Source organism: Nostoc sp. DedSLP04, from assembly GCF_034530775.1.
In the GTDB taxonomy this organism is placed as follows: domain Bacteria; phylum Cyanobacteriota; class Cyanobacteriia; order Cyanobacteriales; family Nostocaceae; genus Nostoc.
In genome coordinates, this window is record NZ_JAVRCL010000012.1 from 57,672 (window position 1) to 115,342 (window position 57,671).

The 57,671-nt window shown below is 41.7% G+C and carries 55 protein-coding genes and 1 pseudogene (2 of these 56 cut by a window edge); 26 read left to right on the plus strand and 30 right to left on the minus strand.

What is annotated here, in order from left to right:
- Positions 1–332 carry the 3' portion of a tetratricopeptide repeat protein gene (locus RMX89_RS09645; protein ID WP_322688769.1) on the plus strand. 1,882 nt of this gene lie to the left of the window's left edge, so 332 of the gene's 2,214 nt are visible here — the last part of the coding sequence; the start codon falls outside the window, past its left edge; it ends in the stop codon at positions 330–332.
- A gap of 455 nt (positions 333–787) precedes the next feature.
- Complete coding sequence (locus RMX89_RS09650) at positions 788–1,507, plus strand: choice-of-anchor K domain-containing protein (RefSeq protein WP_322688770.1); 720 nt, start codon at positions 788–790, stop codon at positions 1,505–1,507.
- 231 nt (positions 1,508–1,738) lie between these two features.
- On the opposite strand, the gene RMX89_RS09655 is transcribed toward RMX89_RS09650, so the two are convergent.
- The 4 genes from RMX89_RS09655 to RMX89_RS09670 form a co-directional block, all read right to left on the minus strand.
- On the minus strand, positions 1,739–2,863 hold the full coding sequence (locus tag RMX89_RS09655) for a site-2 protease family protein (RefSeq protein ID WP_322688771.1): 1,125 nt from the start codon (positions 2,861–2,863) through the stop codon (positions 1,739–1,741).
- A gap of 82 nt (positions 2,864–2,945) precedes the next feature.
- Positions 2,946–3,197 carry a hypothetical protein gene (locus tag RMX89_RS09660; RefSeq protein WP_322688772.1) on the minus strand — a complete coding sequence of 84 codons (252 nt, stop codon included), beginning with the start codon at positions 3,195–3,197 and terminating at the stop codon, positions 2,946–2,948.
- Positions 3,198–3,476: 279 nt separating this feature from the next.
- Positions 3,477–4,139, minus strand: a complete 663-nt coding sequence (locus RMX89_RS09665) for a DJ-1/PfpI family protein (RefSeq protein WP_322688773.1) — start codon at positions 4,137–4,139, stop codon at positions 3,477–3,479.
- A gap of 62 nt (positions 4,140–4,201) precedes the next feature.
- Positions 4,202–4,621 carry a DUF6220 domain-containing protein gene (locus tag RMX89_RS09670; RefSeq protein ID WP_322673562.1) on the minus strand — a complete coding sequence of 140 codons (420 nt, stop codon included), beginning with the start codon at positions 4,619–4,621 and terminating at the stop codon, positions 4,202–4,204.
- A gap of 202 nt (positions 4,622–4,823) precedes the next feature.
- Between RMX89_RS09670 and RMX89_RS09675 the strand changes: the two genes are divergently transcribed.
- Positions 4,824–5,486 (plus strand): LuxR C-terminal-related transcriptional regulator, encoded by a 663-nt coding sequence (locus RMX89_RS09675; protein ID WP_322688774.1) that lies wholly within the window; start codon positions 4,824–4,826, stop codon positions 5,484–5,486.
- Positions 5,487–5,838: 352 nt separating this feature from the next.
- Here the strand turns inward: RMX89_RS09675 and RMX89_RS09680 are convergent, their stop codons facing one another.
- Positions 5,839–7,551 (minus strand): bifunctional diguanylate cyclase/phosphodiesterase, encoded by a 1,713-nt coding sequence (locus tag RMX89_RS09680; RefSeq protein ID WP_322688775.1) that lies wholly within the window; start codon positions 7,549–7,551, stop codon positions 5,839–5,841.
- Between the two features lie 445 nt (positions 7,552–7,996).
- Positions 7,997–8,686 carry a phosphorylase gene (locus RMX89_RS09685; RefSeq protein WP_322688776.1) on the minus strand — a complete coding sequence of 230 codons (690 nt, stop codon included), beginning with the start codon at positions 8,684–8,686 and terminating at the stop codon, positions 7,997–7,999.
- Between the two features lie 180 nt (positions 8,687–8,866).
- On the opposite strand from RMX89_RS09685, the gene RMX89_RS09690 reads away from it, so the two are divergent.
- The 11 genes from RMX89_RS09690 to RMX89_RS09740 all read left to right on the plus strand — a co-directional run bounded on the left by RMX89_RS09690 (position 8,867) and on the right by RMX89_RS09740 (position 20,898).
- Positions 8,867–11,644, plus strand: a complete 2,778-nt coding sequence (locus RMX89_RS09690) for an efflux RND transporter permease subunit (RefSeq protein ID WP_322688777.1) — start codon at positions 8,867–8,869, stop codon at positions 11,642–11,644.
- Positions 11,644–12,669 (plus strand): hopanoid-associated sugar epimerase, encoded by a 1,026-nt coding sequence (hpnA, locus tag RMX89_RS09695; RefSeq protein ID WP_322688778.1) that lies wholly within the window; start codon positions 11,644–11,646, stop codon positions 12,667–12,669. Before RMX89_RS09690 ends, hpnA begins: the two co-directional genes overlap by 1 nt.
- Before the next feature lie 70 nt (positions 12,670–12,739).
- Positions 12,740–13,759, plus strand: a complete 1,020-nt coding sequence (hpnH, locus tag RMX89_RS09700; RefSeq protein WP_322673568.1) for an adenosyl-hopene transferase HpnH — start codon at positions 12,740–12,742, stop codon at positions 13,757–13,759.
- 172 nt (positions 13,760–13,931) lie between these two features.
- Positions 13,932–14,747: an alpha/beta hydrolase gene (locus RMX89_RS09705; protein WP_322688779.1), complete on the plus strand. Its 816-nt coding sequence runs from the start codon at positions 13,932–13,934 to the stop codon at positions 14,745–14,747.
- Between the two features lie 418 nt (positions 14,748–15,165).
- The gene (locus RMX89_RS09710; protein WP_322673570.1) at positions 15,166–15,687 is read left to right on the plus strand and encodes a phycocyanin subunit beta; all 522 of its coding nucleotides are present in this window, start codon (positions 15,166–15,168) and stop codon (positions 15,685–15,687) included.
- A gap of 87 nt (positions 15,688–15,774) precedes the next feature.
- Complete coding sequence (gene cpcA / locus RMX89_RS09715) at positions 15,775–16,266, plus strand: phycocyanin subunit alpha (protein ID WP_322673571.1); 492 nt, start codon at positions 15,775–15,777, stop codon at positions 16,264–16,266.
- A gap of 702 nt (positions 16,267–16,968) precedes the next feature.
- The gene (locus tag RMX89_RS09720) at positions 16,969–17,781 is read left to right on the plus strand and encodes a phycobilisome linker polypeptide (protein WP_322688780.1); all 813 of its coding nucleotides are present in this window, start codon (positions 16,969–16,971) and stop codon (positions 17,779–17,781) included.
- A gap of 173 nt (positions 17,782–17,954) precedes the next feature.
- Entirely contained in the window at positions 17,955–18,824 is an 870-nt protein-coding gene (locus tag RMX89_RS09725) for a phycobilisome linker polypeptide (RefSeq protein WP_322673573.1), read from the plus strand.
- Positions 18,825–18,899: 75 nt separating this feature from the next.
- Entirely contained in the window at positions 18,900–19,151 is a 252-nt protein-coding gene (locus RMX89_RS09730) for a phycobilisome linker polypeptide (protein WP_322688781.1), read from the plus strand.
- Positions 19,152–19,153: 2 nt separating this feature from the next.
- The gene (locus RMX89_RS09735; protein WP_322688782.1) at positions 19,154–19,999 is read left to right on the plus strand and encodes a HEAT repeat domain-containing protein; all 846 of its coding nucleotides are present in this window, start codon (positions 19,154–19,156) and stop codon (positions 19,997–19,999) included.
- A 107-nt stretch (positions 20,000–20,106) separates the two neighbouring features.
- The gene (locus RMX89_RS09740; protein ID WP_322688783.1) at positions 20,107–20,898 is read left to right on the plus strand and encodes a HEAT repeat domain-containing protein; all 792 of its coding nucleotides are present in this window, start codon (positions 20,107–20,109) and stop codon (positions 20,896–20,898) included.
- Positions 20,899–20,943: 45 nt separating this feature from the next.
- Here RMX89_RS09740 and RMX89_RS09745 read toward each other — a convergent pair whose 3' ends face one another.
- Positions 20,944–21,594, minus strand: a complete 651-nt coding sequence (locus RMX89_RS09745) for a hypothetical protein (protein WP_322673577.1) — start codon at positions 21,592–21,594, stop codon at positions 20,944–20,946.
- Positions 21,595–21,941: 347 nt separating this feature from the next.
- Here RMX89_RS09745 and RMX89_RS09750 point away from each other — a divergent pair, with 347 nt between their 5' ends.
- The 3 genes from RMX89_RS09750 to RMX89_RS09760 all read left to right on the plus strand — a co-directional run bounded on the left by RMX89_RS09750 (position 21,942) and on the right by RMX89_RS09760 (position 27,573).
- Positions 21,942–23,309 carry a protein kinase domain-containing protein gene (locus tag RMX89_RS09750; protein WP_322688784.1) on the plus strand — a complete coding sequence of 456 codons (1,368 nt, stop codon included), beginning with the start codon at positions 21,942–21,944 and terminating at the stop codon, positions 23,307–23,309.
- A gap of 474 nt (positions 23,310–23,783) precedes the next feature.
- Entirely contained in the window at positions 23,784–26,786 is a 3,003-nt protein-coding gene (gene pruA, locus RMX89_RS09755) for an L-glutamate gamma-semialdehyde dehydrogenase (RefSeq protein ID WP_322688785.1), read from the plus strand.
- A 349-nt stretch (positions 26,787–27,135) separates the two neighbouring features.
- Positions 27,136–27,573: a GNAT family N-acetyltransferase gene (locus RMX89_RS09760; RefSeq protein ID WP_322688786.1), complete on the plus strand. Its 438-nt coding sequence runs from the start codon at positions 27,136–27,138 to the stop codon at positions 27,571–27,573.
- A gap of 53 nt (positions 27,574–27,626) precedes the next feature.
- Here RMX89_RS09760 and RMX89_RS09765 read toward each other — a convergent pair whose 3' ends face one another.
- Entirely contained in the window at positions 27,627–29,855 is a 2,229-nt protein-coding gene (locus RMX89_RS09765; RefSeq protein WP_322688787.1) for an ATP-binding protein, read from the minus strand.
- A gap of 448 nt (positions 29,856–30,303) precedes the next feature.
- Here RMX89_RS09765 and RMX89_RS09770 point away from each other — a divergent pair, with 448 nt between their 5' ends.
- On the plus strand, positions 30,304–31,230 hold the full coding sequence (locus tag RMX89_RS09770) for a cobalamin-binding protein (RefSeq protein ID WP_322673582.1): 927 nt from the start codon (positions 30,304–30,306) through the stop codon (positions 31,228–31,230).
- A 172-nt stretch (positions 31,231–31,402) separates the two neighbouring features.
- On the opposite strand, the gene RMX89_RS09775 is transcribed toward RMX89_RS09770, so the two are convergent.
- The 3 genes from RMX89_RS09775 to RMX89_RS09785 form a co-directional block, all read right to left on the minus strand.
- Entirely contained in the window at positions 31,403–31,705 is a 303-nt protein-coding gene (locus tag RMX89_RS09775) for a TMEM165/GDT1 family protein (RefSeq protein WP_322688788.1), read from the minus strand.
- A gap of 84 nt (positions 31,706–31,789) precedes the next feature.
- Positions 31,790–32,221: a TMEM165/GDT1 family protein gene (locus RMX89_RS09780; protein WP_322673584.1), complete on the minus strand. Its 432-nt coding sequence runs from the start codon at positions 32,219–32,221 to the stop codon at positions 31,790–31,792.
- Between the two features lie 100 nt (positions 32,222–32,321).
- Positions 32,322–32,672 (minus strand): YkgJ family cysteine cluster protein, encoded by a 351-nt coding sequence (locus RMX89_RS09785; protein WP_322688789.1) that lies wholly within the window; start codon positions 32,670–32,672, stop codon positions 32,322–32,324.
- Positions 32,673–33,064: 392 nt separating this feature from the next.
- On the opposite strand from RMX89_RS09785, the gene psb30 reads away from it, so the two are divergent.
- Positions 33,065–33,208, plus strand: a complete 144-nt coding sequence (gene psb30 / locus RMX89_RS09790) for a photosystem II reaction center protein Ycf12/Psb30 (protein ID WP_069068686.1) — start codon at positions 33,065–33,067, stop codon at positions 33,206–33,208.
- A 78-nt stretch (positions 33,209–33,286) separates the two neighbouring features.
- Here psb30 and RMX89_RS09795 read toward each other — a convergent pair whose 3' ends face one another.
- The 16 genes and pseudogenes from RMX89_RS09795 to RMX89_RS09870 form a co-directional block, all read right to left on the minus strand.
- Positions 33,287–35,407, minus strand: coding sequence for a single-stranded-DNA-specific exonuclease RecJ (locus RMX89_RS09795; protein ID WP_322688790.1), 2,121 nt, complete (start codon positions 35,405–35,407; stop codon positions 33,287–33,289).
- Between the two features lie 81 nt (positions 35,408–35,488).
- Positions 35,489–35,914, minus strand: a complete 426-nt coding sequence (locus RMX89_RS09800; protein ID WP_322673587.1) for a hypothetical protein — start codon at positions 35,912–35,914, stop codon at positions 35,489–35,491.
- 115 nt (positions 35,915–36,029) lie between these two features.
- Positions 36,030–36,311 (minus strand): type II toxin-antitoxin system RelE family toxin, encoded by a 282-nt coding sequence (locus tag RMX89_RS09805; RefSeq protein ID WP_322688791.1) that lies wholly within the window; start codon positions 36,309–36,311, stop codon positions 36,030–36,032.
- Positions 36,280–36,504 carry a hypothetical protein gene (locus RMX89_RS09810; RefSeq protein ID WP_322683526.1) on the minus strand — a complete coding sequence of 75 codons (225 nt, stop codon included), beginning with the start codon at positions 36,502–36,504 and terminating at the stop codon, positions 36,280–36,282. The genes RMX89_RS09805 and RMX89_RS09810 overlap by 32 nt, the downstream gene beginning before the upstream one ends.
- Before the next feature lie 261 nt (positions 36,505–36,765).
- Positions 36,766–37,593: a phosphate ABC transporter ATP-binding protein PstB gene (pstB, locus tag RMX89_RS09815; RefSeq protein ID WP_322688792.1), complete on the minus strand. Its 828-nt coding sequence runs from the start codon at positions 37,591–37,593 to the stop codon at positions 36,766–36,768.
- A gap of 51 nt (positions 37,594–37,644) precedes the next feature.
- Complete coding sequence (gene pstA / locus RMX89_RS09820) at positions 37,645–38,544, minus strand: phosphate ABC transporter permease PstA (protein ID WP_322673591.1); 900 nt, start codon at positions 38,542–38,544, stop codon at positions 37,645–37,647.
- Between the two features lie 6 nt (positions 38,545–38,550).
- A complete protein-coding gene (gene pstC, locus RMX89_RS09825) occupies positions 38,551–39,492 on the minus strand; it encodes a phosphate ABC transporter permease subunit PstC (protein WP_322688793.1) in 942 nt (313 codons plus the stop codon).
- A 49-nt stretch (positions 39,493–39,541) separates the two neighbouring features.
- Positions 39,542–40,543, minus strand: a complete 1,002-nt coding sequence (locus RMX89_RS09830; RefSeq protein WP_322688794.1) for a PstS family phosphate ABC transporter substrate-binding protein — start codon at positions 40,541–40,543, stop codon at positions 39,542–39,544.
- A gap of 88 nt (positions 40,544–40,631) precedes the next feature.
- A complete protein-coding gene (locus RMX89_RS09835) occupies positions 40,632–41,789 on the minus strand; it encodes a sulfate ABC transporter substrate-binding protein (RefSeq protein WP_322688795.1) in 1,158 nt (385 codons plus the stop codon).
- A 288-nt stretch (positions 41,790–42,077) separates the two neighbouring features.
- A complete protein-coding gene (locus RMX89_RS09840; protein WP_322688796.1) occupies positions 42,078–42,293 on the minus strand; it encodes a type II toxin-antitoxin system HicB family antitoxin in 216 nt (71 codons plus the stop codon).
- A gap of 67 nt (positions 42,294–42,360) precedes the next feature.
- Positions 42,361–42,813: pseudogene (locus tag RMX89_RS09845) on the minus strand (type II toxin-antitoxin system VapC family toxin).
- Between the two features lie 11 nt (positions 42,814–42,824).
- Positions 42,825–43,100 carry a hypothetical protein gene (locus RMX89_RS09850; RefSeq protein ID WP_322688797.1) on the minus strand — a complete coding sequence of 92 codons (276 nt, stop codon included), beginning with the start codon at positions 43,098–43,100 and terminating at the stop codon, positions 42,825–42,827.
- A gap of 152 nt (positions 43,101–43,252) precedes the next feature.
- Entirely contained in the window at positions 43,253–43,882 is a 630-nt protein-coding gene (locus RMX89_RS09855; RefSeq protein ID WP_322688798.1) for a restriction endonuclease subunit R, read from the minus strand.
- A 139-nt stretch (positions 43,883–44,021) separates the two neighbouring features.
- Complete coding sequence (locus RMX89_RS09860; protein WP_322688799.1) at positions 44,022–45,275, minus strand: exonuclease SbcCD subunit D; 1,254 nt, start codon at positions 45,273–45,275, stop codon at positions 44,022–44,024.
- Between the two features lie 129 nt (positions 45,276–45,404).
- Positions 45,405–46,130, minus strand: coding sequence for a phosphoadenosine phosphosulfate reductase (gene cysH, locus RMX89_RS09865; protein ID WP_322673599.1), 726 nt, complete (start codon positions 46,128–46,130; stop codon positions 45,405–45,407).
- Between the two features lie 614 nt (positions 46,131–46,744).
- Complete coding sequence (locus RMX89_RS09870) at positions 46,745–48,334, minus strand: DHA2 family efflux MFS transporter permease subunit (RefSeq protein WP_322688800.1); 1,590 nt, start codon at positions 48,332–48,334, stop codon at positions 46,745–46,747.
- Positions 48,335–48,610: 276 nt separating this feature from the next.
- Between RMX89_RS09870 and RMX89_RS09875 the strand changes: the two genes are divergently transcribed.
- The 4 genes from RMX89_RS09875 to RMX89_RS09890 all read left to right on the plus strand — a co-directional run bounded on the left by RMX89_RS09875 (position 48,611) and on the right by RMX89_RS09890 (position 50,748).
- Positions 48,611–49,207 (plus strand): TetR/AcrR family transcriptional regulator, encoded by a 597-nt coding sequence (locus tag RMX89_RS09875; protein ID WP_322688801.1) that lies wholly within the window; start codon positions 48,611–48,613, stop codon positions 49,205–49,207.
- A 187-nt stretch (positions 49,208–49,394) separates the two neighbouring features.
- On the plus strand, positions 49,395–49,835 hold the full coding sequence (locus tag RMX89_RS09880; protein ID WP_322688802.1) for a hypothetical protein: 441 nt from the start codon (positions 49,395–49,397) through the stop codon (positions 49,833–49,835).
- 28 nt (positions 49,836–49,863) lie between these two features.
- Positions 49,864–50,208, plus strand: coding sequence for a hypothetical protein (locus tag RMX89_RS09885; protein WP_322688803.1), 345 nt, complete (start codon positions 49,864–49,866; stop codon positions 50,206–50,208).
- Positions 50,209–50,226: 18 nt separating this feature from the next.
- Positions 50,227–50,748, plus strand: coding sequence for a hypothetical protein (locus RMX89_RS09890; protein WP_322688804.1), 522 nt, complete (start codon positions 50,227–50,229; stop codon positions 50,746–50,748).
- Positions 50,749–50,879: 131 nt separating this feature from the next.
- Here the strand turns inward: RMX89_RS09890 and RMX89_RS09895 are convergent, their stop codons facing one another.
- Together RMX89_RS09895 and patD are read right to left on the minus strand one after the other, a co-directional pair.
- Entirely contained in the window at positions 50,880–51,098 is a 219-nt protein-coding gene (locus RMX89_RS09895) for a hypothetical protein (protein WP_322688805.1), read from the minus strand.
- 256 nt (positions 51,099–51,354) lie between these two features.
- Positions 51,355–51,708, minus strand: coding sequence for a heterocyst frequency control protein PatD (gene patD / locus RMX89_RS09900; protein WP_322688806.1), 354 nt, complete (start codon positions 51,706–51,708; stop codon positions 51,355–51,357).
- Positions 51,709–52,003: 295 nt separating this feature from the next.
- Between patD and RMX89_RS09905 the strand changes: the two genes are divergently transcribed.
- On the plus strand, positions 52,004–54,274 hold the full coding sequence (locus tag RMX89_RS09905) for a bifunctional (p)ppGpp synthetase/guanosine-3',5'-bis(diphosphate) 3'-pyrophosphohydrolase (RefSeq protein WP_322688807.1): 2,271 nt from the start codon (positions 52,004–52,006) through the stop codon (positions 54,272–54,274).
- 79 nt (positions 54,275–54,353) lie between these two features.
- On the opposite strand, the gene RMX89_RS09910 is transcribed toward RMX89_RS09905, so the two are convergent.
- Positions 54,354–55,556: a HAMP domain-containing sensor histidine kinase gene (locus tag RMX89_RS09910; RefSeq protein ID WP_322673604.1), complete on the minus strand. Its 1,203-nt coding sequence runs from the start codon at positions 55,554–55,556 to the stop codon at positions 54,354–54,356.
- Positions 55,557–55,807: 251 nt separating this feature from the next.
- Here RMX89_RS09910 and RMX89_RS09915 point away from each other — a divergent pair, with 251 nt between their 5' ends.
- Positions 55,808–56,524, plus strand: coding sequence for a class I SAM-dependent methyltransferase (locus tag RMX89_RS09915; RefSeq protein WP_322673605.1), 717 nt, complete (start codon positions 55,808–55,810; stop codon positions 56,522–56,524).
- Between the two features lie 415 nt (positions 56,525–56,939).
- Positions 56,940–57,671, plus strand: the 5' portion of a protein-coding gene (locus tag RMX89_RS09920) for a M4 family metallopeptidase (RefSeq protein WP_322683539.1). Its footprint extends 348 nt past the window's final position; 732 of the gene's 1,080 nt are visible here — the first part of the coding sequence; the start codon lies at positions 56,940–56,942; the stop codon falls past the right edge of the window.

Genomic DNA, 57,671 nt, shown 5'->3' on the forward strand with positions numbered 1-57,671 from the left:
TAGCTTTAGCTCACTCACTTAGCGGTACTTCTTTAAGTTTTGATTTGCTTGCCTCTCACAATAACCTGGGACTAGCACATTATCAGCTAGTAATAGATAAGTCTTTTAATATTGACAAAGCGACACGCTCTCAACACTTAGAAGTAGCATTAGATAACCATTTGCAAGCCTTAAACGGATTAAGTAAACAACCAGAGGCTTATCAAACAACCTTTGCTTATGTGGTTAAAACTATTCGTGCTTTTCATAATGAGTTAGGGATACAGGGACAAAATCTAGCTTTATCTAAAGTTCCTAGCCAGTTGTTACCAGAGATTTTGTCAAAATTATGAATCCCATTGCTCTCCATAGTGCGGAGAATGTCAAAAAACTGTAACTTCATATCAACTTGACAATTTATTGGTAAGTCAAGTAAGGTAGCGATGTTTACGACGGGCTACGTCTACGTAATTGCCTACGTAATTACTAGACTTCTTGCATAAATCAAAAAAGAACCCTAATCCGCCTTTGACTTACCTTAAAGTCTCCACTCTTGGTGAGAGGTAGCGTGTTAGGGAAATTTTGCAATCGGTTTACTGTTTTACTAATTACAAACTAGTGAAATATATTTTCACAACTCATAATTTTAACTTCATAAATATAAATTATTCATTAAATTATTTTGAAATACACATAAATATTTTATAAAAAATACAAGAAGACATTGGCGTATTTTCCGTAAATTTACTAAGGTAGACTGAATACCTACTTGAAAGAAGCTCCAGAATGAACGTTTAAACCTAGAATTATGAAACTAAGTTTTGTTTTCGCTACTGCTATATCTAGTTTTTTTGTGAGTTCGGCCACAGAATTTAGTTTCTCTGGTCAAGCACAAGCTCTAACTTTTTCTGGCATCTCTAGTGCGACATGGGGAAATCCAACTCCAGGAATCAATGATACTAATCCCATATATACAGGTGTGGCAAGTAACACATTTACCTGGGGTCAAGCTAATTTGCCGCCAGGACTTCCAAATAAACTAACCTCTAATGGAACTTCATTTTCTGCGGACATTAACTCTGTATTCAAAATAGCTGATTTAACTTACTTCAATGGTAAGGTACGCACTGATTCAAGCGTTGGATTTGTACCTTTAAATCTCAATCTATCTTTCAGCCCACCTGTGGGAACCAGCCAAGTTTTTGACTTTAACTTGCGTTTAGTAAATACACTTAATGACCCAAAAGATCCTGAGAATAGTGCAGACTTGGTATTTTTAGACACAAATTTGAGTAATCGCAGTTTCACCTTTGGAAGTAATAAATATACCCTTGAGTTAATCGGTTTTAATCTAGAAGGTCGCCAGATAAGTATTAAGGCTCTTGAAGAAGCTACAACTACAACAGCTATTTATGCCAAAATCAAAACTATACCCGAACCTGCGTCAGTGTTGGGTCTATCATTGCTAGGGATATACCTGATATCTCGTAAAAATCCTTGGAAAATAAATACAGGGAATAGGGAATAGATATATACTAAGTTTTGTTCAAAAATTAAATAGGAGTGCTACATAACAATCCGATTTGATTTTTGAACTTATTTACGGGGACAGATAAGAGGCAACGCTCAAGAAGGTTCTTTCAATTGTATGGGGTTTTTTCACGCAATCAAAAATTTGGGCGATAAAAATATAGAGACGCGATTTGTCGCGTCTCTACAGGGGTTTAGCGTTTTTTGATAGACGCGATGAATTGCGTCTTTATGCAGGGTTAGGTTGGGTTCGGCTTTGAAGTAGCTGGATAATTGCAGCTTTTTCTAAGATTCCAACTAGGACGCCATTCTCACGAATCACGGGAAGTACAGATAGTTTTTGTTGTTCGAGTAACTGCATGACTTCCAGCAGAGGTTGATCTGATTGGACTGTGGTAGATTCGGTAATTGGTCGCATGACTTCTTTAACTTGAGTTTCTGACCACAGTGCTGTGGGGATGGTTCTTAAATTATCAATTGCGATCGCACCTATTAATTGTCCATCATCATCAGTCACTAAGAACCGATGCCAGTTTTGCCCACTTATGACTCGCTCATCGGCAAACTCTCTTAAGGTAAGATTAGCAGATACAATCGGGCTGTCATGAGTTACAGCATCTTCGGCTGTCAAACCTGTAAGTTTTTCTTGGACTCTGGCAAATTGAGCCGAATTACCAGCATTTTGCAACAAGAAGAAGCCAATTAACAAGTTCCAGAAGTTACCGGAGTTGCCAAATAATAGTAGAGGAACTACACCGGAAAGAATTGCTACCCAACCAAATATTTGCCCGACTCGACTAGCAAAGGTGACACCTTTATAAGGATTACCTGTAATTTTCCAAACTATGGCTTTCAGTATATTTCCGCCATCTAAGGGCAAGCCAGGAATCAAGTTAAACAGTGCTAATGCTAAGTTAACCGAAGCGAGAACACCAAGAATTGCAGCTAACGGCCCTGATGCAGCAGTCGTAACACCAATAGCTGTAACGATACCGCATAGTAGTAAGCTTACCATTGGCCCGGCGATCGCTACCCAGAAAGCTTCACCTGGGGTTTTCGACTCTTTTTCTAAGCTCGCCAAACCGCCAAATATAAACAGCGTGATGGATTTGACATCAATTCCCTGGCGAATCGCAACAAAACTGTGGCCTAATTCATGGGCGACGACAGAGGCAAATAACATCAGCGCTGTCATCAATCCTAGTAGCAAAGCCAATCCCGCAGACAATTGGGGAAATTGCGCCGCCAGTCCACTGCTATAGCTCCAAGTTACTAAACCCAGAACTAAAAACCATGATGGATGGATATAGAAGGGAATTCCGAAGAGATTACCAACGCGAATTGTGCCATTCATGTCGTTCACCTTTGATTTCAGCTTCGAGAGGTTTGCTTTTATCCTTCTCGATGTCTTTATTGTAACGAAAGGTTAAGAGATTTTAATCTTGATGGCGGTAGTGGTGTCCGTCGATAAAGGTGCGGTTATTGGGAATATTGAGAGCATCCAAATTCAAGAAGCAGGAGAAACCTTGGATCGCGTCGATAGCGCATTTCGATACATTTTTTTGTACGAATGCTGCTTTATACCCAGAACTTCTGTCTGAAATGGGGCGCTCAACAACCCTCCTAGTAATAAAAAGGACAGTCCACTGTACTCTCGCACGAGCCAAACATGAATAGACCTCTTGCATAAATCAAAAATAAGAAAGAACCCCACCCCACCAAAGCTACGCTTTGTCTCCCCTCCCGAAGAGCGGGGAGGGGGAGGGGTTGGGGGTGGGGTGTTAGGGACTTTTGCAAGAGGTCTAATGAATAGTCCACCAGGCAGGATCGTTGAACTAGGCAACCCCAATCGTTAATAACTGAGCAATCAAGAGAGGTTAAAGACAGTTTAAGTCGTATAAAAACGGATTTGTATCCAACGTGTGGGAACACGTTCAATTTCCGATTTTGTGGTCATGTCAGACTGCCTATTTTACGTTTAAACCCAATGTCCCCGTAGCATATAACATTGCTTTATTGACTAACTCAGCCCCCGCTTTTTCGGGTGAACCGACATCGAATGGAGGAGCTGGATCGTACTCCATTAATAGTTGAGCGATCTTGGCGGCTTCTTCACCACAAAGGACTTCAGCGATCGTTAGACCAAAATCAATGCCTGCCGTAACCCCCCCACCAGTTATGCGATTTCGGTCAATCACAACTCGCTCCGTTCCGACCTCAACGCCCAACGTTGCGAGTTGTTCGCGCATCATCCAGTGAGTCGCCGCTCGATAGCCTTGTAGTAGTCCTGCCTTCGCTAAAAACTCAGACCCGCCGCACACAGAGGTGATGAACTTTGCTGTGCTCCCCTGTTTGTGGAAAAACTCAAGCACTTCTGGATCGTTTACTACTGCACTCTGTCCTAAACCGCCGCCGACGCAGATTGCGTCTAAAGGTGGGCAATTTTCAAAGGTAGTATCGGGCAAAATCATCATTCCGTCATCGGTTTTGATCGGGTCTAAAGCTTTCCAGATGCGGTGGATCTGGACACCAGGAAGCGAATTAAAAACTGTCTGGGGCCCTACAATATCAAGTGCTGTCATGCCAGGATAAAGTACCAAGCCAATAATATGTTTTTGTGAGTAAGTCATGAATCAATCTCCTGATGAAAGTTGCTATGAAATCTATCCTTAAAGAATTGAAAGTTAAGGATTTAGTCTTGGTTGTGGTTAGGAAATACAATGCGAAATGTCCGATGAACTAGGGTTGTAGAAATAGAGAATAAGGAAAAGCCGATAAGTGGATGGAAGACTGCTAAAGGAAAAGAAGTCTTCAAGTGAATTGTGAGAAATTGCAGTCCCAACAACACTGGAATACTTGCAGTAAGGTTCTGGACTCTTGAAGGAAACGGCATCAGAAAGACCCATATCAACAAAATTAGCGAGAGTCCGCTATATCCTCGCACGAGCCAGATATGTAGGTTCCACCAATCAGAGTTGTAAAAGTAAGCCAGTCCAACACTGAATACTTGGATTGCTAAACAGAGATTAAAAAACACTACTGCGATAAAAAAACTAATTTGAATCCAGCGCCCGGATATCTGTGTATCATCAATCCCAGGATTTAGAGTCATGGTTAAGTAATCCCAAAAAAAGCAAATAAATTAGTCATTGGTCATTAGTCATTGATAAAGAGTTTTTTGGTACATACCTCGCAAGAGAGTGCCCAAAAAAACTAATGACAAGTGACAAATGACAAATGACAAATGACTAAAGCTAAGATAAGTCTGGTTGCTATACTGCGCCTAGACCTCGAAAGGGTACAATTTGCCAATCATGATTGCCTTACAAGCTCTGTTTCATGCAATTGCTCAAGCTAAAGATGAAGAGACATTGCGATCGCACATACGCACCGAAATGAGTGAATATTTTTCAGCTACACGATGTGGGCTGTTTTTCTTTGCTCAAATTCCTCTAGCTAACAGCAAGCTCCAAAAAGCAGTGGAAACCGCATTATCACCCCAACACAACCCAGTTGCACGCTACTTGCTAGAACATCATGCCCCTGTTCATGAAGCTTTAGTAGTAGAACCTAAGACGTGGAGGTTGATTTGTCCTCGTGCCGATCACTGGCACGTTATGGCAGGGCCAATTGTCAACAATGGTCAGTTAGTAGGCGCGGTAGGTTTTACTCGTCAGCAAGGAATGCCTGCATTTGATTCACAAAATCTTACAGATTTGAGTGCGCTTTGTTTGCATATTTCTACTTGGGTGGCAATGGTGCGGCAATATCCACTAATATTACAGACAGAGCGTTTAACGCCTCGTGAAATGCAAATTGCTGACTTGGTGGCTCAAGGACAAACCAATGCAGAAATTAGTGCTGAACTTTGGATTACTGAAAACTCTGTCAAGCAAGCCTTAAAAAGGATGTTTCGCAAGCTTGAAGTTTCATCTCGAACTCAGATGGTTGCAAAGCTTTCCACAGTTTCAAAATAAATAACCTTTTATTGGCCTCATTAATCCTGGATTTCTCTGCTTATGTCACTGGAGAAAGGCAAGGGGCAGGAGGCAGGAGGTTTTAGAAAAGAATTTTCTCTGGAGGCAAAATGGCCTGAGAGCAACTAAATTTATTTATGAAAAATAAAAAAATATGTATTTTATTAACTGGATACAAGAAATACAGCTTCCTTCTTAAATTGCCGTTCGGCTGAGGCTCATGTGGAAGTCTAAATTTATTTATGGGGATTCCTTCAGCATAGCTGCTCCTTAACCTGCCCCCTGATAACCATGTCTAGCAAAATTCAAGTGATACGTTATCAGGGGTGTATTTTCTGGCTTAAGCATCCACTTATGCGGAAATTTTCTCCATCTGCTGAGAAACTTTCTGTAACATCGGGGTAATTATATCGGCAGGCACAGGACAACTGAAGTAATAACCCTGACCTTCATCACATCCTTGCATTTTCAGGTAGTCAAGCTGTTCTTGGGTTTCCACACCCTCTGCTGTGATGTTCAACCGCAGGCTTTTTGCCAGGGCAATAATCGCATTCGTGACGGCAGCACTATCAGGATTAGACGTGACATCTTGTACAAATGACCGATCGATCTTGAGCATATTCACGGGAAAGCGCTTCAAGTAGTTGAGGGAGGAATAACCAGTACCGAAGTCATCTAGAGCCAAGCATATACCCAGTTCTCGTAATTGTTTTAAGGTTTTAATCGATCGCTCCATATCACCCATCAAGAAGCTTTCTGTCACTTCCAATTCCAGGTAAGATACTTGGAGTCCAGTTTCCTCAAGAATTTGACTGACGATCTCAACCAGATTCGGTAGTTCAAACTGTCGGGCTGACAGATTTACAGATATCCGAATTGGGTTAAATCCAGCAAGCTGCCAAGCACGGTTTTGGGCACAAGCAGTTCGCAAGACCCATTCACCAATTGGTAGGATCAAACCATTGGCTTCAGCAATGGGAATAAACTTTGTTGGAGAAACCAAACCTAATGTAGGATGCTGCCAGCGAACCAACGCTTCCATAGCTGTAATTTGTCCGCTGTGTAAATCAATCAGAGGTTGATAATAAACCAGCATTTCATTGCGCTCAAGCGCTCCACGTAATTCATTTTCTAAAGTTATTCGCTCCTGTAACTGAGCATTAATCTCCGGGGAATAGAATTGGTATTTGCTACGCCCTTGCTGCTTCGCTTGGTACAGTGCGATATGAGCCTGTTGCAAAAGTTGATCTACGCTATTACGCTCATTTATGCCATTAATTGTGATGCCGATGCTGACGGTGATATGAATCAAATTACCCTGTATAGAAAAGGGTTTGCTCAGGGTACTTAACAGCATCTGAGATAGCTTAATCACACTTTCAAAAGAAACAATGTCTATGCGGGCAATGGCAAATTCATCTCCACTCAAATGGGCAAGAATATCTGTTTGTGTCATACAGAGTGATAACCTCTGAGCGACTGCTCTTAACAACAAATTTGTTGTTTCATGCTCCAAACCATGACTCATAGCAGTGAAATCATCAATAGCTAGTAAAAAGATTGCTACAAAGCGCTGGTTATTTTCAGGTTGAGATAGAGTCTGATGGAGGCGATCGCGAAATAAATCGCGATTGGGCAATCCAGTTAGATCGTCATAATTACTGATGTAATGAATTAATTCATCTAATTTGTAAAGAGTTTGTGAAGTATCCGCCATCAATGTACCGGCTTCATCAGCAAAATCTGTGGGCAATTCAGATAAGGTTTTGGTGTTTAGATAATTTTGCAATGCCGCAGATGTCAAAATAACTGGTTTGAGCAGGTGGTGTAGTGCGTAGAGAGTGGCGGCTGTACCCGCTAAAGTAGCCAACAGAGCAATAAGCATCACTCGAATCGCCATCTCCAAGGAATAGGAGTTTGAGATAACGAAACTCAAGAGTAAGCTTAAAAGTGGTATGTGAGTACCCAAAAATGCCACCAACATGATTTTAGCGGTGTAACTTTTTTTGAGTAATGGAAAACTATCTAGAAACGAGTATAGATTGAGCTTGTGATTGAGCTGCATAAATTCTGTTTGATAGTTGGTAAATTAGTTCCGCGCTATTTTGGCAAAAAGTATTTTTGATTTACAATTCAGTGCGATTAGCTCTCATGGAACCCAACCCTGATAAGGTTATATATTATGCTTCCCAATCTAGGTTTCTATTTATATGTTTAACCATAAAGTTTATGTAAAACTTATCCATCAACAATTTCACAATAAATACGCACATCATTTTTATTTTTATTAGTTTTTCTTCCGGTGAGGTAATAATAAAAAATATATAAATTCGATTTTGTTAGTAAAAAATTATTTTTTATAACTAATGGCAGAGACACAGAAAATGCAAAGAGAGTAAAAAGATATTTTCACAAATGATTTTGGATTGCTATATTTTGTAAGGGCACAGCAAAGCTGTGCCCTTACGGCATGGTTATTTATCTAAAAATTGCTGTAAAGACGCAACAGATTATTTATTGCTAGAGCCTGAAAAGAGCCGATTTGTAACTTGCTCTAACACCTTTAATGCTGTTAATGAACCTCGAATCAACCGAGTAGCGGCAAAAGGTTGTCGAAGCATGGCGATCGCTAACGGAAAAGGGTTTAGAGAGCCATCAGAGTTAATTGCTGGTGTGAGATCGGGGATATTATGCTGACAATCGTCGCTAACTACTCGCAGCATTGCCACAGACACCCCAGCCGCATTGAAAAATTCTAAAGCGGTAAATCCTTCCATATCAACAACATCAGCCGCCAAAGTCTTACCCAAATGGCGTTTTTCGGCAGCAGACCAAATCACGCGATCGCTTGTCAGTGACTTGACCAAAGATACTTTTTCTGATAGGGAAGAGTGCAATTGTGCTGTAAAAGTGCGATCGCATTCTTGCTGCTTCCCCTGATAAATACAATTTTGATACAGCACAAGATCGCCAACTGTATAGCGATCGCTCAAGCTACCACATATACCCATAATTAGCACTCTGGATTTTGGAGTCAGAAATTGTGCTTGTTGTAGGTATTTGAGTAAAGGCTTCATCCCAACAGGTATGGCTACTATTGTTGGGATAGAGGCAGTAATGCCGCTTAATCCGCGACACACAGCTTTATATTCTGCTCCTTGAGGCACCAAAATTGTGTTAATGGGCAAAAGATTAGGCACTAGTCTCGATAGTTTCAAGTTTTAACGGTCAATTAATGTTTGAAGTAGACGGGCGTGGCGCGATTCTTCTTTGTGACAATAAGTAATATTACCGTTTAGTAGTAACCAAAATTCGCAAACCGAAGATGATTGCTGTAGCATGACTAAATAATTGTGTCATCCACACGATAATTTTCAAAGATGGTAAAGCTTCATAACTCCAAATCCGCACGAGAACTCTTCAATATTTCCAAATTGGCGATTCAATTTTCGTGGCTGACGGTGAGTTTTTGGATTGCCGTAACGGTAGCTGGAGTTCTAGCTTTCAGTTCCCTTAAGTATGCCTTGTTTCCAGATATTACCTTTCCAGTGGTGGTTGTAAATGCTACAGCTCCTCTGACAACTGCCCTGGATACAGAAGCGAAGCTCACTAAACCCCTAGAAGAACGCCTCCGCTCCCTAGAAGGACTGGAGAATATCCGCTCATCAACCTATCCTAGTCAAACAGCTGTTGCCCTTTCTTTTGCGGTTGGGACGAATTTAGAAACATCGACCAAAAAGGTTGAAACTGCCCTGAAGCAGTTGACTCTACCTCAAGGAGCGACTTCTAAAATTATTCCCCTAAATCTAAACGAGTCAGCCGCCATTAGTTATGCCATAGAGAGTCCTACACGGAATCTCAAAGATTTGACGAAGTTGGCGCAAGATGAGATTGTCAGTGCGATCGCTAAATTACCAGGAGTATTAAAAGTCTCACTACTAGGCGCTGCGACGGCAACTCCTCCGATAAATCCAGCGAATGCGAATGCAACAGTCCCCCAAGGTGGGGCGACATTAGTCCGGTTTAACGGTCAAGATGCACTCGCATTTCAGGTAATCAAACGCGGTAATGCTAATACTTTGGAAGTAGTGAGTCGGGTTGAGAAAGAAGTTCAAAGGCTACGTACCCTCAAAGATGTCAAACTCACCTTAGCTGCCACCCAAGCAGAATATATCCGCCAAGCCACCCAGTCAACAATCGATGCTTTATTGGAAGCAGTTTTGTTATCGATAGTGGTAATTTTTCCTTTTTTGTGGAATTGGCGGGCAACTCTAATCTCTGCCTTGGCGATTCCTACATCTTTATTGGCGACGTTTATCGTCATGGCGATTTTCGGCTTCAACCTGGAAACAATCACCCTGCTGGCTTTAGCTTTAGTGATTGGTAGTATTGTTGATGATGCGATCGTCGATGTGGAAAACATCATGCGACACGTTGACGATGGGGAAACTCCTCGCCAAGCAGCGCTTTTAGCGACAAATGAGATTGGGTTGACAGTTACCGCCGCCACTTTGACAGCAGTAGCAGTTTTTCTACCCATAGGTTTAATGGGTGGGGTAATCGGTCAGTTCTTCAAGCCTTTCGGCATAACTGTTTCAGCCGCGATGCTGGCTTCTATGCTAGTTGCTCGGACTTTATCTCCAGTTCTGGCTATCTACTGGCTCAAACCTAAATCCTCACTCTCTCCACGTCGAGAAGCAAAAATCTGGGTGGCGTTTACCCAATCTTACAGAAATTTGCTCAGTTGGTCTTTAAATCACCGCAAGATAGTTATCGGGTTAGCTGCACTCAGTTTCATCGCAGGTATAGCACTGATTCCACTAATTCCCAAAGGATTTATTCCCAAACTCGATCGCGGCGAATTTAATATTGCTTATACGGCTCCTTTGCCGAGTATTCCTAGTGGAGGAGAGGGGCAGGGGAGCAGCACTTCGGCTACGCTCAGTGACCGGGGAGCAGGGGAGCAGGGGGGCAGAGGGGCAGGGGAAGAAGGGATAAATCCCAGTCCCCAATCCCCAGTCCCCAGCCCCCAATCCCCAATCCCCAACCCTTTAAATGATTCTCTTGAGGTTGCGAAGAAATTAGAAAATGTAGTCAGAAAATCACCAGCAGTTGAAACAGTATTTACCACCGTTGGTTCTCGTGAGGGTGAACCAAATAAAGGGACACTATATGTAAAGTTAAAGGAAAACCGCACAATTACAACTGCGGAATTACAAGACCAGTTGCGCTCCTCCTTACCTGTTCTTTCTGGGGTAACTACTAGTGTTGAAGATATTCAATTTGTCGATTCTGGCGGTCAAAAACCCCTGCAAATAGCATTACAAGGTGATAATCTCCAAGCTTTGAGCAAAGCAGTCAAAGCAATTAAAGAAAGAATTCAAAGGCTACCGGGATTCGTTGATGTCACAGTTACAGGTGAAACGAATCCACAGGGCACGGTTTTTCAGATCGAGCGTCTGAATAATCAGCGGGTGGCCTACATCAGTGCTAATCTTGGCAAGGATCTGTCTTTGGGTGATGCCACTGACAAAGTGGTAGCTGAAGCAAACGCGGTGTTACCCTCTAATGTTTCTTTAAATTTAGGAGGAGACTCTGCTAACCAAAATAAGGTTTTTAGCAGTTTCGGCAGTACTTTAGCTCTATCTGCCCTATGTATTGTTGTGGTACTAATTTTACTATTCAAAAGCTGGGTAGACCCTTTAGTTATTGGTGTCTCTTTGCCTTTAGCACTAGTGGGGGCGATGTTGGCGCTACTAATTACCAAGAGCGACTTTGGTATGATCTCATTGATCGGTTTCGTCTTTTTGCTGGGGCTGGCAAATAAAAATGCTATTTTGCTTGTAGATTATATCAACCAGTTACGCAATGCTGGCTTAAACCGTACAGAGGCGATTCTCAACACCGGACTAGTGCGCCTCAGACCAATTATGATGACCACGGCCTCCACTATTTTAGGGATGCTGCCGATCGCATTGGGTTTGGGTGCTGGTTCCGAATTGCGATCGCCGATGGCTGTAGCGATCGCAGGTGGACTAGTAACTTCAACTATTCTCAGTTTGATTGTTGTGCCAGTAGTCTACACCATTTTGGATGATTGGTTTCCCCGGTTTAAGAAGAGGGGGAGCAGCAAAGCAGAGGAGCAGGGGGCAAGTTGATGCAGGTTTTTGTCACGGGGGGGACGGGTTTTATTGGCGCTCATTTGGTACGGTTGCTCCTACAAGAAGGATATGCCGTCAAAGCACTGGTACGCTCAACCAGCAATTTGGAGAATCTACGCGGTTTGGATGTGGAAATTGTCAAAGGCGATTTGAACGATCCAAATCTCTGGCAACAGATGGGAGGTTGTCAATATCTATTTCATGTAGCAGCTCATTATTCCCTCTGGCAGACAGACCGAGAATTACTCCACCGTTACAATGTCCTGGGTACGCGCAATGTGTTGGCAGCAGCTCGCAAAGCTAATATTGAGCGCACCGTCTACACCAGTTCAGTGGCAGCGATTGGGGTAGGATCGTCAGGGGAAGTTGTGGATGAAACACATCAGAGTCCCTTAGAAAAGTTGGTGGGTGACTATAAAAAGTCTAAGTTTTTGGCTGAACAAGAAGCGATGCAAGCCGTTGCTACAGGTCAGGAAGTAGTTATTGTCAATCCCAGCAGTCCGATTGGCTCGTTGGATATCAAACCTACCCCGACGGGTGATATAATCTTGCGGTTTTTACGACGGCAAATGCCCTTTTACTTGGATACTGGTCTAAATTTTATCGACGTGCGGGATGTGGCATGGGGGCATTTACTGGCTTTGCAAAGGGGTAAATCTGGCGATCGCTATATCTTAGGTCATCAAAACCTCAGTCTCAAGCAACTACTCGAACAACTCGCCGATATCACAGGTCTGAGCGCACCTCAACAAACAGTACCCGCTTGGTTGCCCCTCAGTGTTGCCTGGGTTGATGAAAAGATTCTCGCACCACTGGGTAAATCGCCCTCAGTACCATTGGATGGCGTTCGGATGGCAAAACAACCTATGTATTACAATGCTTCCAAGGCTGTACGAGAATTGGGTCTACCCCAATCTTCGCTAAATGCCGCACTCAAAGATTCTGTGGATTGGTTTGTTGCTCAAGGATATGTCAACCCCTCTGGGAAATTCAAAATTCAAAATTCACGCATTCAAAACTGAAGACCCCACAGATAAATCTTGGGGTTGAGAAAGTGGTGCATTTATCTTTAAAAGAGGAGCGATCGCAACAATGGCAGTTAATCTACAACAAGCTATGGATATTGGGAAGTATCTTGTTACACAGCGTTTGAAAGGACGCAAACGCTTCCCCTTAGTATTAATGTTGGAACCTCTTTTTCGGTGTAATCTCGCTTGTACTGGTTGTGGTAAAATCCAACATCCAAAGGAAATTTTAAAGCAAAATCTCACCCCAGAACAGTGTTTTGCGGCTGTGGAAGAGTGTGGCGCACCAGTTGTCTCAATTCCTGGTGGAGAACCTCTGCTACACCCCCAGATTGATGAGATTGTCCAGGGATTAATTGAGCGCAAGAAATATATTTACTTGTGTACCAATGGTTTGTTGTTAGAAAAGAGCCTGGATAAGTTTCAACCTTCTCCTTACCTCACTTTCAGCGTACATTTAGATGGAATGCGGGAATTACACGATCGCTGCGTCGATCGTAAAGGTGTTTTTGATATTGCTGTTAAAGCCATTCGCGCCGCTAAAGCTAAAGGCTTTCGTGTTACAACTAACACCACTATCTTTGAAGGTACTGAACCTAAAGATATGCAAGAGTTTTTCAACTTTCTGGAAACACTAAATACTGACGGGATGATGATTTCTCCCGGTTACAGTTACGAGTGGGCACCAGATCAAGATCATTTTCTCCACCGCGAACAAACCCGCGCCCTCTTCCGAGAAATTCTGGCTCCTTACAAAAGTGGTGAAAAAAACTGGAACTTCAATCACAATCCGTTGTTCCTAGATTTTCTCACTGGCGAGAAGGACTACGAATGCACGCCTTGGGGTAGCCCTAGTTATAGCGTTCTCGGTTGGCAAAAACCTTGCTATCTGCTAAACGAAGGTTATTACTCTACCTTTAAGGAACTACTCGCACAAACTGACTGGAGTCAATACGGCCAGAAGAGTGGTAATCCTAAATGTGCCGATTGTATGGTTCATTGTGGCTACGAACCCACCGCCGCAATGGATGCAATGCAGCCGCAAAATATGGCGCGTGCCCTTAGCAGTGTGTTTGGTAGGAATTAAAAAGTAGTAAATACTACATATTAAAGGGTGCTATACTTGCGCACCCTTTAAGGATTCTGATTGCCCGAAAATGTGTATAATAACATACAATATTTCAAGGAAAATGCTTATTTAGAGATATTGCGATCGCTCCCTCAGCCAAATTAGCCGAAATGCATCAGGAAAAATACTCATGCCATTTGTATCTGTTCGCGATCTGCAAATGTATTATGAGATTCGTGGCACTGGTCAACGCCTGCTCAGTATTAGTGGTACTGGAGTAGATTTGCAGCGATCGCCGACTATTTTTGACTCACCATTAGCCCCACACTTTGAAATCTTAGCCTACGATCAGCGCGGTCTGGGTCAAACCTCAAAACCTGATATTCCTTACACCATAGCAGATTACGCCGCCGATGCAGACTCTTTGTTAAATGCAGTCGGGTGGGAGAACGCTCATGTCATCGGAATTTCCTTTGGGGGTATGGTAGCCCAAGAGTTGGCACTGCGCTATCCACACCGCGTTAAACGTCTTGTTTTGGCCTGTACCAGTAGTGGCGGTGCTGGTGGGTCGTCATATCCACTACATGAACTCGCGAACCTTCCTACTGAAGAACTAGCTCATCGGCAAATCACAATTGCTGATACCCGTTGGCAAGAGGAAGCTTGGCTCTCTAGCCGAACTACACAATTTCAGGAATTAGTGAAGCTGACACTAGCAGTTTTTCAAGCGGGTACAGACCAACCAAGTCGTGAAGTTGGGCGTCGTCGCCAGCTTGAGGCTCGTGCTGCTCACGATACATATAATCGACTTTCTCAACTGCATATTCCTGTCTATATCTGCGGCGGTCATCACGATGGCATATCTCCTCCTGCCAATCTTGAGGCAATGCACAAACAGATACCAGGTTCGTATTTAGAGTTCTTTAAGGGTGGTCACGGCTTTCTTTACCAAGACTTCCAAGCATTCAAGCGCGTTATTGCCTTTCTCCAAAATAAATTTGAGTAATTTTACATAAGACATATCAGACATAACTACAAAGTTACAGTAACTACAACACCTATTGCCCTCCCACAAGAGCAGCGCTCGGCTCGTAAACTAAACATAGACCAAAATATGAAGTTATGTAAACAAATTTCACAAACATAACAATAATTTGTAATAAATAATGATACGGCAGCATTGTATAAAGAGAACTTGGAAGTAAAAAACAACATCTTAATCAGGTTTTCCAGTCGTTCATAGAAGTTTGAAGTTTTTTAACAAAAGTTTTAATCTGAAAGCCTGGAGATCGTAAACTTATTTCTGGGATGTCTGTTTTAAACCTTTCGTAACTCGTCAGGCAGTGCTGACATCAAAAATCAACTGAACCACTCAGTTTTGAGTCCAATTATTCTTAACCAAGCAAAGTAGGAGATTTAACGCAATGGTTTTAGATGCATTTGCAAAAGTAGTTTCCCAAGCTGATACACGTGGGGAATATCTCTCCGATGCACAATTGGATGCGTTGAGCGAACTAGTCAAAGATGGTAACAAGCGTACAGATGCCGTTAACCGGATTACCAGCAATGCATCTGCTCTTGTTGCTGCTGCCGCTCGTGATTTGTGGGCAGAACAACCCCAATTGATCACTCCTGGTGGTAATGCTTACACCAGCCGTCGCGCTGCTGCTTGCATTAGAGACTTGGACATCATTCTTCGCTATATCACCTACGCTATCTTTGCTGGCGATTCCAGCGTGCTAGATGACCGTGCCCTCAATGGTTTGCGGGAAACCTATTTAGCATTGGGAACCCCAGGAGCTTCAGTTGCTGTTGGTATTCAAAAGCTGAAACAAGCTTCTTTGGCCATTGTCAACGATACCAACAACATCACCAGAGGAGATTGCAGCGCTCTGTCATCTGAAATAGCTAGCTATTTCGATCGTGCTGCTGCTGCTGTGGCTTAAGCCAAGCATTGCTGATGTTGACTAAATAATTGTCCATAGGACAAAACAAAATTTCAACCATAAAGTTTGTAAAAGGGAGATAGCAAAATGTCAAAAACACCTCTAACTGAAGCAATTGCATCGGCTGATTCTCAAGGACGCTACCTCAGCAGCACCGAAATTCAAGTTGCTTTTGGTCGCTTCCGTCAAGCTCCAGCTAGCTTACAAGCAGCAAAAGCTTTAAGCGCCAATGCTCAACGCTTGACTGAAGGTGCTGCTCAAGCGGTGTATAACAAGTACCCTTACACCACTCAACAACAAGGGCCCAACTTCGCGGCTGATGCACGCGGCAAGAGCAAGTGTGTACGTGATGTCGGCTACTACTTGCGGATTATCACATACGCTTTAGTTGTTGGTGGCACAGGCCCCTTGGATGACTTCTTGATTTCTGGCTTGGCTGAAATCAACCGGACTTTTGATCTGTCTCCTAGCTGGTACATTGAAGCTCTCAAGTACATCAAAGCTAACCACGGTCTAAGCGGCGATCCAGGTGTTGAAGCAAATTCCTACATCGACTATGTAATCAATACTCTAAGCTAGAGTGTTTCTTTAGCCCGGAGAGGAAATCAGCTCTTATGACAAGTAAGTTCTATGAGTTGTTTATCTCTCCGGGCAGTTTTTTAAGAAAAACTAGCAGAAAACCCTGGAGAAAGAGGAACGTAGTTCTGTATTTTTTGCTTTAGAACAGGGATGAAAGCTGCCGACGTAGCACGGTATTTGCTACAAATTTGGGAAAGTTCACAACCCAGTGCCTCTTTTAAGCTACCGTCAATTGGCACAATATTTTTGTCAGTACAAGATTTAAACACCTACCCTCGGACTGGGGGAAAGTATACGCCCGAAATAACGTAAGGAGATATCACTACGCCCTAGTGGCAGATGTGGTGAGGCAGCGAGCGCAATCTTCTACCTTCTCTTAGGAGACGCTACGTGTTGGCGGAACGTTCCGTAAGGAAGGAAAGATGCTAGTGCAACGTTAGCGAGTCCGCGCCCCCTACAGGGAAGGAAGCTACGCGTAGTGTCTGACAGAGAACTTCTGAAGGTTTTTCTCTCCCATGAGGGACTGCCAAACTGATAAGGTGAGCCTGGGAACCTGTGGAAACAGGATATTAAGGCAGCTATGTCTTAAAAATCACCTGATTTAAAGTAAGGTGAGTGTCAATTTCAAAAAGACTGTTAAAAGACTAGAAAAAATTTTCTAAAAAGTTTTCAGTTTTGCAGTTAAAACTGAGGAGGTAAAAGATGGCAGCTTTGGGACAAGCAGCAAGATTAGGGATTGCAGCGTTTGAAAATTCAGCACCAGTAGAACTACGCCCTGATAGAACAGAAGCCGATGTGGCAGTGGTTATCCGGGCGGCTTACCGTCAGGTTTTGGGTAATGCATATCTACTAGAAGGAGACCGTCTAGAGAGTGCAGAATCACTATTGCAGCAAGGTGTAATCACCGTAAGGGGATTTGTGCTAGCCATTGCTCAATCAGAACTCTATCGGGATAAGTTTTTCTACTCCAACTCCCAAACTCGGTTTATCGAGTTGAATTATAAGCATTTATTGGGGCGTGCCCCAGAAGATGAGTCAGAGATTTCGTACCATGTTGAGCTTTACAACTCACAAGGTTATGAAGCTGAGATTAATTCCTACATTGACTCATTAGAATATCAAGAGAGTTTTGGCGAAAATATTGTGCCCTACTACAGAGGCTTTAAAAGTCAAGTAGGACAGAAAAATGTTGGTTATAGCCGACTGTTCCAACTTTATCGGGGTTATGCCAATAGCGATCGCGCTCAAGGACAAAAACAAGGACGCCTCACTTGGGAAGTAGCTAAAAATTTAGCTTCACCCATTTATCCAGTCTCTGCTGGAGCCTTAGCAGGTCTTTCTAGAGGCGATCGCGGCGAAACATACCGGATCAGAGTGTTACAAGCAGCTTCCCCAAACTCAGCTGTAGTAAGGCGCGGTACTGCGGAATTGATCGTACCCTACGAACAACTTTCTAGTAAATTGCAGCAGTTGAATCGCAAGGGCAGTAAGGTTATTAGCATTACAGCCGTATAAATAGGGAATTGGGGAATTAAGTGAGGAGTTAGGAGTGAGGAGTTAGAAGTGAGGAGTGAGGAGTTAGAAGTTATGAGTTTTAAATTCCTAACTATATCCCTACTCTTAAGTCCTAACTCTTAACTCCTAACTCCTAATTTTTCCAACTACTAATTACAAAAGGAAAATTACCAATGGCTATTACAACAGCAGCTTCCCGTCTGGGAACAGAACCTTTTAGCGATCAGTCTCCTGTGGAATTGCGTCCGAATGCAACCAAAGAAGACATCGAAAGAGTAATTGCTGCCGTCTATCGTCAAGTTTTGGGCAACAACTACATATTGGCATCCGATCGCCTAACAAGTGCTGAATCTATCCTGCGCGATGGAAAAATTACAGTGCAAGAGTTTGTGCGTCAAGTAGCTAAATCGGAACTGTACAAAACCAAATTTTTCTACGACAACTTCCAAACTCGCGTCATCGAACTGAACTACAAACATTTGTTAGGTCGTGCCCCTTATGATGAGTCTGATGTCGTCTATCACTTAGACTTGTATCAAACCAAAGGATATGAAGCCGACATCGATTCTTATATTGATTCGCCAGAGTATCAATCTAACTTTGGTGAAAATATAGTGCCTTACTATCGCGGCTTTGAAACCCAAACAGGACAAAAAACTGTCGGATTTACCCGGATATTTCAACTTTATCGCGGCTATGCCAGTAGCGATACCTCCCAACTCAAAGGCAAAGACACCCGCCTTGCCAGCGAACTAGGTCGCAATAGCGCATCCGTCATTGTTCCTCCCTCTGGTGCTTCTTCAGGCTTTTCATACGTTGCTTCTGAAAAAGGCGTTACCCCCAACAGTACTTTTGGTGGTGCGGGAACCTTTGGTAAAGAAGGCAGACTTTACCGCATTGAAGTAGCAGGTGTTTTTGGATCTGGGTATCCCAGCACACGCCGCGTCAATCAAGCGGTGGTTATACCTTATGAAGAACTATCTAGTTACTTCCAGAGAGTGGTAAAACAAGGTGGTAAAATAGCAAGTGTGAAACCCCTTTAGTGTCAATAGTCATTAGTCAATAGTCATTTTTAAGGGCAAACGACTAATGACGATCTAGAATTGGGAATTAATTTTATGGTTGGAGCAATTAGTAGTACGAGTAGTCGCTATTTTCGGTATGAAGTAGTGGGTTTGCGCCAAAGCGAAGAAACTGAAAAAACCAACTATCCTATTCGTTCTAGTGCTACTGTGTTTTTCACAGTACCTGAGAACCGGATGAATCAAGAAATGCAGCGGATTACTCGCTTGGGTGGCAAAATAGTCAGCATTCAGCCATTGAACGCTGAAGCTAAAACAAATAGCGAACAAAGCGATCCTCCTTCTTGATAATGAATTCTAGTCCGCAAAAATTTGAAGATTTATCACCGACAGGTAACTCTGGCGATGATGAATCTTTAACAGTAGAGCAAGCGATCGCTAATCTTGAGAGTGCAGATTTAGGTCTGCGCTTTTATGCTGCCTGGTGGTTGGGTAGGTTTCGGATCTGTGAAGCAGCTGCGGTTACAGGATTGATTAAAGCGTTAGAGGATGAAGCCGACAGGACACCAGAAGGCGGATATCCTCTGCGACGTAACGCAGCTAGGGCTTTAGGAAAACTAGGCGATCGTCAGGCAGTCTCACCTTTAATTGCGTGTTTAGACTGCTCAGATTTTTATGTTCGAGAAGCGGCGGTACAATCCTTAGAAATGCTGGGCGATCCAGTTTGCATTCCCGCCCTGATCGAGTTATTACAAGTAGGTTTGCAGGGAGAGCAGCTGATCTCAAAGCAGCCTGATTTATCTCAACCCTACGAGGCCATTTTGGAAGCCTTGGGAGCCTTGAGGGCAACTGAGTGCATCCCTTTGGTAAAACCATTTTTAGAACATCCAATCGAATTGGTGCAATATGCTGCCGCACGAGCGATGTATCAATTAACCCAAGAACCAGTTTATGGAGAACGGTTAGTAAAAGCTCTGGCAGGAGATAAATTGCAATTGCGTCGAGCAGTGTTAGCAGACTTGGGAGCGATTGGCTATCTACCCGCAGCAGATGCGATCGCCGAAACTCTTGCCGAAAATAGCCTGAAGCTAATTTCTCTTAAAGGATTACTAGAATATCAAGTTAAGCACACAGCAACAAGCACTTTGTCAGCAGGTGCGATAAAAGTGATAAATTTGATGGACTCGCTATTGTAGTCATAATTTCCCAGGCATTAGTTGTTATTAATACGCTTAAATTAACTGTTTACCACACATAAACCCCTAACATAGCTGCGAGATAAGGGCTAGGGGGTTTGTGTCTGATGTCAACTACGGAGGGCTTAAGCTACAATTGGCAGATCCCTAATGACTCATGGCAAATTATTATGAATAACAGTGACCTTGCTCAAATATTAATTCGTGCTGTGGAAGAAGCAGACTCTTCGGATCGCTTATTAGACGCAGTTCAGGAGTTAGCGGCAGCTGGTATTGAGGAATCTGTTCCCACTCTGATTGCAGCTTTAGGCTACAACAATCCAGGGGCAGCAGTGGCGGCAGTAGATGGACTAATTGCGATCGGGGAAGCCGCAGTACCCTCACTATTGGAACTAATTGATGACTACAACTACAGTGCTAGAGCCTGGGCTATTCGCGCCTTAGCGGGAATTGGCGATGTCCGGGCGCTGGATACCTTGTTAGAGGCAGCAAAAAACGATTTTTCCTTAAGCGTGCGGCGAGCAGCTGCTAGGGGATTAGGCACTTTGCGCTGGCAGCAATTACCTGCTGAGAAAGTGGAATCTGTTCAGACTCAGGTATTAGAGGCATTATTAGTAATTTCTCAAGATCCAGAGTGGATAGTGCGTTATGCAGCAGTGACGAGTTTAGAAACACTAGCGATCGCTATAGCAGTAACTTTACCCGATCAAGCGTCACGGATTACAAATCAACTTCAGCAAATACTCGATACCGATGCCGATGTGGGAGTTCGTACCCGCGTAAAATTTGCACAACAAAAAATTCAACAGCAACAACATCAAGAAATGTTTGCACCGAAAAGAAAGCTAGAAGACACTGAAGTGTCTGAAGTCCCTCATCGTGGTGGTGGCAGACGGTAAATCACCAGACACCATACTGCAAGCGCGGTATGGTGTTATGTCAAACTAACTAGGCGATAAAGATTGAATTTCTGCCTGGATATTGCCACGAGCAGATGGTTCGGCAAACTCTGACATTAAAGGCGTAAAATAAATACGCGATCGCTGTAAAAATTGTTCTAAAATTTTCTGACGACCTGTGATATAATCTGCCTCTGCCACCCAGCCATATTCCTGACGAATAGCATGGGCGTATTCTTGATAATCAACTTGGTTAGTAGCCAAAATCGCTAAATCTGCATCAACTAGGACTTGGCTATCATAGTCATTTACCGCAGCTTGGTGGTTTTTAGTGTTCAGAATCAGACGGGTGACAGTAGTTATAATACTTTCTGGAATACCCAAATTACTCAGCAACTCAAAAGCGTAGTCTGCACTTCGTTCTTCGTTATCTTTGGCTTCAGTGTCATACACTACATCGTGAAACCAGGCCGCTAGTTGAACAGCAGCTAGGTTATTGGTGTAGCCTTGCAAAACCTCAATTGTGCTGAGGACGCGATCGATGTGTTTCAGTGTATGGTAATAGCGATCGGGGGTAGAGTAAGCTTCAACCAAGAAATTAAAGGCTTTCTCAGCCGCTACTCGATCGACGCCAAAGGGTTGGAGTGTGTGTTGCCAGTTATAAAATAAAATATCCATAAATTTTTCTGTAGGCATAGAGGCAGTATACCCATTCTGAGTATTAGAAAAAATAAGTACATACTGTTAAAACAGCAGTAGAAGACTTCAAGTAGAACCTCACCTTCTAACTTTGCTACGAGAAAGAGAGGAAAAATTTTCTTCCCCTTACTTGTAGTAAAGGGTTAGGAGTGAGTTCACGCGAATATATTTACAAGTTATAAATCAATGAAACTTTGGAGTTTCGAGAATTGCTGGGTATTGCAACCACACCTACAGGAAGGGGAACCGTTAATTTCAAATATCAGCGGGATATGAGTGGTTCACTACTGTGATATCTGATACAGGTAAGTTATGATCGTGGGCATTAATTTTTTATTGTTAAGATGCCAGCTAAAATCATCCTTACCGTTATTCAAGGACAATTATTAGGACAGCAATATATTTTTGATTGCCGCAGTAGCTGCATAATCGGTAGAAGTCCAGATTGCAATCCCCAGTTACCAGATGATGAGAATCATCGGGGCATCTCCCGCTATCACTGTCTACTAGATATTAATCCTCCTGATATTCGGGTGCGGGACTTTGGTAGTAAAAATGGCACTTACATTAACGGTAAAAATATTGGACAACGCCAACGAAATCAAACGGCTGAAGAAGCTGTAAAATTCCAATTTCCAGAGTATGACTTACGAACAGGCGACGAAATCAATTTAGGTCACACTGTCTTTAAAGTTAGTATAGAAATACATCCAGATCGAGTAAATCTACCAACCTTCATCCCTGATGATGTTACTGTTAAAAATAACCCAGTACAACAAACTTATTTCTTAGACATCATCAAATACTTTCTGAAATTGGCTGAGAGTGGCGATCGCAACCTCAAAGCAATTAGCGGTTATAATCTTGTCAAACTTCTCAGCACGAGTGAATTCGGAGAAGTTTATTTAGCACAGCATAATCAGTCTGGCAAGTTCATAGCCTTAAAGGTCATGTTACCAGCAGTGGCGGCGAATGACTTCGCTGTGCAGATGTTTCTCCGGGAGACTGAAAACACCAAGGCTTTGCAACATCCTCATGTAGTGCAACTGATGGATTGTAGCTTCTCGGAAATTATCTTCTTTTTTACAATGGAATATTGTGAGATCGGTACTGTATGGGATTTCATGCAACAACTGGGTGGGCGATTGTCTGTTGATATTGCAGTACCGATTATTCTCCAAATTTTAGACGCTTTAGAATATGCCCACAATGTTGAACTTCCTTATGTCAAACTGGCTGATGGGAAGTTTGGCAAAGGTAAAGGTATAGTTCACCGCGACCTCAAACCGAGTAACATCTTCTTGACTAAGATTGACGGAAAGCTGGTGGCAAAAATCGGTGATTACGGCTTATCTAAGGCCTTTGACTTAGCTGGTTTAAGTGGTCAAACTTTGACTGGGACTCAAGCTGGTACTCCCGTTTTTATGCCGCGACAGCAGGTGCTTAACTTTAAATATGCCCAACCGGAGGTAGATATTTGGGCAGTTGCGGCTTGTCTCTACAATATGCTAACAGGTTGTTTCCCCCGCAACTTCATAGGCGACCCTTTTCTGGCAGTTTTACAGAATAATCCCATACCAATTCGCCAACGAGATGCAACAATTATGCAACCCCTAGCGCAGGTGATTGATTTGGCGTTGGTTGATAAGCCAGAAATTCACTTTAAGAGTGCAGCCGAATTTAAGCGGGCATTGTTAAGTGCGTTGTCATAGTCGAGTTTATAGCAGTTTTTATGTATTTAATCCACATCTGTCGTCGGGGCGCAATGCCCATTAGTGTCAACTTAAGGTTAAAGCCAGTCTAGAAAAAGCTTTTAGCAGATTATCTCGTTCCCAGTCTCCGACTGGGAATGTCCCTGATTGAGGCTCCGCCTCCCTCTCCTCGCGGCAGAGCCGCCAAGAGTAGCATTTCCAGCCAGAGGCTGAAAACGAGATTTTAAAAGGGTTTTGGCTTAAGTTGACATCAATGCACAATGCCTCTACGTTCGCCAAGCGTCCCGCAAGGAATATTTTTTAATTGCAAGTTCCTAGAACGCACGGCGTAACTACATCATTCAAAATCAATGAAATCCTTACGGTATAGTAATTCCGAATTCAGCATAATGGTGACAGCTAAATGAAAGCGTCAAAATAGAAGACACAGGCTTTGTACAAAAAGCCTTGCCTTGATTAACGGAGTTATTATCAGTGGTATTACAAGTACAAACAAGCACCTACGAAGCTAAAACCCAAGAAATTGCTAAACAACTTCTCGCCGCAACGCAGGAAAATCGTTCGTTTTTTTCTTCCCTGCGGGATCAAATGCGTTGGGATGATAAATTACTAGCTTGGGCAATGAGTAACCCTGGATTGCGGGTGCAGCTATTTCGCTTTATAGATACGCTACCGGCTTTGCATAGTAAATCAGAAATTGCCTCACATTTACAAGAATATTTAGGCGATGAATCTGTAGAATTGCCGGCAGCTTTGAAGGGAATGCTAAACTTTGCTAACCCCGACTCGATGCCTGGACAAGTTGCTGCTACAACCGTTGGGACAGCCGTTGAAACTCTTGCCCATAAATATATTTCTGGGGAAAATATTAAACAAGTCATCAAAACAGTTGAACGACTGCGAAAAGAGAAAATGGCTTTCACCATCGACTTACTTGGTGAAGCGGTTATTACCGAAGCGGAAGCGCAGTCTTATCTAGAACGCTATCTAGAATTAATGCAACAATTGGTGGAAGCATCGAAGAATTGGGCAGTTATTCCGGCGATTGATGAGGCTGATGGCGAACCGATACCAAAAGTTCAGGTTTCTGTGAAATTAACGGCGTTTTATTCCCAATTCGATCCATTAGATGCTAAAGGTAGTGAGGAGCGAGTTAGCGATCGCATTCGGATTCTCCTACGTCGTGCTAAAGAATTAGGCGCAGCTGTCCATTTTGATATGGAACAGTATGCCTATAAGGATATAACTCTCAGTATTCTGAAAAAACTCTTACTAGAAGAAGAATTTCGGCAACGCACAGATATTGGCATGACAATTCAAGCATATCTGCGTGATAGCGAACAAGATGCCAAAGACGTAATTTCTTGGTTGAAAGAACGCGGTTATCCCCTGACAATCCGCTTGGTGAAGGGCGCATATTGGGATCAAGAAACTATCAAAGCAGCGCAGAAGCATTGGCCACAGCCAGTTTACAACGACAAAGCCGCAACTGATGCTAACTTTGAAACCATCACTCAATTGTTGTTAGAAAATCATCAATATGTCTATTCTGCCATTGGTAGCCATAATGTGCGATCGCACTCTCGCGCCATTGCCATAGCTGAAAGTTTAAATGTCCCTCGTCGTCGCTTTGAGTTGCAAGTCCTCTACGGTATGGGAGATAAAGTTGCCAAGGCTTTGGTTGACAAGGGTTATCGGGTGAGAGTTTACTGTCCTTACGGTGAATTATTACCTGGAATGGCGTATTTAATTCGCCGATTGTTAGAAAATACCGCTAATAGTTCTTTTTTACGGCAAAATCTCGAAAATCGACCGATTGAAGAATTATTAGCGCCGCCAATTGTTAAAGAAGAAAACTCTTTAACTCCTAACTCCTCACTTCTAACTCCTAACTCCATTCCTAACTCTCATTTCTCCGGTGCTGCTGATACCGATTACGCCGAGGAAGAGGTGAGAAAGAAGGCAGCGCAAGCTTTCCAAAGCGTTCGTCAACAGTTGGGTAAAACATATTTACCACTGATTAATGGCGAGTATGTTAATCCGCCGGAATTTGTTGATTCTCTCAATCCTTCTAAGTTCAGTGAGGTAATTGGTAAAGTTGGGTTGATTAGCGTTGAACAAGCAGAACAGGCGATGCAAGCTGCGAAAGCCGCGTTTCCTGAATGGAAGAAAACACCAGCTAAACAACGCGCTGATATTTTGCGGAAAGCGGGTGATTTGATGGAACTCCGCCGTGCTGAACTTTCAGTTTGGATAGTTTTAGAAGTTGGGAAACCTGTTAAAGAAGCTGATGGAGAGGTTTCGGAAGCGATAGATTTCTGTCGGTATTACGCTGATGAGATAGAACGGTTAGACAAAGGTGTGAATTACGACATACCTGGCGAAACTAATCGTTATATTTACCAGCCACGAGGAATTGCTGTAGTGATTTCTCCCTGGAATTTCCCGCTAGCGATCGCTTGTGGAATGACTGTTGCAGCTTTGGTTTCGGGCAATTGCACTCTCCTCAAACCTGCGGAAACATCTTCTGTAATTGCAGCGAAACTCACAGAAATCTTGGTAGACGCTGGTTTTCCCAAAGGTGTATTTCAATACGTACCTGGTAAGGGTTCGCAAGTTGGCGCTCATTTGGTAAATCATCCAGATACTCATGTGATTGCTTTTACAGGTTCTCAAGAAGTCGGATGTCGAATTTACGCAGAAGCGGCAACGCTGAAACCCGGACAAAAGCACATGAAACGGGTGATTGCGGAAATGGGTGGCAAGAATGCCATTATTGTTGATGAAAGTGCTGATTTAGACCAAGCTGTTGTGGGGATAGTGCAGTCGGCATTTGGTTACAGCGGACAAAAATGTTCTGCTGCTTCCAGGGTGATTGTGCTGGAACCGATTTATGATGCCTTTGTGCAACGATTGGTAGAAGCAACAAAATCCTTGAACATTGGGGAAGCAGAGTTACCGAGTACACAAGTTGGGCCAGTGATTGATGCTAATGCCCGCGATCGCATTCGCGAGTATATTGAGAAGGGTAAGGCAGAAGCAGAAGTGGCGTTGGAATTACCAGCACCCGAACAAGGATATTTTATTGGCCCAGTCATCTTTAGTGAAGTATCGCCCAATGCGGTAATTTCTCAGGAAGAAATTTTTGGCCCTGTGCTGGCGGTAATTCGGGTAAAAGATTTCCAGGAAGCGTTAGCAGTTGCCAACGGTACAAATTACGCCTTAACTGGCGGACTTTATTCTAGAACACCTTCGCACATTCAGCAGGCAGAGACAGAGTTTGAAGTTGGGAATTTGTACATCAACCGCAATATTACCGGAGCGATCGTTGGACGGCAACCCTTTGGTGGATTCAAACTTTCGGGAGTAGGTTCTAAAGCAGGGGGCCCTGACTACTTACTGCAATTTTTAGAACCACGCGCGGTGACAGAAAATATTCAACGTCAAGGTTTTGCACCGATTGAAGGTGCAGATTAAACTAACGTGAATTCCACGGCTCATATAGTGTCCGTCAATTAGCACAATCAAAACATCTCTCTCTGATTTTACTGCGTAAAACCCTCCCTCTCCGAGTCCTACGGTGTACACACATCTTGGTAATGAAGCCCCAATCCTGGATTTACCCCTCTTAATCCCCCCGATGTATTGGGGGGAAATATCCGGTTCTCCCCCTTACCAAGGGGGAGTTAGAGGGGGTCAGAAGGACTTGTGTGTACACCGTAGCTCCGACTCAAAGAGGGACAGGCTTGCACTTTCGGTCAAAGCAGGGAGAGGTGCATCAAACTCACATTAAACTACAATAGGTAGTAACATCAAACAGAGTTTAATGAGTAATTTAGTTATAAAAGTTGCTGAATTACCTAAAGATTTTCCGGCAATTCAAGCAATTAGAAAATCAGTTTTTCAAGAAGAACAAGGGGTAGATCCCGCTTTAGAATTTGATGGCAAAGATGAAATATCCGATCATCTAATTGCTTATTTAAATGTGGAAGCTGTAGGTACTGCTAGAATCAGATATTTAGATGAGAAAACTGCCAAAATAGAAAGGTTAGCTGTTTTATCAACAGTTAGAGGGCAAGGTATTGGTAAAAAAATTATGGAAAATGCCCTACAGGTGATAGCTAACCAACATATTCCAGAAGTCGTAATTCATGCTCAAGAATATGTGAAAGATTTATACAAAAAACTGGATTTTGTAGAAGAAGGAGAAATATTTGAAGAAGCTAATATTCTCCATGTGAAAATGAGAAAAATATTTTCATAGTTAAAGTAAAATTATGTAGTAATTTTTTAAAGAAAATGTATGTTTATAAGCAATTAACTAAAATATTTCATTAGAATTGACTCTAGCTGAACTATACGAATTGGCTTGATAAGGTAGTCATCAAAACTACCTGGTAGTATGGCGATTTCCTCCTCTAAAGGTTCGCTAAAGGTCATCATCACAATCGGTAAATGTTCCCGATAAGGCTCTTTTCTAAGGATATTCAGCAAATTCCAGATATGAGCATCTTTTACTAACTGCAAATCAAAAAAAACTAAATCTGGTTGGAAGCTTTGTACCTGTTTCAAAAAGTCGTTACTATTATCTATCCACTTGACTTGGTAGCCAATTGTGTGGAGATAATCTTGCAATACTGTTGCTGTGTTTTCCTCTTCTTCTACAAGCAAAATAGTTTTATTTGTGGAGATGCCTGAAGGAGAGGAGGACGAGGTAAAGTTTGCTTCCTCTTCTGTCTCATCTATCTTATCTATCTCATTTGTCTCATCTTCCCTATTTTCCAGATGCTCTGGATTTGGTAGAAACAGAATGAACTGACTGCCCTTTCCTAAAGTTGATGTCACGGTAACATCTCCACCATGTAAACGCGCTAATTTCCGCGTCAAAGCCAAACCTAAACCAGTGCCTTCATACTGCCGATTTAACCGACTGTCAAGCTGTTTAAACGGTTCAAATAAAAATTGAAACTGACTTGAGTCTATACCAATGCCAGTATCTGAAACTGTAAACGTTATCCCTTGTGGCACTTTTTTGACTACCAGCGATACTTCGCCTGCTGGGGTGAATTTAATCGCATTAGTGAGCAAGTTGAGTAACATTTGCTTGATGCGCCGCTCATCAGCAATGCAAATATCAGCTTCTTGGTCAATTTCATGTGTGAGTTGCAATCCCTTTTCTGAGGCGCGATCGCGCACTGTCCAGATAGCATAATTACATATATCTACCACTGACAAAGATGATAATAACAGATCCTCTTTACCTGCTTCTACTTTAGATAAGTCAAGGATATCGTTAATCACTGCCAGTAGATGTTCGCCACTACTATATATACAACTTACATATTCGTTCTGCTTTTCATTTAGAGAACCAACTATTTCTTGTTGCAATAACTGTGACAAACCCATAATCGCATTCAGAGGTGTCCGCAACTCATGGCTCATGGTTGCTAAAAATTCAGTTTTTGCTCGATTGGCAGCTTCTGCTGCTTCTTGAGAGGCACGTAGTTTCAACTCTGTTTGTTTACGTTCAGTAATATCCTCAATCATCGCTAGAAAAAACTCAGGTTTACCATTGCTGCCTGGTATAACAGAAACAGAGATATGAGTCCAAAGTAAGTTACCATTTTGATGCTGGCAGCATCTTTCTATCTCAATACGATGTCTTTCGACAAGCTGTTTCTGATGTTTGGGGGGTTGTAAACCATCCCTCGAAGTTCTCTTTAAGTCTGTGCGAATTCCTGACATCAGTTGTTTGTAAAGTTTTAAATCCTCCCTTTCTATGGAAATGTAATCTGTAAAGCTCTTGCCGTATAACTCTTCTCGGCTGTATCCTAAAATCTCGCATAGTGCCAGATTAGTATCAACTATCTGCCCTTTCATATCTATCAGGCCAATGCCGATAGAGGAACGCTCAAAAATCGCCCGAAATTGTGCCTCACTCTGTCGCAGTGCTTCCTGTACGACGTTTCGCTCCCTCGCTTCTATAGCCAGTGTCACAAAATCTGCAATTGAGCCAGCAAAACTCTCTTCTTCTAAAGTCCATTGGCGACCTTCACCTATGTGTTCGTGACACACTACGCCTATCAAATGACCCTCTAGCCAAATTGGTGCGTCTAGTATAGATGTGATGCCCAAAGCTGATAGATAAGACTCGGATAATTCTTGGGTTCTGGAATCGTTTCTGGCATCATCTGCGGCAATAGTACGTTCCCCTTCTAAAGCCTGGAAATAAACAGGAAAATTTGTTTTTAAAAGCGAGTTACCAAAGGTATGCTTCTTAGTCCTAACATCATACAAATCAATGCATTCAATTTTTGAACGTTCTTCATTATATAACCATACCCCAACTCGCTCTACTAACAGCGTCTGAGCAGCAGTTTCTGTAATTTCCCTCAACACCGCATTGAGATTACCTTGCTGAAATGTCTTGCTTCTTGCCAGTTGCACCAGCATCTGGCTTTGTTTTCGCCGACTATTTTCTCTGATTCGTAAAGCCTCTTGGGCCTGGTTGTGCTCTGTTATATTTCTAGCTGACACCACCTGCATTAGTTGCCCTCAAGAAGAAATAATTTGGACTTGCAGTTCTACGGAAAAAGTAGAACTGTCTTTGTATAACTACAATTACTTGCTATGGTTTTTCATAACCGGAAAATATAATTTTTCTAACTAAATTTTATGATTCTGGCTAATTAGTTATAAGCTAGATTTTGCTGATTACTTCTGTTACTTCATACCAATAATTTTTGCCAGGGGATAATTAGCATTTCTAGTAATTTCACTATTAAGTAATTTTACTATCAAGTAGTATAAGTAGTATAGTATTTTTTATTTGAAACTGGGGAGTGCTAAAGACTTTTCCCAATACTCAATCCCTAGTACAATTTCTTGCTTAGTACTGACTAGCAAAATACCCTTGATTCTCCTAGAGAAAGATACCTAATGGCTCAAATTCTGCCAAACTTAAGGTAACGGCAGCTTTTGCGGAGGTGGAGCGATGACAGATAGTGATGTAAGAATTGTTTCCCTGATTCCCGGTGGAACAGAGATTTTAGCGACACTAGGATTGGTTGATGCTATTGTGGGGCGATCGCACGAATGCGATTACCCTCCAGAAATCCTCAATCGCCCCATTTGTACCCAAGCACGTTTAAACAGTGATGCCTCCAGCAGCCAAATTCACGACGACGTGAACAAGTTATTGCAATCTGCTCTGAGTATTTATGAAATCAAAACAGATGTTTTAGAGCAATTGCAGCCTACCCATATTCTCACTCAAGACCAGTGCGATGTTTGTGCTGTTAGCTTACACGATGTTGAAAAGGCAGTTGCTACACTCATTGACAGTAAACCTCAGATTATTTCTTTACAACCCAATATTCTCCAAGATGTTTGGGCTGACATTGAACGAGTCAGCAACACCTTTGGCGTAGACTCGGTAAAAGTCTTAGAAAATTTAGAAGCTCGCGTCAAAATTTGTCAGCAAAAAATCCAAGGACTTTCTTTAGATGAACTGCCTACTGTCGCTTGTATCGAGTGGATCGATCCTTTGATGATCGCCGCTAATTGGATTCCTGAATTAGTTAACTTAGCAGGAGGACAGTCTTTATTTTGCGCTACAGGTCAGCCTTCTCCGATCTTGCCTTGGGAAACACTATTAACAACTAATCCCGACATAATTGTTTTTATGCCTTGTGGCTTTGATTTAAACCGCACTCGCAAAGAAGCCAATTTATTAACTCAACGTCCAGAGTGGGAAAAACTACATGCTACCGAAACTGGTAGAGTCTACATTACTGATGGCAATTCTTATTTCAATCGTCCAGGGCCGCGACTGGTAGATTCTCTAGAAATTTTGGCAGAAATTTTGCATCCAGAAATTTTTCAATACGGCTACAAAGGAACTGCTTGGGAACGTTTGTAAAAAAGAATTCAGAACTCAGGAGCGGAGCCGGAGACGCTCCGCCTCCGGTCAGAATTCAGTATAAATTTAAGTCAGGCTGAGTGAGATTGGTTTAAAACCTTGATGCGTTCCAATCGCCTACAAAGACTAATTCTGATTTCTAGATTCTGGATTCTGGATTCTGAATTCTTCTTCAAGGTGTTTTTTCAGAATCTGCCGATGGTTCATTGTTAAATAACAGCAGACGTGCAGCAAGAATGGCAAATCCTACAGCCGCGATCACTTTTAAAACACGTGTAGGTAATAATTCGGCTACTGCACCCCCTGCTAACGATCCCAACAGGCTTGTCAACAGCAATGCACCTGCTGCACCGAAAAACACTGCACGCGGAGAATTAGAACGTCCTGAAAGTGCGATCGCCGCTAGCTGACTTTTGTCACCCAATTCTGATAAAAAAACCGTAATAAAGCTGAGTCCTAATAAATGCCAATCCATATAAATTAAGGAGCAGTGGGGAATTTTTCTAATGACCAATGACCAATGACCAATGACCAATGACCAATGACTAATGACCAATGACTAATAACTAGTAAATACATCCCAAAATAGCATTAGGGAAATTACCAACAACATTACGCCGGCTGATTTTTCTACAGTTTTCGGGCTGAGTCGATTGGCTATCCAACTACCTAAAAGTACACCTAATAAGCTGGTGGTTATTAGGGCTGCCGCCGAGCCGATAAATACCACCCACGGCGAATGAGATTGTGCGCTCATTAACAAAGTGGATAGCTGAGTTTTATCTCCAATTTCTGCTAGAAAAATGGTTACAAAAGTCGTACCAAAAATTACCAACGTTGATTGCTGCTTTTGAGGACTATCGGCAATTACAGGCTGAACCAAGGGAGCGATCGCAGGAGTTAAGTTAAAATCATTGCTGTCTTCCAGTTCTAGCTCGATCTCAGTGTGAGATATGCCAGAAATCTCCAAAGGTGCAGAATCAAGTTTCACAAGCAGTAGTTTTGGTTGCTAGGGTGTTTTCATATTTCTATCATTTTCTCAGATTTTTGTCATAAATTGCAATCTCACACAAAAAAAGCAGGGTTGGATGTCAAAGGCCAACAGCTTGGTCGAAGCGTAGTATTTCTAAACTGCGATCGCCATAAACTCCTTCTATTTGCTGGCGACAGCAGTCAATAGCAAAATCGTTGACTTCTTCTGGTTCAATCCCATACATATCTTGAAACACTTCTGATTCCACACGGCAGAAGCGCGGACGATTGGGGTAGATGCGACATTCTCGCGTAGTATGGTCGAAATTAACGCACCATCCCCCTTCACCTACCATGCTGAGGTAGAGTTCTAGTTCTGATGGAGAGAGGTACTCTTCCAAGTCTGGACGCTCTGCTGGATCGAGATTACAGCAGGCTCCACATTGCTTTACACATTGCCAAGTTGACATTTTGGATTAGGGATTGGGGACTGGGGATTGGGGATTGGGGAAGGTGGGGCCCCCTCTGGGGATAAGGGGTAATGGGGATTGGGGATTGGGAGCCAATACGGTTCGGTTAAGGTTTTTTGATGAAAATTTGAGATCGCAAAGACGCAATAAATCGCTATCAAAATGAAAGACTGATTATTGTAGAGAAGGCGATTCATCGCGTCTCTTGCCTTAACCGAACTAGTCCCCCCAGTCCCCAATGCCCAATCCCCCTATTTTACGTTTTTATATCTTTTCTTATAATTTTGTTAAGTAAATTAAATCTAACAGTCCATAGCCATATATGATCGATTTCGGGTTTTCTAATTTAAGTTATTGAATTTTTTAAGACTATTGGCAGGAGAAAAGGAAAAATGTTTGACGCTGTGTCTGACTTGTTTAACGCTTTTACTAGTATCAATTGGGAAGTTATTTTCCAATTGTTGTCCGTGGCGCTCATCGTGATTGCTGGCCCAGCAGTAATCTTTGTGCTGGCATTTCGCAACGGCAACCTATAAGAGTGCTGAGTGCTGACTAAGGAGTTAACAGTTAAGAGTTAGGAGTGAGAAGTTAATTAAGAATTCATAACTCATAACTCATAACTCAGCACTCAGTACTGATAACGCCTGAAGGGCAGCTTGGATAATATTGTCGTACTGTGGTTGAGAAATATTAACTTCTTTAGCGTTTTGACGATTAGTGCCCAGCAAACCAATTATATGTCCTGGCTGGATGGCTAAGACTTTACCTTCAGAATTTCTAATTCTTAATTCTGCTTCAATACCGTTTTTATAGAAACCACAAGTATATTGTCGCTGGTTGTATTCAAATGTGGTGCTTGACTGGATAGGTGGCGAAGCAAAAAATTGTTGAATCGGAATTGGCAGTCTGACTCCGATTAACTCTAGCTCAATGCTAGTGTTACCGTTAAAGTAATTTTCTCGCAATTTGTAAGCGATATCCACTCGCGGTGGTAAACGGAAGTAGTCGCCCCAACGCCAAGCGATCGCTTTGATTTTATACTCCTGATTATCTATAGTTTGGGCAACGGTCAGTTTGATGTGACCCTTACCAACGATTTTTTGCTCAACCACTTGAATATTAGGTGTCCAGAAAACTGGATCGGGGTTGTCCATACCGCAGGGATGTAGAGCATTAAGCTGTTGATAAAGCTGTTGATTGAGATGGTTGAGGTTGACTTCGGCATCAATTTTTAGCAGAGGCTTGAGATGTTGGGGTTCAAGACACTGGTTAGCAAACTCAATCAAACGCGATCGCACCATCTCTAAATTTTCTGCTGGTAAAGAGAATCCCCCGGCGGCCTTGTGTCCGCCAAATTTGCCTAGTAAATCGTGACAATATTCTAAAGCTTCAAACACATGAAACTCTGGAATTGAGCGTGCAGAACCGCGTATATGTCCCTCATCTTCATAAGTACCGATAAACACAGGAACACCGTAGCGTTCTACCAAACGAGAGGCGACAATCCCAATAACGCCATGATGCCAATTGGGTTGAACAACAATTAATACACGGTCTTTTTGTAGAGACGTAACAAATTCCGTCTCTACATAAGCGATCGCTTCTTGTTCAATTTGCTGACACATCTCTTGGCGAGAGGCGTTGACTTGTTCGCATTGCATTGCTCTTTCCAGCGCCACCCCCATATCATCTGTAGTCAGCAATTCAATCACAGTCTGGGGATTACCAATCCGACCAATAGCATTAATGCGCGGGCCCAAGCGAAACCCGATATCTTCAGGCTTCAGGGATTTGGGATTTTGAATTTTGGATTTTGGATTGGCAATTTTCTCCTCTGCTCCCCTGCTCCCCTGCTCCCCTGCTCCCTCATCTCTCGCCTGCACGCCGCCTACCTGAATCAACGCCTGTATTCCAGGTAAGTGGGATTTGGGTAAATGCTGTAAACCACGTTTCACCCAACGACGATTTACACCAGTTAAGGGGGCTAAATCTGCGATCGTTCCCAGTGTAAATAGTGCTAGCATCGGCTGGATCAAGCCCTTAGCCTGACCTAGCTGTTGTGCTAGAGAAACTGCCAAAATGTAAGCAACACCAACACCAGCAACACCCCGATAAGGTGAGGATTCGGCTATTAATTTGGGGTTGAGGATAGCGTTAGCTGGTGGTAATTTTTGGGGGATATCGTGGTGATCGGTGATAATTACTGCAAGACCAAGTTCTTTAGCTCTGGCAACTGGTTCAAACGCAGAGATACCATTATCTACAGTCAGAATTAATCCCACACCTTCGCTGTGGAATTCTTCAACTATGCGTTTATTAATACCATAACCTTCGTGCATCCGGCTGGGGATAGCATAATCTACTTGTGCGCCTAAAGTGCGGAGACTACGCAAAAGTAGAGCAGTACTAGTCATCCCATCAGCATCGTAGTCACCACAAATAGCAATTTTTGTTTGAGAAGCGATCGCATTTTCCAACAACTCTAAACTAATCGCCAAATCAGGGAAATCTTCTAACGGCGAAGGCAAAACTAAAGACTCTGGATTTAAAAATGCTTGTACCTGTTCTGGTGTTTCGATCCCCCGATTAATTAATAACTGGCTGATAATGGGTGAAAGATTTGTCAAAAACGCCAGATTTTGGGCAAATTCTGATTTTTGTGGATAAATTTGCCAGCGCTGATCGGGTAAACGCTTGCTAGGTTTTGATAGCTCAGATACAGGTCGGTGTAGCACAATACAAGTCAGGAGTTATTAGTTAGGAGTGTTGAATTTAAAATTTTTTCTTAACTCATAACTAATAACATTATTTGCTATCTAAAACACGTTTATTCTGCCATCATCCATAATATATAACGAGCGATCGCCAGGAGAGCGCCAAGTCGGACGGAGTTCCAGGCGCAATGTACCAAAGTTAAGTTTAGAGACAATCGCTTGTAGTGATAAACCTGTTTCGCTCCAAAATATCAAAGATGTATTTGGTTCTGTACCTTCTATTTGTCCTAAGTTTAATTTCTGCCCTGGACTCAAGGATATTGCATCAGTCTCGGAGGGTTTTTGAATTTTGATCGGGTTAGGTGTGCTATTTACAACTTCAACTCGGATGTGTTGCCCAGGTGTAAACTGAATTGGGTGCGACCCACACTTAGAGGCACAAGTTCGAGCTAAAGTAGCATTGGGATTATTGATTGATGCAACTAGAATTGTAGCTGCAACTAAAGCAAATGACAGAGGCTTAAACATAATACACAGTATAAGTACTAAACTGAAATATTACTTCAATTTAGTACTATTAAACCTCAGTATATTTTCCAAAATTACTTTGGTAATTCCCAGTTATTAAATTACTAATTACGAATTATTTTTTATAAGCATCTCCTCTCGCACCAATAGCGTAAATTTCGATGTCTCTCGAATCAATATCAACTGTAAAAATAATTCTGTTTTTACCTATACGTAGTCTGTAAAATCCCTCCCAATCACCTTTCATCTTTTTGATATCTAATTCTGTAAACGGGATAATGCCTTGGTCTTCGACAGCAATAATAATTCGCTTTATTTGCTCCCGAATATTTTCGACATCTTCGGGACTTGCTTTTTCTAAAAATTTAATCGCTTTTTTGCGAAACTTTATTGCCATATCTTACCCAATCGGTCATATCGATTACTTCATCCTCAGGATCATCTGAAGGTATACCAAATTCGGCTTCAAGTTCGCGTTGCTCATCATCACTTATGTAAGGAATAAGAATTTGGCAGAGTCGAAGTCTTTCTTCTTGTAGAACTTCACGCATAGTTTCTTTAATCAATGCTTTTAATTCTTGAATTTCCACTGTAGGTCTTTTTTTTATAGTTATATGTATATATATTACCTAGTCTCAGCTTTTAGTGGCAGGGAACTTATACGAAAAAACAAACTGCAAAAGTTGGAGGATTTCTTTCAAGGTATAAATTTTAGTAGATAGAAGTATTTTTTAAAGGGACATTGAGTTGACTCGATTTAGATGAAAGGGAAAAGGTTAAAAAGCAAAGGAATAATAGTTACTCAGAATTGAACTTGGCTTTTACCTTTCCCTTTCTGCTGTAATGTCTCTTTAACCAAACCGTCCACTGATATAATCTTCAGCTTCTTTGGTTTGAGGAGAACTGAACATTTGGGCTGTCGGATTAAACTCAACTAACTTTCCGCGACGTTTGCCATGCTCGTCAATTTCTGTATTGAAGAAAGCCGTGAAATCTGCGACTCTAGAAGCTTGCTGCATATTGTGTGTCACCATGATGATGGTGTATTGCTCCTTGAGTTCTAAGCAGAGTTCTTCTACTTGGCGACTAGAAATTGGGTCGAGAGCAGAACATGGTTCATCCATCAATAATACATCTGGCTTCATCGCGATCGCACGCGCAATACAAAGTCGTTGCTGTTGTCCGCCAGATAATGCAGTACCCTTCTCTTTGAGTTTATCCTTGACTTCATTCCAGATAGCAGCACGTCTGAGAGAATCTTCCACTAATTCATCGATGTTACCTTTATAACCGTTAGCACGCGGCCCAAAGGAAATATTTTCGTATATTGACTTGGGGAAAGGATTCGGTCTTTGAAAAACCATTCCGACTTGGCGGCGTAATTTTACAGAATTTATCTTAGGATCGTAAATATTGCGATCGCGATAATTCAGTCTACCCTCAACTTTAGCTCCAGGGATTAAATCATTCATCCGATTGAAGCAACGCAGAAGAGTACTTTTACCACATCCTGAAGGCCCAATAAAAGCAATAATTTGTTTATCAGGAATCTTTAAGTAGACATCTAAAAGTGCCAGAAATCCACCGTAATACACCTTCACACCTTCAACATTGAATACACCATTATCTTGGTCAATTGTGGCACTATCTGATTTACTTCTACTATTGCTATAAGTCATTTGGTTGAACTCCAATATCTATGAATCTATCCAAATTAGATATTTAATTACCTAATTTATTGAGAAGCGTTGTCGAATATAAATTGCAACACCATTTAAAGCTAAAATCAAAATTAACAACGCAATAATTGTGGCTGCTGCTGCACTAGCAAAACCCGGTTCGGGACGAGTTATATAACTGTAAATTTGAATGGGTAATGCCATAAATCTCTGAAACAAACCAGGGTTAAAGGTGAGAAAACCCACAGCACCTACAACAATCAGAGAAGCTGCATCACCTATAGCGCGAGATACAGAGATAATCACCCCCGTCAGAATACCGGGAACAGCATAAGGTATGACATGATTACTAATAGTTCGCCATTTTGTGACACCTAATCCATAAGAAGCATTTCTCAGAGAATCTGGAACAGCGCGAATTGCTTCTCTAGCCGTCACAATAATTACTGGTAAAGACAACAAAGATAAAGTCAATGCACCGGAAATCAAAGCAGGGCCAAACCCAAGCAAATAATTGAAAACCCCTAAACCCAGCAATCCATAGACGATAGAAGGTACACCCGCCAGATTACTGATATTAATCTCAATAATCGCTGTCCACCAAGCTTTAGGTGCATACTCTTCTAGATATAAAGCTGCTCCAACACCAATGGGGACAGTAACTAAAATCACAACCAACCCTAAAAGAATACTGCTGATAATTGCAGGGCGGATGCCACCTTGGTCAGGAAAACGAGAAGGAGTTTCCGTGAGAAAGCCGGGTGATAAAAATCTGCCTAATCCGTCTTTCAAAATATCAAAAAGTAGCAACGCTAGGACAAATAAACCAATCAGCAATCCTAACAAAAAAAGTACTTCAAATACTTTCCCTAATGTCTCTCTACTTTCAACATTATCGGTAAATTCTGCCGCAGAATCGAGAGAATCATCTTGTTGATAACTTGTAGCCATATCTATTTAGTCGTATTTTTCTTTAAAGCGATTAGCAATCCAGAAACTCACAATATTCAAAGCAAGGGTAAGTAGAAATAAAACAGCGCCTACAGCATATAATGTTTTGAAATTGAGGCTACCGCGCGGACTATCTCCACCAGAAATTTGTGCCATGTAGGCTGTCATTGTTTCTACTGATTCCGCAAAGTTGACAGTTAGTCTTGGTTGCTGTCCGGCGGCGATGAGGACAGTCATAGTTTCACCCACAGCTCGAGAAATACCCAAAATAATCGAGGCTATGATTCCAGAAAGCGCGGCTGGTAGAACTACTTTAAAAATGGTTTCCAGTTTAGTGATACCTAAAGCATAAGATCCTTCTCGCAAAGAACGCGGAACTGCTCGGATAGCATCTAAGCTGATAGAACCAACGGTAGGAGTAATCATTATCCCCATCATTAATCCCGCACTCAAAGCGTTGAATATTTCCAGAGGGATAACATTTCGCAGTAATGGTGTTAGGAACAACAGGGCAAAGTAACCATATACTACTGTAGGTACTCCTGCCAAAAGTTCCACTGCCGGACGTAAAATAGCTGCTACTTTGGGTTGAGCATACTCACTTAAATAAATCGCAGAAGATAAACCTAAAGGAATAGCAACCGCCATTGCAATAGCTGTAGTTAAAAAAGTGCCATTAATTAAGGGCCAAATGCCAAAATGTTTCTCTGCAAATAGAGGTGTCCATTTAGTATCAAGAAAGAATTTGGCAAAGGAAACTTCTTGGAAAAAACTGAATGTCTCCTGAAAAATAATTACGACAATACCAAAAGTAGTCAAAACCGAAACTAAAGCACAAGCAAATAAAATTACCGCAACAATCTTTTCAGATATATCTTCAGATGGATTTTTATCCAGAGACTGTCTGGATTGTAGATAAAGACCATCTTGAGAATTAGTATTTTGCATAAACAATTAACTTCTCACTAAAATTAAACTACTATGCCTGAGACTTTATTTAAATAAAGTTTGTGATCGGTTCACCTGGTTTTGCTTTTTTAAACTTTGTCCCAGTTTCACCAGTAGCAAATTTTTGTTTGACTTTGAGGTAAGCTTCATCAGGTAATGCTACATAACCTACACTATCTACCCACTTCCAAGAATTTTCTAGATAAAAATCTACAAATTCTTTGACTGCTGGCTTAGTATCTAAAGATTTTTTGCTGACATAGATGAACAGAGGACGAGACAAAGGTGTATAGATATTTTTAATTACATTATCCACCGGAACTGGTTTTTCACACTTTCCAGCAAGACTTTCTACAGCAACTAGATTCAGTTTTTCTTGATTTTGAATGTAGTAAGATATCCCAACATAACCCAGGGCTGTTACATCACCTGACACTCCTTGTACGAGAAGGTTTTGATTTTGAGTGGCAGTGTAGTCTGTACGGCCATTCTTGGCTTTGCCAGTCACAGCTTGAGTCATATAATCGAATGTTCCCGTATCAGAAGATGGAGCATATAGCTTTAGCTTTTCGTTAGGAAACTTGGGATTAACTTGATTCCATGCTAATATTTTGCCGTCTGATTTGCCGCCCCAAATCTTACCCAGTTCCTTAATAGTTAGACATTTGGCAAAATTATTTTTACGGTTGGTAATTACGGCGATGCCATCTAAAGCTACAGGCAACTCGACAAATTCAATATTCTTACTTTTACATTTTTTGATTTCTTCATCTCTAATGGTTCGAGAAGCACCAGCGATATCAATATCGCCATTACAAAATTTACTGAAACCACCACCAGTGCCACTTGAGGCAACGCTAACTTGAGCCTCAGGTTTAACTTTACCGTATTCTTCTGCAACTGCTAAAGAAATCGGAAAGCCTACAGCTGCACCATCAATACTCACTTGACTTTTCAATTCTTGCCCACCGTTACAACCACTGATACTGCTGGCAATAAGCATTAAAGATGTTAGGAAAAAGCTATCCTTAAATCGGCTACGAAAGCTCATAAAATTATTAATTTCAGTAAAATGACTGTAAATTGCTGCTTATGCTTGACTATCTGCAAATAAAAAATGCTGCATTAAAAAATACATATCATGCTTTATTTGCAGCTTGCACTTTGTCAAAAATTGCTCCATCTCCAAAAAACTTTTTCTGAATAATATCCCAGCCACCCAAATCTTGAGATGTGAATAAAGTTTTAATTGGCGGATGTTGTGATGCTACTTCTTGGCTAACGGTGGGATTAACAGGACGATATTGTAATTTAGCAAATTCCCGTTGAGCTTCTGTAGAATAAAGAAAATCAACAAATGCTTGTGCAACTTCTCTTGTACTGTGTTTATCGACGTTTTTATCAACTACCGCCACAGGATTATCAATAGAAATATTGACTTGAGGTACAACATAAGGCAACTTCGTCCCATTTTGTCCTGCCAAAATTACCTCATTTTCGTAGTTAATTAAAACATCTCCCTCACCTTTTTGGAAGAATAAATTGCTAGCCTCACGGGCATCTTTTGTTAGAGTCGGGATATTCTTATAAACTTTGGTGACATAATCTAGCGCTGTGGCTTCATCACCACCTGTTAGACTCACCGAACCCCAGAAAGCCAAGAATTCCCAGATAGCAATACCAGAAGTTTTTGGGTTGGCGGCAATCACTTTCACGCCATCTTTTGCTAAGTCTGCCCAAGTATTGATACCTTTTGGATTGCCTTCACGGGTGACGATCGCAGCAACCGATTTACTAACAATACCATTTCTCGGAGCTTCGGTTTCCCAACCTGATTTAATCAAACCTGCTTGTTGAATTTTGCTGACATCGAGAGGAAGTGCTAAGTGTACTATATCTGCTTCTTGCGAACCGTTAATGACAGCAGCCGCTTGAGCGCCAGAACCTCCATAACTTTGCTCAAATGTGACGTTTTGGTTGTGTTCTTGCTTCCACTTTTCGATAAACTTGGGAATTATTTGGTCATGAGCGGCTTTGGTAACAGAGAAAGATACAAGTTTTAGCTTAACATCATTTTTGCTAGCTGAACTGCTTCCAGAACAAGAGGCAACTGCTATACTCAAAAAAATACTTGTTAAAAACAGACTCACAAAGCTTTGTACACTGCGTCCATTCAACCAACTTTTAATTGCGTGTTGATACCGGAGTTGTATACTCTGCAAAGCTTTGATGACATAAGCCTGCATCCCTTGACTTAGAAATTTACTTAATTGTGTCGATTGCTGCGACTTGCTCATTAGAATCACCCCTAAATCTACGGTATTTCTACACGGATACCGTGATTATGAGAATTATAGGGTATATAGAATAATATTTATCATCTGGATTAATTTTTTTTTACTCAATGAGCAATTAACGATCAAAACTAGTAAATAAATCTGATTTACCAAGGCATTTTAGAAGACAGTTTTTTTGCTGGATAGCAAAACAATCTGATTGCATACATAATATTTGCTAAAAATATGTAATTATTAATACAAAACAATAATGAAGGCTCGATTTTATTTTGACACTTGGGAATTGACTCATATCTCAACTGCGACTCGTTGAATACCAACAAAGTCCACTGAATCGTGCTGTTCTTCCTCAAATTCTAAACAAAGTTCAATCGCTTCTCTAATCCGCTCCATTAACTCATCTAAAGTTTGGGCTTGCGTATGACAACCAGGAAGATTAGGGACGGAAGCAACAAAGTAGCCATCAGCATCTCGTTCGAGAATTACATTAAACTCTCGCTTCATCACTCTTCTTTTCTGAATTTATACTATATTAATTATTCTCTCATTATTGAAAGAGCGATCGCCCCTGTTATGAGAATATACGATCGGGCGATCGCTCACTTGTAAAAATACTCATACAGCTTTTTTGCGACTCTAACCAGTTCTCTAATTGCAAATTAGGTATATTTTCAAAATCTTTGATATTGTTTGTAACCAAAATATCATTACGAGAACGGACAACAGCAGCAATTAGTGCATCTACTTCTCCTGTTGGTCTACTAATTTGCCTCAATTCACTTTGGATTTTACCAAATTGTCTGGCAGCATCTATATCAAATGGCTCAATAGGTAATAGTTCAGTTAGTTGTGCTAGTGTTTATAAATTTTTTTCAACTTGTTTAGAACAGTAAACACCTTTGTAAAGTTCTGAAACTACTATTGTAGATAGATAGCATTGGCTGAAATAGCGATTGAATACAGGTACTACTTTGGAATTACCGTTAAGCAGTGCAATACAAATGTTAGTATCTAAGAGATACATTAGTCTTTATTCTATTTTTCTATTGAATTTATTACCCTTCCTTGGTAAGTATGACGCTGCTGGTTAATTTCAGCAAAGATATCTATCAACTCTGTTTGGTCTTGCCAAACTCCAAATAATTGATTCAATTTTGCTAGTTTCTGTTCATCTGTTAAGTCTAGTTTTGCTAGTACAGGTTCAGTAGCAGGTAGTTCTAGATTAACGATTATTTCTGCCCCATCAGGAATACTGTGAATTTGCTCTAATAATTCAATAGTTTGGCCGCGTTTGATTCCTCTAATTTGCATTATATGCTTACTCCTGTAATCTTTACTATTCAAATTTTAGATATTTTCTCATTACTTAATCTTAACTGATTAACTGATGTAGCGTAGACGCGTAGCTATTGGTCGCCAGACATCGCCCTTGTTGTGAGAATATACGATCAGGGCGATCGGGTTTAAGCACCCACCAACTGAGTCAGGCGTTTCAATATACGTAGCACGTCGTACAATTCATTTCCAGGGTTACGCATCAAAAAACCCTTTGATAAAGCATAACGTGGTGGATTTCCTTTCACTAATTTAACGAAAATAAACTCGCTTCCCGTAGCAATCATACCAAAACTAAGTTTATCATTATCTCGATTTCCTAACAGATAAGCAAGAATTTGTGCGAGTCCTTGTTCGACTGAAAACGAAGCTCTTTTAGACTCAATAATCATTAGCCAAAATTGCTCTTTTAAAACTAAGGTATCTATTCTACCTTTGATAATTACATCTTCATCTGGCACAGCAATATCTATAGATTCTTCTGATTTTACATAATACGGAGCTAGATAAAAATCCCCAATAAAAAGCAATGGGTCTACAACTGCCATTCTGACTACATCTTCTAGTAAAGGTGGGTAATTAATAAGATTAAAATAACCCGTTTTTACCTTATCTAAAAGTTGTTTATCTAAATCATTAATTTCTGGTAAATCTTCTTGCCATTCCCAAAAGAATGAGCCATCCAAAACTAACTCAATACCAAAGTTATCAATTAAATAACGTAAGTCGATGGCCTTTGCTGGGATTGTTTGCGTCATAATATTTTGGAGAGTGAAAAATAGGGCTTACACAAAATACCTCTATAACTCTGATTTCTCCGTGCCCTCCGCGCCTAGAAGAGTTCGTTATTCTATAAAAATTGTTAATTACGAATTACGAATTACGAATTATTTTATCCTACTCATTAGTTGCTGCTTCCAGCCAAACTTCCACTTCATCTGCTAGCAACTTTTGTGCTGCATCCATCATTGAAGTTGCGATATCTTTAAGGTCTTCGCGGTTATTCAAGTAAGTTTTTAAAGCTTCCATTGGGTCGATGCTACTACTCGCACTCAATTCAGGAATTCGGGGTCTAGCTAATTGACTGACTAATTCTGCTTGAATGGTGTAGGTATGAGCGGGACTTAAAGCAGTATGTAGAGAAGAACTGTCAATTAAATCCATCTGTTCGGAGCGGAGTTTGTAAATTAGCCGCACTACAGCATCTTGAATATCATACTTGGCGATCGCTTTCATTAACACCGCTTGCGGATCGTCTGCTTTTGAGACATCTACCTCAATGGTGCGGAAAGTCCGAACTGTCAAAGGACAAAATTCCCACTCAGCGCTTCCCCGCTCTAGTTCTATCATCACATAGCCTTTGTCTTCTTTTTCTTCACTAAAATCTACCCGCTCAATACTCCCTGGATAAATCACCGGCGGGTTGTTAGATTTATTCAGATTTTGGTGGCGGTGGACGTGTCCCAATGCTACATAATCAAAACAAGGTCGCGTCAGCAAAGATAAGGGCAGAGTAAAGCCTTTACCCACCGCCAAAAATCTTTCGGCACCCAAGCTAGCATTGTCAGCCATCAAGTGAGCCAAAAGGATAGTAGGTACATCTGGGTCAAGACGGCGAACTTCCCCTTCTAAAACAACTCGCAGACGTTCCGTTAATAGTTGGTTGACTTCCGCCAAAGATAAACCTTCAGTCTCTTGGCGAGTCATCAAAGTCGAACGAGTCAGCCAAGGCAGGGTGATTACTTGCACTTTGCCATTACAGGTTTCGATACAGTGCGTAGTTAATGTATCACCAACAACAAACCCTGGCACTCCCAAAGTGCGGTAAATATTTAAACTCGCCCCTCCCTGCCCTTGGGAATGTTGGTCGTGGTTGCCAACCAACAGCACTGTCGGAATATTGGCATCCATCAGACGGCGAAACTGGCTAGCAAACGCTTGTTGTACATAAGGCGGTGGTGTAGCATCCGGGAAAGCATCGCCACCAAATATCACCATATCAACGGCATCTGTCAGCGCTCGGTCAATACATATAGATAGAGTATTGACAAAATCCTCCAACCGTGTATTTAATCCCGTTTCTGGATTAATTCGTCCGTGGGAAAAGCCGCTTCCCATGTGGATATCGGAGAGATGGAGGATTTTAATCATATTTGTCCTTTGTTCTTAGTCATTTGTCCTTTGTCTAATACTAATTACAAATGACTAAATGAGTCCTTAACCGTTTGTCCTTTGTCATTTTTGACCAATGACTAATGACTAATGACAAATGACCAATGACTAAATATGAATTCCACATTCTGTTTTATCACTTCCCCGCCAGCGTCCGGCGCGTTCGTCTTCGCCTTCGCCTACTTTGGTGGTGATGGGTTGGTCGCCGATGCTGGGATAACCTTGGTCGTGGAGGGGGTTGTAGATGACTCCATGTTCAGCTACGTAAACCCAACTATCTTGGCGTGTCCAAGTAGCTATGGGATTTACTTTCAGCCGACCTTTATTATCAAATTCAAATATGGGCATATTTGCACGGGTTACTGCTTGGTCACGGCGGCGTCCGGTAATCCAAGCAACGCTGTTGAGTTCGTCTAAACCCCGTAATAATGGTTCAATTTTTGTAATATTGTGGAATTGGGCAATATCCGTGTCCCAAAGTTTGTCGCCGTATTTCGCTTCAAAGGCTTCGCGGGTGTCTACATCTGGAGTTTTGAAAGTTTGCAAATCCAGATTATAGATTTGTTTGGCTTTGGCAACTAATTCTAGGCTTTCAGGGAAGTGGTGCAAAGTGTCGAGAAAGATCACAGGAACGGGATGCTTCAGTTCGCTGTAAAGAATATGGGTAATTATCATGTCATCCACGTTAAAGGCGCTTGTTTGCACCAGCCCCGTTGGGATATTCTCTATAGACCATGCCAGTATGTCTTTGGGTGTGGCAGTTTCAAATTGCTCATTTAATTTTTCTAAGTCAAAAGCGATCGCTTGGTTTCTAGATGCCGTGGAGACTGTCATGATAATCTTCTATTCAAATATTTCTACCTTGATTAATATCGATCTTACTGCATCAAGACGCGTATTCCGCTCGGAGATAAGGTAATTATTTTGGGCGGAAAGTACTACATTTTGAAAATGGAGAATAGGACAAGAAAATAATTACGCTAAATGCTTGTTATAAATTATACAAAAGTATTTGCAATAGTTATTATTAAGAAACTTTACGGTAATTTAAGTTTTGCATTAGTTTTATAGATATTTATACTGATTTTGATATGGTTAAGGAACTATTAATAAAAGGGATTTTACTTAAATGAACAACGCAAAATTCAGCAATCCATTAGGTCAGTCTATAATTATGGGCGCTTTAATGATGTTAACCAGCGTTGGGGTTATTACAATCATGAACTTTTTCTAAGATTTAAGATTTCTCATTTTAGAAATAAGACTTCATATAGTCCCGCTCAAAACTGAGTGGGACTTTTACTTTTTTCATCCAGATCGATCGGTGTGTATTAATTTTCTGCTATCACTTTCGGCAGAAAATAATCCAAAAGCCGTGTTATTACGTAGTTTTGCACTCAGAAAATTTAGAATAGGGATGCGATCGCTATTTCCTTATTTCCTTTACCTTAGTGCCCGACTGGCGCTTTCGCTCCTGCACCGCCTTTACCCAGAAATAGCAACAGAGGTAATGAGCAAAGAAACCCTATCCCTACGACTCGAAAGCAATCTGCGTAAGATAAAACCGCAGCTTGAATATCTACTGTTTGACTCAATAAAGCTAGTGCTTGTTGTTGTGCTGTTGCCGCATCCATACCTTGACCTTGGAGTGCCCCGTTGAGCAAGTCGAGACGCTGACTGGTTTCTGGGTCATAAGGGCTAAGTTTTGCTAACAGCATAGCTCGATGAAAAACCTGTCGTCGGTCAAGCAGAGTAGTAAGTAGGGCAATGCCGATACTGCCACCTAGTTGTCGGGTAAGGTTGTAGAAACCAGAACCAGCAGAAACATCTTGTTTAGGTAGCGGGCCTAAAACTGCCAAACTCAAAGGGAGAAACATAAATACAGTAAAAGCTCCGCGCCATACCAATGGCCAAAATAAATCGTCTGTGCCGCTTTGTGGGGTAATTGCTGCTAGTTGAAACATGACTCCAGATGAGCCGACAGCGCCGATCGCAATTAAAAATCGGGCATCAACTATACTAGTCAGCTTGCCTAATAAAACCATCCCGATCGCAGACGCTAAAGCCCCAGGTGCTAATAATAGTCCTGTTTGTGTAGCCGTAAATTGCAGCACGCTCTGAGCAAATATCGGCACAGCAAACAGTGCGCCATAAAGCCCCATACCCACCACTGCTGAAAGAACGCTTCCCGCAGCTAAAGAACGGTGACGCAAAACTCTCAAATCCACAGCCGGGTGATCTGTTTTCAGTTCTCGCCAAATAAACAACCCCAAGCCGATAATACCGAGGATAGTCAGAGAAACGATGAAACTAGAGGAAAACCAATCGTCTGTTTCCCCTTCTTCTAATACAGTTTGTATGCTACCCACGGCCACGATTAAAAAGCCAATTCCCCACCAATCAACAGCTTGGTTCTTTGTATCGCTCTTATCTTTATTTTTTGGCAAAAACGCCAAAGACATCAGAACTGCAACGATCCCAAAGGGAATGTTGACAAAGAAAATCCAGCGCCAGCCTAAACCATCTACTAAAAATCCTCCTAAGGTTGGGCCAATTGCTGGCCCAGCAATTACACCCACGCCAAAAACTGCTTGGGCCAAACCTTGTTCAGCTGGGGGAAAAGTCTCAAATAAAATCGCTTGGGCTTTCGCTAGCAATCCGCCACCGCATAAACCTTGGAGAATTCGAGCCGCAATCAACATCGGTAGATTGAAGGACAGCCCACATAAAATAGAGGAAATCGTAAAACCAACTAGCGAGAAGATAAAGTAGGTTTTACGCCCAAAGTAATCTCCCAACCATGCAGATAAGGGAATTAAGACGACGTTAGCGATCGCATATCCGCTAACTACCCAACCCACTTCACTGACAGTTGCACCCAAGGTAGCTTGGATATCAGTGAGAGCGACGTTAACAATACTAGTATCAATTACTTCTAATATTGCACCAAGAGAAGCCGTAAATGCGATCGCCCACTTCAATGGCCCGTGGACATAACCAAATTGGTCAAAACTAGAACCTTTAATGTTGATAGCCATTATTTAGCACAAATAATATTTGGGAGATGTCAAGCAATGCCAAAGCTAAAATTAAGTATTGTATATATACGCTACGGTAGCGTATCATATAAAAACGGTCAAGAGAGTTTTTTCTGAAAAGTGGCAGAAATACCTATGCTAAAGATGGATGGTCATTGCTGCTGTTTTAGTGCGTGAGAATTGGGTTATAAAGCTTATTTGTTTCCCAGAAGCGATGTTCTATGCCCAACAGTGGAGTAAATGACCAAAAAGATATTGCTTGGGGATGATATTTTTATGAGTAAGCAAATCAACAGCACCTCTGGACGCCCACGCAGCATCCACGCCGACCAAGCGATTCTGCAAGCAACTTTGGATCTGCTTGCAGAGGTAGGATATGAAAGCATGAGTATAGAAGCGATCGCTTCTCGTGCTGGAGTTGGTAAAACAACCATCTATCGGCGTTATACTTCCAAAGAAGAACTAGTTGCAGACGCGATCGAAAGTCTCAGAGATGATTTAGCGATCCCCGATACCGGCAGCTTTTGGGGAGACATGGATATCCTGATTAAGAATGCCGCCAAAAAAATAGATAGTCCCCTTGGTCGTCAGACACTTGCACTGATTGTTAGTACAGCCTCTAGCAATCCTCAGTTTGCCGAGGTTTACTGGACAAAATATACAAAACTCAGACGTGAAGCCTTTTCTAAAATACTTAAACGTGCCAAGTCCAGAGGCGAAATTCACAATAATGCAGACGTAGACCTAATTATCGACCTTGTGAGCGGGTCACTATATTATGCACTGATCTTCAAACCCACAGCCGAGCCAGTGGAAGCATACATGCGCCGCACCATCAATCTTCTGCTCAAAGGTATTGGGAATTGGACATAGGGTAGGGTGTTGACTTTGGGTGTCTTGAGATGATATTTCTTCATACAAGATAGACACCTAAAAATATCGTGCCGTAAATTTTTATCTCGTGAAAGTTATTAAATAGAGTTTACAAAATATATAATATACTGTACTTAAGTATGTAATTTTCTGCTTAATCATCCATAAGCATAAGGTATCCATCGTAATGGCTAAACAGTCGGGTAAGTTAATTAGTCGCTTGATTGGGATTGGTAGTATTGCTCTTTCGACTGGCGCACTTGTTTTTACTGTAAATGTTTTTAATGGCAATACTCAGCAATCTAGTCAGGTTGAGCAACCTGTAAACGATACTGTTACTACAGTCAGTGAAAATAGCACGGCGATTAATGCTAGTACAAGTGGTAATAATAGCCCAGGAAAAGTAGAAGCTCCAAACAGTAACATTGTGGGGCGCGATGATAACCGCACTATAAACAATGTGCGTGAGCGACAAGTTAACACTACAAATTATACTGAGAATCGCAATAATAACAAGATAAATGGACGACAAATTAACACTGAAACTTATAATGAAAACTGTCCTAGTGCAAAACTGGATAGAGGTTCTTTGTGTACGAATAATGGCAGTGTGACGAATAATTTCTAACTATAAGGTAAAGATAGGAGTAGCAAAAATGAAAAAAAAGGGAAGTATGATTTTTACTTTTTCATCACTACTCCTATTTTCTCTGACTGGTATCGCCTATGCACAGCAAAGAAGTATTAATTGTCCTAAAAGTAATTTAGCTTATGGTGCTGTTTGTACGAATGAAGGAGGAGTAATAATTAACAATCAGAATGGAGGAACTATAAATATCCTCCAAGATACTCCATCTTCATCGTCATCAAGAGGTTCGATTAAAAATACGCAAGACCCTTTTGTGGTAGATAGATCACCAATAAGAAAGGAATCATTGATTTCAGATGAAAAACTACCGCGTTCATATCCAACTTTTGAAAATTTAACGATAGAAAGGTAATAAATAGAAAGGGAAAAAATGTTCAAAAGTGCATTGATTTTTTCTTTGATTCCTAGCTTAGTAAGCTTTACGCATCCATTTTTTGATAAATATCAAATACTGTCTCCTAATTTCAATAACAAAAATTCTCTCGCAACGTTAGGTAAAATCGTTTCTCAAATAAAAACTACAAAGGAAAATAATCCTAAACTTCTTGAGGTGGAAGGATTTGTGTTTGAACTGATAGGATGTAAACCAGGTGGATATAATGTAACTAACTGTGAATTAGCAGTAGAGAACAAACTGGAAAAAAGAAGACTTCAGATTGTAGTGGGTAAAACAAGAATAATAGATGATACAGGTAATGAACTAGTTGCCTCTCAAGCTAGTTTTGGATCTAAAAAGGGTAGGTATGGTATAATAAATGACATGTCAACAAATGTACCTATAAAAGCTAGTGTTACTTTTAGTGGACTTATAGGAGAAAATATAAATTTATTAGATATCTCTTGTTACAGCCACGGAAGTGGCCATTTTAATGCTGAGTTTAAGAAAAAATAGCATTATTATATATACCTTTTAAACTGTGTCGTTATCCTTTCAATTCATGTACACGCTGCCACTCTTGTTGTGTCACCTTATAGTTTGTACAGTTGGACTGACGAACTACCATCAAAGTCTTTAGCACAGAATCAAGCTTGAGGTCTTCGCGTAGCAGGGGCTTTTCTGCCAACTTGCTGGGAAAGCGAATTCTTGGCGCAAGGTTTAATACTAACGCGACTGGTATCAATACAATAGCCAATCTCAGGGGGGTTAGTGATAATCTTGGGGGACTCGATAATCTCTGCAATCGCATAAATCCCCGCCTTATCCTCAGATTTCCAAATCAGTACTCTATCACCAGAAGCCATGTCTTTGGCGTAGCGCGTTGTCAGTCAAGCATCTGCTCAAAGTTTCTAATGCTGTCTATAATACGGTAATATTTGGGGTTGCCTTGAAACATGTATGAGGAGATGAGGGAGCAAGGGAAGCAGGGGGAGAAGAACTGTTATTGATTGATCTATGCCCAATGCCCAATTTCCCAATTCCAACTTGTTGCAAAAATAACTTTTCATCATCGGTCATAAATGAGATGATGGATAAATTAGAGAAAAAGGTGAACAATTGTTATTTTTCTCCTTCCACTTCTGGTTGCAGAATCGCATCACAGTATTGAATGAGAGTTGTCAAGCGATCGCTAATCGTTTGAAGTCTCGTTTGTACAGTAGATGCTTGCCGCGCTCCTTGCAAAAACATCACATCTATTTCCAACAGGCGCAATTGCTTGCTCATCTCCGTTTGATAAGACTGCACTCGCCAGTTTTCATCAGCCAAAGGCACAATCTGTTGCCCGAAAAATTGCTGCAACGTGGCTACACGCTGCCGCAGTTCTGGCGCAGCGATTTGGGTAGTTGTGGCATCGGAGCGTAATTGCTCTAACAAAGTTACGAATGCCAGATATTTCTCACGGTTTAAAGACATCCAGTGCTAGTTAAGATAGTATTAATGTCAAGTAATTTTTCTTCTACAATAAACTTTCTTAAAGACTTATCAGCACTAAAAGCCTCAAATCGTAATTTGGGGCTTTATTTGCCATCAATGGATTTTCTTTAACGATCCTTGAAATTCAAACTGGATGACTACCACTGGCAATTGGAGAATCGTCCTTACACTGCTTTTTCCAACCCGTCTTTGGGCAACAGCATCTTTATCAGGGCGATGCTGCTAGTTTTATTTATCATTCACTTATCTACCGATCCATTCAAACCCAAATTGTATGAGCAGTATAGCGATAAATTCATCAGTTGACCTTGCCATTCCCGAATGGTTAAAAAAATGTTTGAAGGAGTCATCGACAACTAGCGGCGCAGCAGAAGATGACCGAAGACATAATGATGCGGTCTTAATTGGTCGGGCATTTGAATTTGCTTACCAACTGCATGAAGGTCAATACCGCAAATCGGGAGAACCATACATTGCTCATCCCATTGCTGTGGCTGAATTGCTGCGTGACTTGGGAGGCAGTGCTGCTATGATAGCAGCTGGATTTCTCCATGATGTCGTTGAAGATACAGAAGTTACAAGTCAAGAAATAGAAGAACGCTTTGGCCAAGAAGTGCGGCAATTGGTTGAAGGTGTCACCAAGCTTTCTAAAATCAATTTCACCAGCAAAACCGAAAGCCAAGCCGAAAACTTCCGGCGGATGTTTTTGGCAATGGCGCAAGATATTCGGGTAATTGTGGTGAAATTGGCAGATCGTTTGCATAATATGCGAACTTTACAATATATGTCAGAGGCCAGCCGCTGCCGCAGTGCCCAGGAAACGCGAGATATATTCGCACCTTTAGCCAATCGCTTGGGGATTTGGCGAATTAAATGGGAACTGGAAGATTTGGCTTTTAAGTATTTGGAACCGGAAGCTTACCGCCAAATGCAAGAGCATGTTTCTGAAAAACGCACGGCGCGAGAAGAGAAGTTGGTTAGAGCTACGAATATGTTGCAAGAGCGTTTGCAGCAAGCCGGAATCCACTTTCAGGAGATTAGCGGTCGCCCCAAGCACCTTTATAGCATTTATCAAAAAATGCACCGCCAGCAAAAGGAATTTCATGAAATTTACGATTTGGCAGCGCTGCGAATAATTGTTCAAACCAATGAAGAATGCTATCGGGCGTTGGCGGTGGTTCATGATGCTTTTCGCCCAATTCCTGGGAGATTTAAAGACTACATTGGACTGCCAAAGCCTAACCGTTACCAGTCGTTGCATACTGGGGTGATTGGATTAACTGGCCGTCCTTTAGAGGTGCAAATTCGGACAATCGAAATGCATCATATCGCCGAGTATGGGATTGCCGCTCATTGGAAGTATAAAGAAACAGGTGGTTCTAGCATTAGCCATTTGACAGCGACAGATGACAAGTTTACTTGGCTGCGGCAACTGCTGGAATGGCAAACCGATCTCAAGGATGCCCAAGAATATCTTGATAGCGTCAAAGATAATCTATTTGAAGATGATGTCTATGTCTTCACCCCTAAGGGGGATGTTGTGCCTTTAAGTCCCGGTGCTACCACTGTAGATTTTGCTTATCGCATTCATACAGAAGTCGGAAACCACTGTTCAGGGGCGCGGGTGAATGGGCGAATGGTGCCACTGTCAACGCGGCTGCACAATGGCGATATTGTAGAAGTTCTCACCCAAAAGAACTGCCATCCGAGTTTAGATTGGTTGAACTTTGTCAGAACTTCGGCAGCGAAATATCGGATAAAACAATGGTACAAGCGATCGCGCCGGGAAGAAAATGTTGCCCGTGGACGGGAATTGTTAGAAAAGGAACTGGGTAAAACTGGTTTTGATAGTTTGCTGAAGTCGGATGCGATGCAGATTGTCGCCGAAAAGTGTAACTACCACAGCGTAGAAGATTTACTCGCCGGTTTAGGTTACGGAGAGATTACCTTGAACCTAGTACTAAATCGCTGGCGAGAAGTAGCCAAGGGACAACAACCAGTTGCCACTGTGTCGCCATTTATCCCCAAAGAACCAGCGACATCAAAAGCTTTGCGAGATGCACCTGCAACTACCTCACGTTCCACTGATTCGCCAATTTTTGGGGTGGAAGGTTTGGTATATTATTTAGCTGGGTGTTGTACCCCGATTCCTGGCGAACCAATTATTGGTGTGGTAACGCGAGGTAGGGGGATTTCAATTCATCGCCAAGGCTGCCATAATCTGGAGACTGTGGAATATGAACGCTTAGTACCAGTTAGGTGGAACCCAGCCGCCGAAAATAGTGGTCGTCCGCACACGTACCCCGTAGATGTTCAAATTGAAGCCCTTGACCGTGTAGGGGTGCTAAAGGATATTTTGTCACGGTTAAGCGATCAAGGGATCAATGTCCGTCATGCCCAGGTGAAAACCTCTACTGGTCAACCAGCATTGATCGACTTAGGAATAGATATACGCGATCGCCCCCAGCTAGAGCAAGTGTTTGTCCAAATTAAGAAAATGAGCGACATTTTGAATATCCGCCGCGTCGGTCAAATTGACGAGTAGATGCGCCAGTTAGGTGCGTTAACGGAGTGTAACGCACCAGTTTAAGTTGCGATTTCACTTTCAAATTTCGCTGAAATAGTCAGCCGTGGTTATAGGTGAGCGCTTCTAATGGCAAAATTACAGTAAATGTAGATCCTTTTCCTAGCTGTGAATCTACTTTAATTTCACCATCCATTAACTGAACGAATCGAGAGACTATTGCTAAACCTAATCCTGTACCATCAGAATTTTGCACTTGGGGAGCAGTTACTTCCCGAAAATAGGGATTGAAGATTTGTGCTTGAGCATCTAAAGAAATACCAATACCACTATCAGTAATGGAGATAGCCCACTGCTGTTGAGATACCGTCCAACACTCCAAATGAATTGAACCAGATTCTGTGTAGCGAATTGCGTTACTGAGCAGATTTATTAGAATTTGCTGAAGCCGAAGCGGATCTGTGATAATTTGACTTGGGGCGCGATCGCATTCAACAACCAAGGATAATTCTTTAGTACGCGCTAATGGCTCAATCATCTCTAAAACAAAGTTGATTAAACTACGTACATCGGTTAAAGTAGGCTGCAATTTCATCTGTCCGGCATCATAGCGCGAAATTTCCAGAGTATCGTTAATTAACCGCACAAGAAGTCTACCACTCTTAAGAACTCGCTCGATACTTTCAAGATTTGCATAGGTGTCTTTGAGTTCTGATTGCTGACGCTGCTGGCGCAGAAATAAGTCTGCGTAACCGATGATTGAAGTCAGGGGCGTTTTCAGTTCATGAGCCAGATGAGAGAGACTATCTTTATTAGCGCGAACCAAACGAGTTAGTTCTTGATTAGTCAACCGTAACTGACTTTGGAGTTGTTTAAGCTCTTGTAATCGTCCTTGAGTATAACTATTAAAGCATCGCGCGATCGCTTCATCAATTACTGTATCAATCAGGCGAACAGCCCTTAGCACCTCTTGTGCAGATCCCTGTAATAAATCTTCTTCTAAAAAGGAAAAAATCACAAACCTGAGTAAACGATACTCTCGCGCAATTTCCTCTGGTTCAAATCCCTGTTGGGCGCGGAGTGTACCGTGTTCTAAACTTGCATCTACTACTGTCTGCAAATCGCTCGTTGCAGATTCAGAAAGTACTGTTGCTAATGCTGTCAAAACGCGGGGTAAGCTATCCCGTACAGCTTTGAAAGTAAGTTCATTAGTAGCTTCAATTTGTTCATCTTGGTAAACTGCTTCTACCCATCGATCGAGAATGGCATCACTTTTTGCAATTAGAGTCTGACTAAAATCCATCTTTTGCTCAACCCAACACAGCGAAGCCTCTTCCACTAGAGGTAGATTAGTACGTTTTATGTCAGTTCGCACCTGACAGAAGATAGAGGTTAGTGAAAAGACAGGTTCTTATTGAACTAATAACTTCAGCTTATTTCACCATAAATGCAAGAGCGATTTTAATACTAAAAGTTTCTCTTATCGATGTAGCATATACCCCAGTAATGATGGATGATTAATATTGATTAATTTGTCTATTTTTTCCAAATTTTATGCAACAGTTATTTCCTGGAGAGGTATTCGCCAACACTGCGGATTTTGACACTGGTATTCGCCAACTGTTACCGCGATACGATGAGATGTTAGAGGTAATTACCCGTTGTTTAACTTCTACAAGTCGGCGTATTTTAGAATTAGGTAGTGGTACAGGCGAACTTAGTCTCAAGATACTCAACCGCTTTCCAGATTCCCAAATAATTGCCCTAGATTACTCACCGAGAATGTTGCAATTTGCTCAAGATAAAATCACAGCAGCTGGATATCAACAACGCTGGACTGGTATACAAGCAGATTTTGGCGACTGGGCAAATAATCCAGAGAACTTGGATATTGGTAGCGAATTTGATGCTTGTGTCTCATCTTTGGCAATTCACCATCTCCAAGATGAGATGAAGTTGAAATTATTTGAGCGAATTGCTGCTAGCCTCACTCAAGACGGCTGTTTTTGGAATGCAGATCCTACCTTACCAGAATCACCAGCCTTAGCAGAAGTTTACAAAGCGGCACGAGAGGAATGGGCAATTGAACAGGGAATTAATTTGACAGAGATTCGCGCTAAACGTGCCACCAGCAGTTCTCAAGGTTACTCCAGTCAAGACCAGCTAGCTAGCTTAGATGCTCATTTACAAATGTTGAGCAAAGCTGGATTTAAGGCAGTTGCAGTACCTTGGAAATATTATGGTCTAGCGGTATTTGGTGGCTGTTTGTGAAAATTTTAAGTTTTGGATGCCTAGATTTGAGATTCCCCTGTCTCCAATAGGCATTTATAGAATTAACAACTTGATAGTAACAAAACAGCAATAAATAATATTATTTCTGTTGATAAGAACTAATATATAAACTCAATAGGCCTGTAAAGGAAGTCTTGCTAACTTACACAAGGGTTTTGACTGAAACTTGCGTTAATTAAGCTGGCTTGGTGTTTTTATACAATATTTCCACATCATAAGTAGCCGTGAGGATACTATCAATCCTCTACAGACCTATCCAAAAATACAGAGTAGAAAATTTTCTTCAAACAAGAAACCAGGAACACGCGATTTAGATTCGTTTTTCTGCTCCTTTCTCCAGTGGAGTTAAAGCCACTGTTTGCCATCACTTAGTTTCAAAAGGAGAATATCTTGGATGGCTCGAAATAAAAAGAAATCAGTCGGTTTCAAGCATGAGCAATCACCATACTCTAGATGCCCTATTTGTTGTATTATCCCACCCCATATACTAAAAAATGTCGTGGTCAATGGTAATCCCCAGCAACGTACTTGGGCATTTCATACATTAAATATTTCGGCACAATTTCAGGGACGGAGAAACGTCGTAGGTAATATCTCATTCGCGCCTTCTCCTGGTGAGAAACGCCGTACCATCTACGATGCCAAAAATGGGCAGCAACTTCCTGGTACGCTGGTGCGTGCTGAGGGCGATCCTCCCAGCAGCGATCCAGCAGTGAATGAAGCCTATGATGCTGCTGGTGCGACTTATGACTTGTTTAATGAGATGTTCGATCGCAATTCCATTGATGATAAAGGACTACGTTTAGACTCAAGTGTGCATTATGGTGTCAAATATGACAATGCCTTTTGGAACGGCGACCAAATGGTTTATGGTGATGGCGATGGAGAACTATTTCAACGCTTCACGAAATCAATTGATGTGATTGGGCATGAGTTAACTCACGGTATAACCCAGTACGAAGCAGGTTTACAGTATTATGGCGAACCTGGGGCACTGAATGAGTCATTTTCTGATGTCTTTGGTTCCTTGGTTAAACAAAAGACTAAAAATCAGACTGCACAAGAGGCAGATTGGCTGATTGGTGAAGGTCTTTTAGTACCGACTGTCAAAGGTGTTGCCCTCCGC

Coding starts and splice junctions, on each gene's coding strand:
- RMX89_RS09760 (WP_322688786.1), top strand. CDS start 27,136: ATGAGTAATTTAGTTATAAAAGTTGCTGAATTACCTAAAGATTTTCCG.
- pstB (WP_322688792.1), bottom strand. CDS start 37,593: ATGACTTATAGCAATAGTAGAAGTAAATCAGATAGTGCCACAATTGAC.
- RMX89_RS09660 (WP_322688772.1), bottom strand. CDS start 3,197: ATGCAAGAGGTCTATTCATGTTTGGCTCGTGCGAGAGTACAGTGGACT.
- RMX89_RS09765 (WP_322688787.1), bottom strand. CDS start 29,855: ATGCAGGTGGTGTCAGCTAGAAATATAACAGAGCACAACCAGGCCCAA.
- RMX89_RS09680 (WP_322688775.1), bottom strand. CDS start 7,551: ATGCAGCTCAATCACAAGCTCAATCTATACTCGTTTCTAGATAGTTTT.
- RMX89_RS09750 (WP_322688784.1), top strand. CDS start 21,942: ATGCCAGCTAAAATCATCCTTACCGTTATTCAAGGACAATTATTAGGA.
- RMX89_RS09720 (WP_322688780.1), top strand. CDS start 16,969: ATGGCAGCTTTGGGACAAGCAGCAAGATTAGGGATTGCAGCGTTTGAA.
- RMX89_RS09655 (WP_322688771.1), bottom strand. CDS start 2,863: ATGAATGGCACAATTCGCGTTGGTAATCTCTTCGGAATTCCCTTCTAT.
- pstA (WP_322673591.1), bottom strand. CDS start 38,544: ATGGCTACAAGTTATCAACAAGATGATTCTCTCGATTCTGCGGCAGAA.
- psb30 (WP_069068686.1), top strand. CDS start 33,065: ATGTTTGACGCTGTGTCTGACTTGTTTAACGCTTTTACTAGTATCAAT.
- RMX89_RS09875 (WP_322688801.1), top strand. CDS start 48,611: ATGAGTAAGCAAATCAACAGCACCTCTGGACGCCCACGCAGCATCCAC.
- RMX89_RS09910 (WP_322673604.1), bottom strand. CDS start 55,556: ATGGATTTTAGTCAGACTCTAATTGCAAAAAGTGATGCCATTCTCGAT.
- RMX89_RS09870 (WP_322688800.1), bottom strand. CDS start 48,334: ATGGCTATCAACATTAAAGGTTCTAGTTTTGACCAATTTGGTTATGTC.
- RMX89_RS09905 (WP_322688807.1), top strand. CDS start 52,004: ATGAGCAGTATAGCGATAAATTCATCAGTTGACCTTGCCATTCCCGAA.
- RMX89_RS09730 (WP_322688781.1), top strand. CDS start 18,900: ATGGTTGGAGCAATTAGTAGTACGAGTAGTCGCTATTTTCGGTATGAA.
- RMX89_RS09705 (WP_322688779.1), top strand. CDS start 13,932: ATGCCATTTGTATCTGTTCGCGATCTGCAAATGTATTATGAGATTCGT.
- RMX89_RS09650 (WP_322688770.1), top strand. CDS start 788: ATGAAACTAAGTTTTGTTTTCGCTACTGCTATATCTAGTTTTTTTGTG.
- RMX89_RS09665 (WP_322688773.1), bottom strand. CDS start 4,139: ATGACTTACTCACAAAAACATATTATTGGCTTGGTACTTTATCCTGGC.
- RMX89_RS09725 (WP_322673573.1), top strand. CDS start 17,955: ATGGCTATTACAACAGCAGCTTCCCGTCTGGGAACAGAACCTTTTAGC.
- RMX89_RS09860 (WP_322688799.1), bottom strand. CDS start 45,275: ATGATTAAAATCCTCCATCTCTCCGATATCCACATGGGAAGCGGCTTT.
- RMX89_RS09740 (WP_322688783.1), top strand. CDS start 20,107: ATGTCAACTACGGAGGGCTTAAGCTACAATTGGCAGATCCCTAATGAC.
- RMX89_RS09855 (WP_322688798.1), bottom strand. CDS start 43,882: ATGACGCAAACAATCCCAGCAAAGGCCATCGACTTACGTTATTTAATT.
- RMX89_RS09915 (WP_322673605.1), top strand. CDS start 55,808: ATGCAACAGTTATTTCCTGGAGAGGTATTCGCCAACACTGCGGATTTT.
- RMX89_RS09850 (WP_322688797.1), bottom strand. CDS start 43,100: ATGCAAATTAGAGGAATCAAACGCGGCCAAACTATTGAATTATTAGAG.
- patD (WP_322688806.1), bottom strand. CDS start 51,708: ATGTCTTTAAACCGTGAGAAATATCTGGCATTCGTAACTTTGTTAGAG.
- cpcA (WP_322673571.1), top strand. CDS start 15,775: ATGTCAAAAACACCTCTAACTGAAGCAATTGCATCGGCTGATTCTCAA.
- RMX89_RS09670 (WP_322673562.1), bottom strand. CDS start 4,621: ATGACTCTAAATCCTGGGATTGATGATACACAGATATCCGGGCGCTGG.
- RMX89_RS09805 (WP_322688791.1), bottom strand. CDS start 36,311: ATGGCAATAAAGTTTCGCAAAAAAGCGATTAAATTTTTAGAAAAAGCA.
- RMX89_RS09895 (WP_322688805.1), bottom strand. CDS start 51,098: ATGGCTTCTGGTGATAGAGTACTGATTTGGAAATCTGAGGATAAGGCG.
- RMX89_RS09745 (WP_322673577.1), bottom strand. CDS start 21,594: ATGCCTACAGAAAAATTTATGGATATTTTATTTTATAACTGGCAACAC.
- RMX89_RS09735 (WP_322688782.1), top strand. CDS start 19,154: ATGAATTCTAGTCCGCAAAAATTTGAAGATTTATCACCGACAGGTAAC.
- RMX89_RS09890 (WP_322688804.1), top strand. CDS start 50,227: ATGTTCAAAAGTGCATTGATTTTTTCTTTGATTCCTAGCTTAGTAAGC.
- RMX89_RS09830 (WP_322688794.1), bottom strand. CDS start 40,543: ATGAGCTTTCGTAGCCGATTTAAGGATAGCTTTTTCCTAACATCTTTA.
- pstC (WP_322688793.1), bottom strand. CDS start 39,492: ATGCAAAATACTAATTCTCAAGATGGTCTTTATCTACAATCCAGACAG.
- RMX89_RS09800 (WP_322673587.1), bottom strand. CDS start 35,914: ATGTTTAAGCCTCTGTCATTTGCTTTAGTTGCAGCTACAATTCTAGTT.
- hpnH (WP_322673568.1), top strand. CDS start 12,740: ATGGCAGTTAATCTACAACAAGCTATGGATATTGGGAAGTATCTTGTT.
- hpnA (WP_322688778.1), top strand. CDS start 11,644: ATGCAGGTTTTTGTCACGGGGGGGACGGGTTTTATTGGCGCTCATTTG.
- RMX89_RS09675 (WP_322688774.1), top strand. CDS start 4,824: ATGATTGCCTTACAAGCTCTGTTTCATGCAATTGCTCAAGCTAAAGAT.
- RMX89_RS09880 (WP_322688802.1), top strand. CDS start 49,395: ATGGCTAAACAGTCGGGTAAGTTAATTAGTCGCTTGATTGGGATTGGT.
- cysH (WP_322673599.1), bottom strand. CDS start 46,130: ATGACAGTCTCCACGGCATCTAGAAACCAAGCGATCGCTTTTGACTTA.
- RMX89_RS09835 (WP_322688795.1), bottom strand. CDS start 41,789: ATGAGCAAGTCGCAGCAATCGACACAATTAAGTAAATTTCTAAGTCAA.
- RMX89_RS09690 (WP_322688777.1), top strand. CDS start 8,867: ATGGTAAAGCTTCATAACTCCAAATCCGCACGAGAACTCTTCAATATT.
- RMX89_RS09710 (WP_322673570.1), top strand. CDS start 15,166: ATGGTTTTAGATGCATTTGCAAAAGTAGTTTCCCAAGCTGATACACGT.
- RMX89_RS09785 (WP_322688789.1), bottom strand. CDS start 32,672: ATGTCAACTTGGCAATGTGTAAAGCAATGTGGAGCCTGCTGTAATCTC.
- RMX89_RS09885 (WP_322688803.1), top strand. CDS start 49,864: ATGAAAAAAAAGGGAAGTATGATTTTTACTTTTTCATCACTACTCCTA.
- RMX89_RS09840 (WP_322688796.1), bottom strand. CDS start 42,293: ATGAAGCGAGAGTTTAATGTAATTCTCGAACGAGATGCTGATGGCTAC.
- RMX89_RS09775 (WP_322688788.1), bottom strand. CDS start 31,705: ATGGATTGGCATTTATTAGGACTCAGCTTTATTACGGTTTTTTTATCA.
- RMX89_RS09770 (WP_322673582.1), top strand. CDS start 30,304: ATGACAGATAGTGATGTAAGAATTGTTTCCCTGATTCCCGGTGGAACA.